The organism is Micrococcus sp. IITD107 (assembly GCF_041927415.1).
GTDB lineage: Bacteria > Actinomycetota > Actinomycetes > Actinomycetales > Micrococcaceae > Citricoccus > Citricoccus terreus.
Genome location: NZ_JBHFFN010000002.1, coordinates 452,495 through 507,869, shown reverse-complemented (window position 1 = coordinate 507,869; position 55,375 = coordinate 452,495). Strand labels below are relative to the sequence as shown.

The 55,375-nt window shown below is 70.5% G+C and carries 54 protein-coding genes and 2 riboswitches (2 of these 56 cut by a window edge); of the genes, 30 read left to right on the top strand and 24 right to left on the bottom strand.

The features are described 5' to 3' along the window. Together ACEXHE_RS06720 and arfB are read right to left on the bottom strand one after the other, a co-directional pair. Positions 1–1,519: the 5' portion of a bifunctional hydroxymethylpyrimidine kinase/phosphomethylpyrimidine kinase gene (locus ACEXHE_RS06720; protein WP_374785178.1), read on the bottom strand. It extends 95 nt beyond the left edge of the window; only the first 1,519 of its 1,614 coding nucleotides appear in the window; its start codon is at positions 1,517–1,519; its stop codon lies beyond the left edge, outside the window. Further along, a riboswitch (TPP riboswitch) is annotated at positions 1,510–1,604 on the bottom strand. (Overlaps the previous gene by 10 nt.) A gap of 61 nt (positions 1,605–1,665) precedes the next feature. Next, a complete protein-coding gene (gene arfB, locus ACEXHE_RS06715) occupies positions 1,666–2,109 on the bottom strand; it encodes an alternative ribosome rescue aminoacyl-tRNA hydrolase ArfB (RefSeq protein ID WP_356967750.1) in 444 nt (147 codons plus the stop codon). A gap of 74 nt (positions 2,110–2,183) precedes the next feature. Between arfB and ACEXHE_RS06710 the strand changes: the two genes are divergently transcribed. The 6 genes from ACEXHE_RS06710 to ACEXHE_RS06685 all read left to right on the top strand — a co-directional run bounded on the left by ACEXHE_RS06710 (position 2,184) and on the right by ACEXHE_RS06685 (position 6,833). Beyond that, complete coding sequence (locus ACEXHE_RS06710; protein ID WP_374785177.1) at positions 2,184–2,939, top strand: 3'-5' exonuclease; 756 nt, start codon at positions 2,184–2,186, stop codon at positions 2,937–2,939. A 103-nt stretch (positions 2,940–3,042) separates the two neighbouring features. Continuing rightward, positions 3,043–3,143, top strand: a riboswitch (SAM riboswitch). Positions 3,144–3,208: 65 nt separating this feature from the next. Beyond that, complete coding sequence (locus ACEXHE_RS06705; protein ID WP_374785259.1) at positions 3,209–4,273, top strand: methionine ABC transporter ATP-binding protein; 1,065 nt, start codon at positions 3,209–3,211, stop codon at positions 4,271–4,273. Beyond that, the gene (locus tag ACEXHE_RS06700) at positions 4,270–4,950 is read left to right on the top strand and encodes a methionine ABC transporter permease (protein WP_336705296.1); all 681 of its coding nucleotides are present in this window, start codon (positions 4,270–4,272) and stop codon (positions 4,948–4,950) included. Before ACEXHE_RS06705 ends, ACEXHE_RS06700 begins: the two co-directional genes overlap by 4 nt. Positions 4,951–5,056: 106 nt before the next feature. Next, positions 5,057–5,941, top strand: a complete 885-nt coding sequence (locus ACEXHE_RS06695) for a MetQ/NlpA family ABC transporter substrate-binding protein (protein WP_374785176.1) — start codon at positions 5,057–5,059, stop codon at positions 5,939–5,941. Positions 5,942–6,252: 311 nt separating this feature from the next. Next, the gene (locus tag ACEXHE_RS06690; protein WP_091693459.1) at positions 6,253–6,474 is read left to right on the top strand and encodes a hypothetical protein; all 222 of its coding nucleotides are present in this window, start codon (positions 6,253–6,255) and stop codon (positions 6,472–6,474) included. A gap of 2 nt (positions 6,475–6,476) precedes the next feature. Then, a complete protein-coding gene (locus tag ACEXHE_RS06685; protein WP_374785175.1) occupies positions 6,477–6,833 on the top strand; it encodes a type II toxin-antitoxin system PemK/MazF family toxin in 357 nt (118 codons plus the stop codon). Between the two features lie 94 nt (positions 6,834–6,927). Here the strand turns inward: ACEXHE_RS06685 and hemL are convergent, their stop codons facing one another. The 3 genes from hemL to ACEXHE_RS06670 form a co-directional block, all read right to left on the bottom strand. Further along, positions 6,928–8,262: a glutamate-1-semialdehyde 2,1-aminomutase gene (gene hemL, locus ACEXHE_RS06680; protein WP_374785174.1), complete on the bottom strand. Its 1,335-nt coding sequence runs from the start codon at positions 8,260–8,262 to the stop codon at positions 6,928–6,930. Beyond that, positions 8,262–9,248, bottom strand: coding sequence for a porphobilinogen synthase (hemB, locus tag ACEXHE_RS06675; protein ID WP_374785173.1), 987 nt, complete (start codon positions 9,246–9,248; stop codon positions 8,262–8,264). The genes hemL and hemB overlap by 1 nt, the downstream gene beginning before the upstream one ends. Before the next feature lie 153 nt (positions 9,249–9,401). Continuing rightward, the gene (locus ACEXHE_RS06670) at positions 9,402–12,122 is read right to left on the bottom strand and encodes a hypothetical protein (RefSeq protein WP_374785172.1); all 2,721 of its coding nucleotides are present in this window, start codon (positions 12,120–12,122) and stop codon (positions 9,402–9,404) included. Between the two features lie 249 nt (positions 12,123–12,371). Between ACEXHE_RS06670 and ACEXHE_RS06665 the strand changes: the two genes are divergently transcribed. From ACEXHE_RS06665 to ACEXHE_RS06645, 5 genes are all read left to right on the top strand, one after another. Further along, positions 12,372–12,563: an addiction module antidote protein gene (locus ACEXHE_RS06665; protein ID WP_374785171.1), complete on the top strand. Its 192-nt coding sequence runs from the start codon at positions 12,372–12,374 to the stop codon at positions 12,561–12,563. A 169-nt stretch (positions 12,564–12,732) separates the two neighbouring features. Further along, positions 12,733–13,566, top strand: coding sequence for a GNAT family N-acetyltransferase (locus ACEXHE_RS06660; protein ID WP_374785170.1), 834 nt, complete (start codon positions 12,733–12,735; stop codon positions 13,564–13,566). A 21-nt stretch (positions 13,567–13,587) separates the two neighbouring features. Further along, complete coding sequence (locus tag ACEXHE_RS06655; protein ID WP_374785169.1) at positions 13,588–14,433, top strand: NYN domain-containing protein; 846 nt, start codon at positions 13,588–13,590, stop codon at positions 14,431–14,433. Between the two features lie 161 nt (positions 14,434–14,594). Further along, on the top strand, positions 14,595–16,043 hold the full coding sequence (locus ACEXHE_RS06650) for a M20/M25/M40 family metallo-hydrolase (protein ID WP_374785168.1): 1,449 nt from the start codon (positions 14,595–14,597) through the stop codon (positions 16,041–16,043). Beyond that, positions 16,043–17,611: an MFS transporter gene (locus ACEXHE_RS06645; RefSeq protein ID WP_374785258.1), complete on the top strand. Its 1,569-nt coding sequence runs from the start codon at positions 16,043–16,045 to the stop codon at positions 17,609–17,611. The genes ACEXHE_RS06650 and ACEXHE_RS06645 overlap by 1 nt, the downstream gene beginning before the upstream one ends. Before the next feature lie 10 nt (positions 17,612–17,621). On the opposite strand, the gene ACEXHE_RS06640 is transcribed toward ACEXHE_RS06645, so the two are convergent. Then, a complete protein-coding gene (locus tag ACEXHE_RS06640; protein WP_356967769.1) occupies positions 17,622–18,161 on the bottom strand; it encodes a GNAT family protein in 540 nt (179 codons plus the stop codon). Positions 18,162–18,222: 61 nt separating this feature from the next. On the opposite strand from ACEXHE_RS06640, the gene ACEXHE_RS06635 reads away from it, so the two are divergent. Next, on the top strand, positions 18,223–18,345 hold the full coding sequence (locus ACEXHE_RS06635) for a hypothetical protein (RefSeq protein WP_374785167.1): 123 nt from the start codon (positions 18,223–18,225) through the stop codon (positions 18,343–18,345). Here ACEXHE_RS06635 and ACEXHE_RS06630 read toward each other — a convergent pair. The 8 genes from ACEXHE_RS06630 to hemE all read right to left on the bottom strand — a co-directional run bounded on the left by ACEXHE_RS06630 (position 18,323) and on the right by hemE (position 27,200). Beyond that, positions 18,323–19,657, bottom strand: coding sequence for a methyltransferase domain-containing protein (locus ACEXHE_RS06630; RefSeq protein WP_374785166.1), 1,335 nt, complete (start codon positions 19,655–19,657; stop codon positions 18,323–18,325). The genes ACEXHE_RS06635 and ACEXHE_RS06630 overlap by 23 nt on opposite strands. Next, a complete protein-coding gene (locus ACEXHE_RS06625) occupies positions 19,654–20,454 on the bottom strand; it encodes a uroporphyrinogen-III synthase (protein WP_374785165.1) in 801 nt (266 codons plus the stop codon). Before ACEXHE_RS06625 ends, ACEXHE_RS06630 begins: the two co-directional genes overlap by 4 nt. A 9-nt stretch (positions 20,455–20,463) precedes the next feature. Continuing rightward, on the bottom strand, positions 20,464–21,543 hold the full coding sequence (gene hemC / locus ACEXHE_RS06620) for a hydroxymethylbilane synthase (RefSeq protein WP_374785164.1): 1,080 nt from the start codon (positions 21,541–21,543) through the stop codon (positions 20,464–20,466). A 5-nt stretch (positions 21,544–21,548) separates the two neighbouring features. Next, positions 21,549–22,850 carry a ferrochelatase gene (locus tag ACEXHE_RS06615; protein ID WP_374785163.1) on the bottom strand — a complete coding sequence of 434 codons (1,302 nt, stop codon included), beginning with the start codon at positions 22,848–22,850 and terminating at the stop codon, positions 21,549–21,551. Beyond that, positions 22,850–23,599: a hydrogen peroxide-dependent heme synthase gene (gene hemQ / locus ACEXHE_RS06610; protein ID WP_374785162.1), complete on the bottom strand. Its 750-nt coding sequence runs from the start codon at positions 23,597–23,599 to the stop codon at positions 22,850–22,852. The genes ACEXHE_RS06615 and hemQ overlap by 1 nt, the downstream gene beginning before the upstream one ends. 237 nt (positions 23,600–23,836) lie before the next feature. After that, positions 23,837–24,430 carry a VanZ family protein gene (locus tag ACEXHE_RS06605; RefSeq protein ID WP_374785161.1) on the bottom strand — a complete coding sequence of 198 codons (594 nt, stop codon included), beginning with the start codon at positions 24,428–24,430 and terminating at the stop codon, positions 23,837–23,839. Beyond that, a complete protein-coding gene (locus tag ACEXHE_RS06600; RefSeq protein ID WP_374785160.1) occupies positions 24,427–25,992 on the bottom strand; it encodes a protoporphyrinogen/coproporphyrinogen oxidase in 1,566 nt (521 codons plus the stop codon). The genes ACEXHE_RS06605 and ACEXHE_RS06600 overlap by 4 nt, the downstream gene beginning before the upstream one ends. 29 nt (positions 25,993–26,021) lie before the next feature. Then, on the bottom strand, positions 26,022–27,200 hold the full coding sequence (hemE, locus tag ACEXHE_RS06595; RefSeq protein ID WP_374785159.1) for a uroporphyrinogen decarboxylase: 1,179 nt from the start codon (positions 27,198–27,200) through the stop codon (positions 26,022–26,024). 164 nt (positions 27,201–27,364) lie between these two features. Here hemE and ACEXHE_RS06590 point away from each other — a divergent pair, with 164 nt between their 5' ends. The 3 genes from ACEXHE_RS06590 (at position 27,365) to ACEXHE_RS06580 (ending at position 29,853) form a co-directional block, all read left to right on the top strand. After that, positions 27,365–28,732, top strand: coding sequence for a glutamyl-tRNA reductase (locus tag ACEXHE_RS06590; RefSeq protein ID WP_374785158.1), 1,368 nt, complete (start codon positions 27,365–27,367; stop codon positions 28,730–28,732). A gap of 130 nt (positions 28,733–28,862) precedes the next feature. Then, a complete protein-coding gene (locus ACEXHE_RS06585) occupies positions 28,863–29,492 on the top strand; it encodes a TetR/AcrR family transcriptional regulator (RefSeq protein WP_374785157.1) in 630 nt (209 codons plus the stop codon). 133 nt (positions 29,493–29,625) lie between these two features. After that, complete coding sequence (locus tag ACEXHE_RS06580; RefSeq protein ID WP_091693401.1) at positions 29,626–29,853, top strand: DUF3107 domain-containing protein; 228 nt, start codon at positions 29,626–29,628, stop codon at positions 29,851–29,853. 37 nt (positions 29,854–29,890) lie between these two features. On the opposite strand, the gene ACEXHE_RS06575 is transcribed toward ACEXHE_RS06580, so the two are convergent. Continuing rightward, complete coding sequence (locus ACEXHE_RS06575) at positions 29,891–30,619, bottom strand: 4a-hydroxytetrahydrobiopterin dehydratase (protein ID WP_374785156.1); 729 nt, start codon at positions 30,617–30,619, stop codon at positions 29,891–29,893. 57 nt (positions 30,620–30,676) lie between these two features. Between ACEXHE_RS06575 and ACEXHE_RS06570 the strand changes: the two genes are divergently transcribed. The 3 genes from ACEXHE_RS06570 to ACEXHE_RS06560 all read left to right on the top strand — a co-directional run bounded on the left by ACEXHE_RS06570 (position 30,677) and on the right by ACEXHE_RS06560 (position 35,262). Beyond that, positions 30,677–32,200 carry an RNB domain-containing ribonuclease gene (locus ACEXHE_RS06570; RefSeq protein ID WP_374785155.1) on the top strand — a complete coding sequence of 508 codons (1,524 nt, stop codon included), beginning with the start codon at positions 30,677–30,679 and terminating at the stop codon, positions 32,198–32,200. A gap of 379 nt (positions 32,201–32,579) precedes the next feature. Further along, positions 32,580–34,385, top strand: a complete 1,806-nt coding sequence (locus ACEXHE_RS06565; protein ID WP_374785154.1) for a DEAD/DEAH box helicase — start codon at positions 32,580–32,582, stop codon at positions 34,383–34,385. A gap of 19 nt (positions 34,386–34,404) precedes the next feature. Beyond that, the gene (locus ACEXHE_RS06560; protein WP_374785153.1) at positions 34,405–35,262 is read left to right on the top strand and encodes a DNA-methyltransferase; all 858 of its coding nucleotides are present in this window, start codon (positions 34,405–34,407) and stop codon (positions 35,260–35,262) included. A gap of 12 nt (positions 35,263–35,274) precedes the next feature. On the opposite strand, the gene ACEXHE_RS06555 is transcribed toward ACEXHE_RS06560, so the two are convergent. Continuing rightward, positions 35,275–36,123 (bottom strand): PHP domain-containing protein, encoded by an 849-nt coding sequence (locus ACEXHE_RS06555; RefSeq protein WP_374785152.1) that lies wholly within the window; start codon positions 36,121–36,123, stop codon positions 35,275–35,277. An 85-nt stretch (positions 36,124–36,208) separates the two neighbouring features. On the opposite strand from ACEXHE_RS06555, the gene ACEXHE_RS06550 reads away from it, so the two are divergent. Next, positions 36,209–37,774, top strand: coding sequence for an aminopeptidase P family protein (locus ACEXHE_RS06550; RefSeq protein ID WP_374785151.1), 1,566 nt, complete (start codon positions 36,209–36,211; stop codon positions 37,772–37,774). 92 nt (positions 37,775–37,866) lie between these two features. On the opposite strand, the gene ACEXHE_RS06545 is transcribed toward ACEXHE_RS06550, so the two are convergent. Beyond that, positions 37,867–39,051 carry a general stress protein gene (locus ACEXHE_RS06545; RefSeq protein WP_374785150.1) on the bottom strand — a complete coding sequence of 395 codons (1,185 nt, stop codon included), beginning with the start codon at positions 39,049–39,051 and terminating at the stop codon, positions 37,867–37,869. Positions 39,052–39,203: 152 nt separating this feature from the next. Between ACEXHE_RS06545 and ACEXHE_RS06540 the strand changes: the two genes are divergently transcribed. The 4 genes from ACEXHE_RS06540 to ACEXHE_RS06525 all read left to right on the top strand — a co-directional run bounded on the left by ACEXHE_RS06540 (position 39,204) and on the right by ACEXHE_RS06525 (position 44,329). After that, positions 39,204–41,048 (top strand): pyruvate kinase, encoded by a 1,845-nt coding sequence (locus ACEXHE_RS06540; protein ID WP_374785149.1) that lies wholly within the window; start codon positions 39,204–39,206, stop codon positions 41,046–41,048. A gap of 64 nt (positions 41,049–41,112) precedes the next feature. Further along, positions 41,113–42,399, top strand: coding sequence for a magnesium transporter MgtE N-terminal domain-containing protein (locus ACEXHE_RS06535; RefSeq protein ID WP_091693366.1), 1,287 nt, complete (start codon positions 41,113–41,115; stop codon positions 42,397–42,399). Next, positions 42,396–43,190 (top strand): DUF1003 domain-containing protein, encoded by a 795-nt coding sequence (locus tag ACEXHE_RS06530; protein ID WP_356967805.1) that lies wholly within the window; start codon positions 42,396–42,398, stop codon positions 43,188–43,190. Before ACEXHE_RS06535 ends, ACEXHE_RS06530 begins: the two co-directional genes overlap by 4 nt. After that, positions 43,187–44,329 carry an Mrp/NBP35 family ATP-binding protein gene (locus tag ACEXHE_RS06525; RefSeq protein WP_374785148.1) on the top strand — a complete coding sequence of 381 codons (1,143 nt, stop codon included), beginning with the start codon at positions 43,187–43,189 and terminating at the stop codon, positions 44,327–44,329. The genes ACEXHE_RS06530 and ACEXHE_RS06525 overlap by 4 nt, the downstream gene beginning before the upstream one ends. Positions 44,330–44,364: 35 nt before the next feature. Here the strand turns inward: ACEXHE_RS06525 and tatB are convergent, their stop codons facing one another. Together tatB and ACEXHE_RS06515 are read right to left on the bottom strand one after the other, a co-directional pair. Continuing rightward, on the bottom strand, positions 44,365–44,940 hold the full coding sequence (gene tatB, locus ACEXHE_RS06520; protein ID WP_374785147.1) for a Sec-independent protein translocase protein TatB: 576 nt from the start codon (positions 44,938–44,940) through the stop codon (positions 44,365–44,367). A 63-nt stretch (positions 44,941–45,003) separates the two neighbouring features. After that, positions 45,004–46,029: a hypothetical protein gene (locus tag ACEXHE_RS06515; protein WP_374785146.1), complete on the bottom strand. Its 1,026-nt coding sequence runs from the start codon at positions 46,027–46,029 to the stop codon at positions 45,004–45,006. Between the two features lie 242 nt (positions 46,030–46,271). Here ACEXHE_RS06515 and ACEXHE_RS06510 point away from each other — a divergent pair, with 242 nt between their 5' ends. Next, complete coding sequence (locus ACEXHE_RS06510; protein WP_374785145.1) at positions 46,272–46,922, top strand: O-methyltransferase; 651 nt, start codon at positions 46,272–46,274, stop codon at positions 46,920–46,922. 87 nt (positions 46,923–47,009) lie between these two features. Here ACEXHE_RS06510 and ACEXHE_RS06505 read toward each other — a convergent pair whose 3' ends face one another. The 3 genes from ACEXHE_RS06505 to ACEXHE_RS06495 form a co-directional block, all read right to left on the bottom strand. Next, on the bottom strand, positions 47,010–47,180 hold the full coding sequence (locus ACEXHE_RS06505; protein ID WP_091693339.1) for a DUF3117 domain-containing protein: 171 nt from the start codon (positions 47,178–47,180) through the stop codon (positions 47,010–47,012). Positions 47,181–47,290: 110 nt separating this feature from the next. Beyond that, the gene (locus ACEXHE_RS06500) at positions 47,291–47,614 is read right to left on the bottom strand and encodes a DivIVA domain-containing protein (RefSeq protein WP_374785144.1); all 324 of its coding nucleotides are present in this window, start codon (positions 47,612–47,614) and stop codon (positions 47,291–47,293) included. Next, on the bottom strand, positions 47,611–48,456 hold the full coding sequence (locus tag ACEXHE_RS06495; RefSeq protein ID WP_091693331.1) for a TIGR00730 family Rossman fold protein: 846 nt from the start codon (positions 48,454–48,456) through the stop codon (positions 47,611–47,613). The genes ACEXHE_RS06500 and ACEXHE_RS06495 overlap by 4 nt, the downstream gene beginning before the upstream one ends. 146 nt (positions 48,457–48,602) lie before the next feature. On the opposite strand from ACEXHE_RS06495, the gene ACEXHE_RS06490 reads away from it, so the two are divergent. From ACEXHE_RS06490 to ACEXHE_RS06475, 4 genes are all read left to right on the top strand, one after another. After that, a complete protein-coding gene (locus tag ACEXHE_RS06490; protein WP_374785143.1) occupies positions 48,603–49,400 on the top strand; it encodes an amino acid ABC transporter ATP-binding protein in 798 nt (265 codons plus the stop codon). Positions 49,401–49,455: 55 nt separating this feature from the next. Further along, positions 49,456–50,319, top strand: coding sequence for a glutamate ABC transporter substrate-binding protein (locus ACEXHE_RS06485; protein ID WP_277245786.1), 864 nt, complete (start codon positions 49,456–49,458; stop codon positions 50,317–50,319). Positions 50,320–50,435: 116 nt separating this feature from the next. Then, a complete protein-coding gene (locus tag ACEXHE_RS06480) occupies positions 50,436–51,110 on the top strand; it encodes an amino acid ABC transporter permease (protein ID WP_091693321.1) in 675 nt (224 codons plus the stop codon). After that, on the top strand, positions 51,107–51,991 hold the full coding sequence (locus ACEXHE_RS06475; protein WP_374785142.1) for an amino acid ABC transporter permease: 885 nt from the start codon (positions 51,107–51,109) through the stop codon (positions 51,989–51,991). The genes ACEXHE_RS06480 and ACEXHE_RS06475 overlap by 4 nt, the downstream gene beginning before the upstream one ends. 25 nt (positions 51,992–52,016) lie before the next feature. Here ACEXHE_RS06475 and dapE read toward each other — a convergent pair whose 3' ends face one another. Further along, positions 52,017–53,228: a succinyl-diaminopimelate desuccinylase gene (dapE, locus tag ACEXHE_RS06470; protein ID WP_374785141.1), complete on the bottom strand. Its 1,212-nt coding sequence runs from the start codon at positions 53,226–53,228 to the stop codon at positions 52,017–52,019. Positions 53,229–53,251: 23 nt separating this feature from the next. On the opposite strand from dapE, the gene dapD reads away from it, so the two are divergent. Next, positions 53,252–54,244: a 2,3,4,5-tetrahydropyridine-2,6-dicarboxylate N-succinyltransferase gene (gene dapD / locus ACEXHE_RS06465; protein ID WP_374785140.1), complete on the top strand. Its 993-nt coding sequence runs from the start codon at positions 53,252–53,254 to the stop codon at positions 54,242–54,244. Between the two features lie 33 nt (positions 54,245–54,277). Then, positions 54,278–55,156 carry a hypothetical protein gene (locus ACEXHE_RS06460; protein ID WP_374785139.1) on the top strand — a complete coding sequence of 293 codons (879 nt, stop codon included), beginning with the start codon at positions 54,278–54,280 and terminating at the stop codon, positions 55,154–55,156. Between the two features lie 114 nt (positions 55,157–55,270). Here the strand turns inward: ACEXHE_RS06460 and ACEXHE_RS06455 are convergent, their stop codons facing one another. Beyond that, on the bottom strand, positions 55,271–55,375 hold the 3' end of the coding sequence (locus ACEXHE_RS06455) for a citrate synthase (RefSeq protein ID WP_260062676.1). The gene runs 1,182 nt beyond the window's last position; the window shows 105 of its 1,287 coding nt (coding positions 1,183–1,287); the start codon falls outside the window, past its right edge; the stop codon is at positions 55,271–55,273.

Sequence of the window (55,375 nt, the reverse complement as noted above, 5' to 3'; positions counted from 1 at the left end):
TGGGCGAGGCCTGCTCGAACTCGCGCTCCACGTGGGCCAGCGCGCCCTGCGTGGCGGTGACGAACGCGGGGTCCCCGTAGGTGCCCAGCCAGGCGGCGTAGGGGTGCTCCTGGGCGACCTCCGGCAGGGTGGCCCCGGTCTGGGCGTACAGCCAGAAGCAGGGCAGCACGGCGGCGGCGCCCACCACACGGTCCTGCCCCAGCGCGGTGGCCACCAGGAAGTCGGTGTAGGCCCGGGTCACCGGACCGCTGACCGTCTCCAGCCCCTCCCCGAGCCAGGTCCGGTGCAGCTCGGCCTCGTCCTTCAGGCACCCGGCGGCGCTCTCGGCCCAGAACACCTGCGCCTGAAGTCCCTCGGATCGGGCGGCCAGCGCGGCCAGGGCGCGGGCGTACTGCCCCAGGTACAGCGCGTCCTGGGCCAGGTAGAACCGGAAGGAGCGGTCCGAGAGCGTGCCGTCCACCAGGCCGGTGACGAAGTCGCAGTCGGCGATCTGGGCGGTGATGGACTGCCCGGCGGCCCAGAGTGATGCCGTCCAGGGTCCTGCCGCGGGCACGGCGGCGTGGATCGGTTCGCTCGGGTTCACGCCCACCGTCACGGCGGCGAGCTGTTCCGGTGACTCCAGCGCGGCGGGCACGGTGTCCGGTGCCAGCCACGGTGTGGCCAGCCCGGCGGCCTGGAGCCGGCGAGCGCGGTGGGAGTGGTCCACGGGGCCGTGCCCGGATCCCACCTGCAGTGCGGCCCCGTGCGCGATCGACTCGTGCAGCCAGTCGGTGGCCCAGGTCAGCGCCGCCTCCGGGGTGTCCCCGCGGCCCAGCCGGGTGGCCAGGGCGGCAGCCAGTGAGCAGCCGGTGCCGTGGGTGCTGGTGGTGTCCAGTCGGGTGGACTCCACGGGGGTCTGCGTCCCGTCGGGCGTCATCCAGGTGTTGGTCACCCGGCGTGAGGTCAGATGCCCGGTCTTCACGACGACGGCCACACCGGTCTGCGCGGACCAGCGGCGAGCCTGGGCGAGGGCCTGCTGCTCATCCTGCGCACAGTCCTCACCGGTCAGCACGGCGAGTTCGTGGATGTTGGGGGTGACCACGGTGGCGCGGTGGCAGAACTGGACCATGGCCTCTTCGGCGTCCGGCTCCAGGAGTCGGTCCCCGCTGGTGGCCACCATGACTGGGTCCACCACCAGCACTTGCGGCTGGTGCTCGTCCAGCCAGGTGGAGACCGCGGCGATGGTCTCGGCGGTGCCCAGCATCCCGGTCTTGACCGCGTCCAGGGTGACGTCGTCGCTGACGGCTCTGAGTTGGGCGGTGAGGAAGTCGCTGGGCGGGGTGTGGATGGCACGCACACCGTGGGTGTTCTGTGCCACCAGGGCGGTGACCACGCTCATCCCGTAGCCCCCGGCGGCGGTGATGGACTTCAGGTCGGCGGATGTTCCGGCACCCCCGGAGGGGTCCGTCCCGGCGATCGAGAGCACCCGGGGAACAGCCGCAGTGCGTGAGGAGAGGTGGGCAGGGTACGAAGAAGCCACGAGGACATCCCTTCGCTAGTACGAACTAGATCAGGTTCCACGGGTCTGTTCTCAGCACCGGACAGGCGCACCCCGTGTCCGAGGCCCACCCTAGACACAGAGTGAGCTGGACCACGAATCCGGGTGGGCTCCGTAACGTCACAGGGTCAGTCGTCGCGGGGCTTGCGCCGGGCATCCTTGATCTCGGAGCGGCGCTGCTTGGCCGCCAGTCGGCGCCGCACCGATCCCCGGGTGGGACGGGTGGCCCGCCGCGCCGGGGGTGGTGGGGCCAGGGCCTCACGCAACAGCTCGGCCATCCGTTGGCGGGCGGCGGTCCGGTTCCGCACCTGGGCGCGCTGCTCGGAGGCCTCCACCATCAGGACCGTGCCGGCCAGCCGATGCTCCAGGTTCCGCAGCACCCGCTGGCGCTGGGCCTCGGTGAACGCCGTGGTGGTGGCCAGGTCCAGGAAGAGCTGGACCTTGCTGTCCGTGGTGTTCACGCCCTGCCCGCCGGGTCCGGACGAGCGCGCGAACTGCTCCGTGAGCTCGGCCGCGGGCACCACAGCTCCCCCGGGGATCCCGGGGCCGGGCTCGATGCTCAACGGGCGCATCCGTCCAGGGTAGGCGTGCACATCCCCCTGTGGGTGACGTCACGATGTCCGTCCCTGCCGGTAGCGTGGGCCAGGTGAGCTTCGAACAGCCTGCCGCCCCTGAGCCCGCCGCGCCCGCCACCGTTCCCCCTGGGCACGACGACGGCCCCTGGCATGAGCGATTGCGTGCCGGTTTCGATCTGGAGACCACGGGGCGTGACCCGCACACCGCGCGGATCGTGACCGCCTCCCTGGTGCTCGTGGACCCCACGGGTCAGCCGGCCGCCTCCTATGAGTGGCTGGTGGACCCGGGAGTGCCGATCCCCGCCGAGGCCGCTGCCGTGCACGGGGTCACCACGGAGAAGGCCCAGGCCGAGGGCATGCCCGCCCCGGTGGCGGTAGCCGAGATCGGTGAGACCCTGCGGGACATGTTCACCACCGGCATCCCGGTGATTGCGTTCAACGCCGTCTACGACTTCACGGTGATGGACCGGGAGCTGGTCCGTCATGGCTTGCCCCCGCTCTCCCCTGTCCCGGTGGTGGATCCGTATGTGATCGACAAGCAGGTGGACCGTTTCCGCAAGGGCAAGCGGACCCTGACGGACGTCAGCGCCCATTACGGGGTGCCCCTGCTGGATGCCCATACCTCCGCGGCTGACTCGCTGGCCGCCGTCGGGGTGGCTGATGCCCTGGCCCGGCGCTACCCGCAGGTCCGGGTGGCCCTCGAGCAGCTGCATGAAGAGCAGATCCGGTGGAAGGCCGAGCAGTCGGCCAGCTTCCAGGAGTACCTGCGCCGCAAGGACCCCGCCGCCGTGGTCAAAGGTGAGTGGCCCGTCCAGCGTGCGTTGTGACGTAGAGGACACAGTGCGCATGAGCGGGCCCCTCGGCCGCTAGACTGACTCGACGCGGCACGTTGCCGGCGTGAGACCCACCGGTCCACGCCCAGCGGACCGCATCCCATCAAGAGCGGCTGAGAGACCTGGATCGAGGACGCCGCAGCAACCACGCACCCCCACAGGGGCCGGCGCAGGTGCTACCGCCAGGAACGATGGAAGGAGTTTCCACTGTGTCTGACGTTGCCCGAAACACCCCGCCCGGCTCTGCCGCGACTGCGGCGCCGATGATCTCCATCCGGGGACTGCGCAAGCTCTACCCCCAGGGCTCGCGCACCATCACCGCCTTGGACGGCGTGGACCTGGAGGTCCCCGCCGGTGACGTGCACGGGATCATCGGGCACTCCGGCGCCGGCAAGTCCACCCTGGTGCGCTGCCTGACCCTGCTGGACCGGCCCACCGAGGGCAGCGTGTCCATCAACGGTGCTGACCTCGCTTCCGTCAGCGACCGGGACCTGCTGAAGGCCCGCCGGCGGATCGGCATGGTCTTCCAGCACGCCAATCTGCTCTCCTCCCGCACCGCCCTGGACAACGTGGCCTACCCGCTGGAGGTCACCGGCAAGGACAAGACCGCACGCCGGGCCCGCGCCCAGGAGCTGCTGAGCCTGGTGGGCCTGGAGGGCTTCGAGAACTCCTACCCCGCCCAGCTCTCCGGCGGCCAGCGTCAGCGCGTGGGCATCGCCCGGGCCCTGGCCACCGAGCCGGACATCCTGCTGTGCGATGAGCCCACCTCTGCCCTGGACCCGGCCACCACGGACGGGATCCTGGAGCTGATCCGGGGCCTCTCCTCCCGCCTGGGGCTGACCGTGCTGGTCATCACCCATGAGATGCACGTGGTCAAGCGCCTCTGCGACTCCGTCTCCCTGCTGGAGGCTGGACGGATCGTGGAGGGCGGTCCCCTGGCCGATGTGGCCTCCCGCTTGGACCACCGGCTCTCCGCGGCGCTGCTGCCCCTGCCCGAGTCCGCCCTGGACACCGAGGGCACCCTCGTGGAGGTGCTCGGCCGCGGTGAGAGCGCCGGCATCCCGGTGGCCAGCCTGATCGAGAACCGCTTCGACCAGCCCGTCCGGGTGGTCGCCGGGTCCATCGAGGACCTGGCCGGGGAGCGCTTCTCCCACTATCTGCTCTCCCTGCCGGATCCCGGCCCCAGACCTGCCGGTGCCGAAGCACCCGCTGATGCGGCCGTCGTCGTGGACTTCCTGAAGGAGTGGGACTTCCGGGCCCAGGTGCGCACACGCACCCAGCTGGAGGCCGCCCAGGACACCGCCCAGACCCTCGGAGGTGCCCAGTGAACTGGTTGACCGAACTGATCGAGAACCCCGTCACCACCAACGCGCTGCCCGAGGCACTGGTGGAGACCCTGCAGATGGTGGCGATCTCCGGAGTGCTGACCGTGCTGATCGGCGGCGCCCTGGGCGTGGTCCTGCACGTCACCTCCCCCGCGGGACTGCGCCCCGTGCGCTGGCTGAACGCGCTGCTCTCCGCGGTGGTCGTGAACATTACCCGCTCCATCCCGTACGCCATCCTGATGCTCGCGCTGATCCCGTTCACGCAGTGGCTGGTGGGCACGGCCATCGGGCCGATCGCCGCCTGCGTGTCTCTGACGATCGCCACCGTGCCGTTCTTCGCGCGTCTGGTGGAGACCTCGCTGCGGGAGGTGCCCTCAGGGACGGTGGACGCCGCCCGGGTGATGGGTTCCACGCGCGGTCAGATCATCCGCAAGGTCATGCTCCCGGAGGCCATGCCGGGCCTGGTCGCCTCGGTGACCACCACGCTGGTCACCCTGGTGGGCTACTCGGCCATGGCCGGTCTGATCGGCGGCGGCGGCCTGGGCCGACTGGCCTACAACTACGGCTACCAGCGCTGGGACCCCGGCGTGATGCTGGTGATCATCGTGATCATCGTCCTGCTGGTCCAGCTGATCCAGTGGATCGGCGACCTGATCATCCGCCGCGTGGACCACCGCTGACGGGCACGGCCCCGGCCGCACGTCCTGACCTCCTGCACACCCTGAACGTCCTATACCTCTGACCTTCCTGTACCCCTCCGCACCCTCGGCACGAAAGGCCAAGACCATGTCGAACCAGTCGAATCTGAACACCCCCCGCACTCCCCTGAACCGCCGCCTGCTGCTGGGCCTGGGCGGACTGACCCTGGCCGGCGCACTGGCCGCCTGCGGCGCCGGTGGCGGGGACACCGCCCCGTCCGCTGACGCCACCCTGGACCCGGCCAACCGCACCGTGGTCAAGGTCGGCGCCAACCCGGTCCCGCACGCCCGCGTGCTGGAGTTCGTGGACGAGAACCTGGCCGAGGACGCCGGGATCGACCTGGAGATCGAGGAGTTCGACGACTACCAGCTGCCCAACATCTCCCTGGATGAGGGCTCCACGGACGCGAACTACTACATGCACGAGCCGTTCTTCAACGCCCAGGTCAAGGAGAAGGGCTACGAGTTCGAGCACGGCGCCGGGGTGCACATCGAGCCCTACGCCGGGTTCTCGGAGAAGCACGACTCCCCCGAGTCCATCCCGGACGGCGCCACCATCGCCATCACCAATGACCCGGGCAACCAGCCCCGCGCCCTGAAGATGCTCGAGACCGCCGGGCTGCTCTCCGGGATCGAAGAGGACTCCGCCGCCCTGTCCCTGACCGACGAGCAGAACCCCAAGGGCCTGAAGTTCGAGGAGAACCAGCCCGAGATCCTGGTCCAGATCGTCCAGGACCCGCAGATCGACCTGGCCATCATCAACGGCAACTTCATCCTGCAGGCCGGGATGAGCACGGATGACGCCGTGATCGTGGAGTCGGTGGAGAACAACCCCTACGCCAACTTCCTGGCCTGGCGCGCGGGCGAGAAGACCCCGGCCATCGAGAAGCTCGACGAGCTGCTCCACTCCCCGGAGGTCAAGGACTACATCGAGGAGACCTGGCCCAACGGTGACGTGACCCCGGCCTTCTGATCCGGCAGGCACGCCCGCAGCTCCGGACCCGGCTCCGCCGGCTTCCCGACGACGGCCCAGCACCTCCCAGCACCACGCTGGGCAGGTGCTGGGCCGGCCTCGTTGTGGGGGTGCCGTGGCCGTCTGGACGCTGCCCCGGCGTTCTGCGTCACCTCTGCGACTTGTCGTACCGGCAGTCGGTACGCAAAGTCGCAGGCGTGACGCATTCCGGCAGGAGCAGGGCGAGTTCACGCCCGTTGCTGTGCCGTGCGCATCCGCGCAGTGAGGCCCAGACCTTGAGCGCCCCTCGCTCGAACGGTCATACTTCTGGTATGACCCTCACCACGATCAAGGTCTCCGCTGAGCTGCGAAACATCCTCAAGGGACAGGCCGCAGCTGCCGGTCGAACCCTGGGTGCCCACCTGGAGCAGCTCGCTGCGGACGAGGAGCGCCGACTGCGGTTCGAGGAGCTTCGGCGTGCCATGGAGCTCACCCCGCCGGATCGCCAGTACCGGGACGAAGCCGGTCAGTGGCAATCCGGGGCGTGGACGTGACGGTGGATCTGTCTCCCGGGCAGGTCTGGTGGGCGCGGCCCGACCCTTCGGTGGGTCGAGAGCAGGCAGGTCGACGTCCGGTGATGATCGTGGCTGGTTCGGACTATCTGGAGCTGATGACCACGCTCGCCCTGGTGGTCCCACTGACGACCACCGACCGCGGATGGCCGAACCACGTTCCCATCCAGGGGCAGGTCGACCTGTCCGGTCAGAGCTTCGCCGTGTCCGAACAGATCCGCGTGGTCTCCAGGGATTGCCTGGACCGCCTGGCCGGTACTGTCACCCCGTCATGTCTGGACCAGACCCGGGAGTGGATCCACCACTATCTGATGGACCGCGCCCCGCGGGCGGTGGACTGACGCGAGTCGCCCAAACGTCTCACCCTCTGCGACTCGTCAGAGCGGTTGCCGGCCTGACGAGTCGCAGAGGGTGAGACGAACGGTTCAGACGGGCTCAGGCCTGGGCGGCGGCGGCTGCCTTCGCGGCGTGCGGCAGGGCGGCTCCGATGCGTTCCATGGCGGCGTCGTCATGGGCGGCGGAGACGAACCAGGCCTCGAACACGCTCGGGGGCAGGTACACCCCGTGCTCGAGCATGGCGTGGAAGAACGGACCGTAGCGGAACGCCTCCTGGCCCTGGGCGTCGGCGTAGTTGTGCACGCCGTTCTCCGAGGTGCCGAACGCCACCGAGAACAGGGTCCCGGCACGCTGAATGGAGTGGTCCACGCCCTCAGCGTTCAGCGCATCCACCAGCATGGACTCCAGCTGCTCGGAGCGGCGTCCGATGGTCTCGTACACCTCGGCGGTGGCGTTCTCCAGCGTGGCCAGACCGGAGGCCATGGCCACCGGGTTCCCGGAGAGCGTGCCGGCCTGGTAGACCGGGCCCAGCGGTGCCAGCAGGTCCATGTGCTCGGCGCGTCCGGCCACAGCTGCCGTGGGCAGTCCGCCGCCGATCACCTTGCCGAAGGTCCACAGGTCCGGGGTCCAGCCCTCCAGCCGTCCGGACAGTCCCCAGTATCCGGTGTCCGAAGCACGGAACCCGGTGAGCACCTCGTCCCAGATCAGCAGCGCGCCGTGGTCCTGGGTGATCTGCCGCAGGAACAGGTTGAAGCCGTCCTGAGGGGTGACGACTCCCATATTGCAGGGGGCGGCCTCGGTGATGACGGCGGCGATCCGATCGCCGTGCTGGGCGAACGCGGCCTCCAGGGCGGCACGGTCGTTGTACGGCAGCACCAGGGTCTCGGCGGCCTGGGCCTCGGTCACTCCGGCCGAGCCGGGCAGGGACTGGGTGGCCAGTCCGGAGCCGGCAGCGGCCAGCAGTCCGTCCGAGTGGCCGTGGTAGCAGCCGGCGAACTTCACCACGAGGTTGCGTCCGGTGGCGCCGCGGGCCAGGCGGATGGCGGTCATGGTGGCCTCGGTGCCGGTGGAGACCATGCGCACATGTTCCACGGGGACCCGGTCCATGATCAGCCGGCCCAGGCGGGCCTCGTCCGGCGTGGAGGCGCCGAAGGACAGTCCGGCGTCCACGGCCCGGTGCACGGCCTCCACCACGGCGGGGTGGTTGTGGCCCAGCAGCATCGGACCCCAGGAGCAGACCAGGTCCACGTACTCGGTGCCCTCCACATCGGTCAGGTACGGGCCGGCGGCCTTGACCATGGTACGCGGGGTGCCGCCCACGGATCCGAACGCACGCACCGGGGAGTTCACCCCGCCGGGCATCACGGAACGCGCGGCCTCGTACTGCTCGGCGTTCGTCGTCGGGAAAGTGGTGTTCTGCAGGTTCTCGGTCATCAGATGCGGCCTTCCTTGATCCAGCGGCCCAGTTCGGCGGCCCAGTATGTCAGCACGGAGTCGGCTCCGGCACGGCGGATGGATAGGACGGACTCCACGATCGCCTTGTCCCGGTCGATCCACCCGTTGGCGGCGGCGGCCTCGATCATCGCGTACTCTCCGGAGATCTGGTACGCCGAGACCGGGACGTCGGAGATCTCGGCAATGTCCCGCAGGATGTCCAAGTAGCTCATGGCCGGCTTGACCATGACCAGGTCGGCGCCCTCCTCCAGGTCCAGGGAGACCTCGAGCATGGCCTCGCGGCGGTTGGCCGGGTCCATCTGGTAGGTCTTGCGGTCCCCGGAGAGCCGGGAGTCCACGGCCTCGCGGAAGGGCCCGTAGAACGCGGAGGAGTACTTGGCGGCGTAGGCCAGGATGGCGGTGTCCTGGTGTCCGGCCTCGTCCAGGGCCTGGCGGATCACCGCGACCTGGCCGTCCATCATCCCGGAGGGGCCCACCATGTCCGCGCCGGCCTCGGCCTGGGCCACACCCATCTGCGCGTAGATCTCCAGGGTGGCGTCATTGTCCACGGCACCGGACTCGGTGAGCACCCCGCAGTGGCCGTGATCGGTGAACTCGTCCAGGCACAGGTCCGACATCACTACCAGGCCCTCGCCCACCTCGGACTTCACGGAGGCGATGGCCCTGTTCAGCACGCCGTCCGGGTCCACGGCACCGGAACCGCGGGCGTCATGGTGCTCGGGCACACCGAAGATCATGATCCCGCCCAGGCCCAGCTCCACCGCCTCGGCGGCGGCGGCCTTGAGCGAGTCCTCGGTGTGCTGGACCACGCCGGGCATGGAGGTGATCTGGATCGGCTCGGCGGCCCCCTCCTTGATGAACACCGGCAGGATCAGCTCGGCCGGGTGCAGCCGGACCTCAGCCACCAGTCGGCGGAAGGCCGGGTTCTGGCGCAGTCGGCGGGGACGATGAGTGGGGAAGGCCATGAGGCTGGCATCCATCCTTGGGTCGAGGGCGGGTGGGCGCGCGTCACCGGGGACTTCACGACGACGGCATCTCACCAGTCTAGTGAGCCTCGCCCCGGGCGGGGGCCCGGTGGCGGCGCGAGGGGGTGGAGGTGCAGGCGCGGGCGGAGCGGCTCACCATCGCTCGCGGGCGGCGGCGAGCAGCTCCTCGGTGCGGTCGGCGGTCTGCTGATCCCAGTGCTCGAGCATGTGGACGCGCCGCTCCAGCATCTCCACCCGGTGGGCGTACTCCTTGCTGAGCCGTTCGGCGCGGGGCACCATGCGCAGAGACTCGACCTCGCGCAGAGCCAGCACCAGAGTGCGTTCGAACAGCCGCTGGCCCACCGCCTCCTCGGTGTCCCCCACCGCCACGGCGAACTGACGGGAGTCGTCCGCGTCCAGGGCCAGCAGGTTCGCCCGGCGAGCGGCCTCGCGCAGGCGCGCACCGTGACGGCCGAATCCGCCCAGCCCCGCGGCCATCCGACCGACCCACTCCAGGATGCGGTGGGCGGCCATGCCCAGTGTGGAGACGGCGCCGAAGACCACCCAGAACAGGGTGTCCGGATCGGTCTGGTCCAGGTAGACGGCGTTGGCCTGCAGGGCCCGGGAGACCCCTTCGATCTCATAGGTGAGCAGCCGGGAGTCCTCGGTGGGCCGCACCAGCGGCTCGGACAGCTGGAAGTGGTAGGCGCCCAAGCGCGCCTGATCCCCCAGGCTCAGCGTCCCGGTGAGAGGGGGAAGAACGGCGTAGCCCTCGCCAGGGAGGACCATCACCGGGAGGATCACCTGCCCCGGACGAATCTCCCCCGTCACCGGGTCTGTGTGCTCGGGGAACTCCTCCTTCAGATCCCACATGGCCGCCACGGACTCGGGGTAGTCCAACTGCAGGTAGTCCTCACGGTCCGGGTTCGGCCGAGCGTAGAGGTAATTGCCCAGATACCGGACGGCGAAGGTCAGATGCACCGGTTCGGTGAAACGGTCCTCCAGGTGGGTGCGCAGTGACTCCTCGCTCAGATCCAGTTCATTGCCCGTGAGGTCGTCGATAGTGAGTCCGGCCAGCTGCTCCTCTCCGGTGAGCTCGAAGAACGGGCGGCTTTCGTTCACGGTGGTGGCTGCCCACCACCCGGTACCCACGGCGAGCGCGAACACGGCCAGGACACCGGCGGACCAGACCGCCATGCCCCGGTTGGTCCTCTTGCGCTCGCGCTCGCGCAGCTCGTTCTTCGTGGGTGCATACAGCGGGGTGATGCGCTCGCCCTCAGGTCTGACCCCGGGGACCTCCAGCCGTGGCCCGGTGGCGTCCAGCTGCGGGTGGTCCCCCAAGCGGGCGCGGGCCACCAGGCAGGCCGACTCCAGGGCATCCAGAGGACGTTCGGCCTGGTCCGTGGGCAGCCCGAGCGCTTCGCGCAGCCGGGCGCGTTCCTGCTGAGCGGTGAGGCCGGAGTCCTGCGGGGTGGCGTGCTCGGCCAGGCGGCGGGCCAGCTGCTGCTCGGTCAGATGGCGGACATCGCGCAGGTGGATGATCACCCGGCCGCCCCGGCGGCGCAGGCGGTGGGCCGCACTGCGGGTGGCTTTCAGCAGCCGCTGCTCTGCCGTCTGCCACTGCGCCAGCAGCTGGGCCGGCGGCAGGTCCTGCCCCTGAGTGGACCGGGTTCCGGCCAGGGCCAGGAGTTCGCCACGGGCCTGCAGGATCTCGGCCAGCCGTGCAGACAGCGCCGTCCGATCGGCCGTGGTCAGCCCCGCTGGCTCGGTCCACGGGGTCTGACCGAGGACCTCGTCCAGACGGGTCTCCAGTTCGCGGACCGCCGCGTGGATGGGGGCGAGCAGCTGTTCCAGAGGACGGTTGGAGCCGGCCAGCCCGCCGTGCACGGAGACCGACTCCATCAGGGAGTTGGCCAGGGCGGTGAGCTCCATGGCGTCGTCGGCGAACCACTCCAGGGGGTAGACGGTGTCCCGGTCAGCGGTGTCCTCCCCCACCGGATCACCCCGGTGGACGGCGGCTTCCAGCGCGGGCTGCTGCTCCAGCATCCTCCGGGTGGTCTGCTGCAGCCGATCCCAGGTCTGCTGCACGGAGTCCGGCAGGCTCTGCTGGTCCACGGCGTGATACGTGGCCTCGAGCGCCTCGAGATCCAGCACCACGCGAGCCAGGCGATGCTGCGCGGTGGTCAGGGTGCGCAGGAGGGCTTCCCGGGCTGAACGGCGGCGGTACCAGCCCAGGAAGGAGAAGAACGTGAACCCCAGGGTGATGCCGGCGGCTGCTGCCCACGGCAGGGGCATCGGCTGCCCGTGGAGCCGGGTGGCGGCCATCTCGGCGGCGGCCACCACGGCTCCGGGACCGTGGCCGGCGGTGATGTTGCGCTGGAGGACCTCCACGATCGCTGTGCTCGTGGTGAACTGCTCCTGCGCGTCGCTGAACTCCCGGCGGATAGCGATCGGGGTGTGCGGGGGCAGGGTCAGCTCGGTGAGCAGCTCAGGTTCCCCCACGCTCAGGAGGATGTCTGCGGGAGGTGACTGGCCGTCGTCGGGCCCCTCCTGCGGGGACTCCCCGCCCTGACGTTCCTGCCAGGAGAGCTGCCGGTCCACGACCTCCACGGTCAGCGGCTCATAGGTGAGCAGTCCGTGCTGCTCGGCGGTGAGGTCGACCGTCTCCTGGGTGATGTTCAGGTTTCCCAGGGCCGGATCGGCGAACTGGAGGTCCTCCTGGATGCGGAAGGTGACCGGGTGGCTGGGCTGGACCGTGGCCTGGTGCAGGGCCGTGCCGCCGAAGACGAGCGTGAGCAGCGCCCAGAGCATCCCCCACCAGGGCAGCCCGACGCCGCGAGGTCGTGAAGTGGGGCTGGAGGCTGCGGCGGTCATGACTCCCAGTCTGACATCGGCGGGCACGCCCTTCGTCGTCGCGCGTCAGCAGTCTGCAGCACCGTTCCGCTCGTGCGGCTCTGTGCCGTGGTCAAGCTGGTTCCACAGCCGGTCTCGGTCTGGTCCCGTGCCAGCAGAGGAGCCGTAGATCCCCGTCCGCCCCACGTGGGAGTCAACGACCTCGAAGCAACCTGAGAGCAACGCTTCGACGCTGTACCAGCCAGGGCCGTAGTCCTCCTCGAGATGCTCATGGATGTCGTCGAGGATGTCGTCTCGTATCTCCAGATTGCTCTGGATGAATCGGCAGAGGATCCCACCGCAGTGCCCCGTGCACTGGGGGTGATCGCACGCTCCGGGAACATGGGCGAGCTCGCCCGTCGCGTGGGAATGAGCCGTGACGGGCTGTACAAAGCGCTGTCAGATCAGGGCAATCCGACGTGAAAGACCGTGCTCAAAGTGTCCGATGCACTGGGACTCAAGGTGACGTTCCACGCGGTTGCATGGACGAGGCCGCCCCCCCTGTCCTGTCCGCATCGTGGTGTTGACTGTGGCCATGCGGCTAAAACTGAGGACTCCTTCCGGGGCGGAACTCGTCCGGATCGCCGATCTGATGAGCACCTGGCAGACCGACCCGTGGGTCGGGCACCTACACCCCGGCGATCTGGGCTGGCGGACACTGGTGGGCGCCGAGGCCACCGCGGAGGACCTGCGTGTCTGGTCCGTGGGCGCGCGCACGGTGGCCGTCGGCCTGATCGATGACGGTGTCCTGCGTCTGGCGCTGGACCTGGCGGCAGCTGACGACGATGACGCCGCCGCGCACCTCGCCTGCACACTGGAGGACTCCGCCCAGGACCTGTTCTCTGACGGGGAGTGGCTGGTCGAAGCCCGGGGAGCCACCGCCCTGCGGCGCCTGCTCATCGCCAGTGGTTGGACGGATGATGAGCCCTGGAGTCCCCTCGCCCTGGATCTGTCAGTCACCCGGCTCCCGCTCCCCACCAGAACCCTGCGTGTCGAGCGTGTCGGCCTGGAAGCCGCTGAGGACTGGACGAGCGTCCACTGGTCGGCATTCCAGGGCACCCCGTTCACCGGCGAGCGCCGCGACCGGTTCACCTCGCGGTGGGGGACCATGCTGACCGGCCCCTTGGCCGACCGTGCGCAGTGCCTGATGGGGTACGACGAGCAGGGACAACCCGTCGCCGTCGCCACCGTCTGGAGTGCCGGCCAGGGCAGGCCCGGACTGATCGAACCCATGGGCGTCCACCGCGACCATCACGGCCATGGATACGGCACCGCCATCACGGTGGCCGGGGCACGAGCGCTCCAGCTGGCCGGAGCCTCCAGCGCCGTGGTGGCCGCGGAGGATTCAAACCCAGCGGCCCTCGCCACCTACCGTGCCGCGGGGTTCCGGTCCCTGGGCACGGTGCGGGACCTCCGCCGCGGCTGAGCGGCCCACTACGCTGGAGCCATGTCCTCTCCCAGCACCTCTGCCACGCGCATCGCCGTCCTGATCGACTGCGACAACGTCTCGCCCACCCACGCCGCCGCCGTCCTGGAGGAGCTGGCCACACACGGGATCCCCACCATCAAGCGGGCCTACGGGGACTGGACCACCACCAACCTGGGCGGCTGGAAGAAGGCCCTGAACGATCTCGCCATCCAGCCGGTCCAGCAGTTCGCCTACACCTACGGCAAGAACTCCACCGACTCCGCACTGATCATCGACGCCATGGACCTGCTCTGGATGGGCCACGTGGACGCCTTCGCGCTGGTCTCCTCGGACTCGGACTTCACCCGCCTGGCCACCCGACTGCGCGAGTCCGGCAAGCGCGTGATCGGCCTCGGCGAGCGCAAGACCCCGGCCTCCCTGCGCAACGCCGTGGACCAGTTCGTCTACCTGGAGCTGCTGGGCGCCTCGGAGGAGGCTGAGGCCGAGATTCCCGACGACGGCCGGTCACCTCAGGCGCGCAGCCAGGGTGAGGATCCCACTCCCCCGGATTCGCGCGGCTCGGGCCGCCGGGGAGGCTCCGGCGGCGGCAACGGTCGAGGCCAGGACTCGGCCGAGGAGGCCCCCCGCATCAACCTGCAGTCGGCCCTGGTCAAGGCCGTCAACGCCACCTCAGGTGATGACGGCTGGACCTCGCTGGGCCAGGTCGGCCAGCATCTCTCCCGCGCCCATGTGGACTTCGATCCGCGCGACTTCGGGCACCAGAAGCTCTCCACCCTGGTGGCCGAGCAGCCCTATCTGCAGACCCGTGCCGAGGGCCGCACCATCCAGGTCAGCCTCAAGCAGGGCCGCCCCCGCCGCGCCTGAGCGCCACTCCAGACGTGTCCACCCCCTTCCCAGGACACACCGAGCCCGAATTCGACCTCAGGTTGTCCCGGGAAGGGGGTCAGAGCGATCAGGTCCTCACCCCAGCGGCGCACCGCACTGCACCCACGCCCCCGTGGCCCACGCCACACTAAGCTCGGGGCATGGACCTCCACTCGCACCCAGGCTCCAGCACGCAGATCACCCCGCGTCCCGGGATCGCCGACCGGCTGGCCACGCTGTTGCGCATCCCCACGGTCTCGGCCGAACGGCGCGAGCACACGGGCGCGTTCATCCGCTTCCCACAGGAGCTGGCCCGTCTCTACCCGCTGATCCACGAACGGCTGGACCGGCGGATCGTGGACGGCACCGGACTGCTCTTCCACTGGCGCGGCACCTCCCCCACGGAGCCGTTGGTCCTGATGGCCCACTGGGACGTGGTCCCCGCACCCACCCAGTGGCAGCGCACCGGCTGGCAGTCCCACCCGTTCGCCGGGCAGCTGCTGGACCACCCGCCCGTCACCGGCGAGCACTTCACCCCCGAGACCGGCCCCGCCGTGTGCGGGCGCGGCGCGCTGGATGACAAGGGCCCGCTCGTGGTCCTGCTGGACGCGGTGGAGAACCTCCTGGCCGCCGGTTTCACCCCCGCGCACGACGTCTGGCTCGTCCTGGGCGGGGACGAGGAGGTCCAGGGCACCGACGCTGTGGCCATTTCCGAGCTCATCCGCACCGAGCTCAACGGAGTCCAGCCCTGGCTGGTGCTGGACGAGGGCGGCGCGGTCACCGACTCCTCGCTGAGCTTCGTGGACGGCACCTGCGCCATGATCGGCCTGGCCGAGAAGGGCGTGCTCACGGTCCGCCTCACGGCCACCGGCGGCGGCGGTCACGCCTCCTCCCCGCCCGCGCAGACCCCGGTCTCCCGACTGCTCCGTGCCCTGCGGCGGATTGAACGCTCCCCGTTCACCGCACGGTTGAACAGCACGACGGCGGCCATGCTGGGTGCCTTCGCTCCGCTCACCTCAGGCGCGGCCTCCAAGATCCTCCCGACGGCGGCCCAGGCAGGCCCCGTGACCGCACGCGCCTTGGCGGCGATGGGCGGGGAGGCGGCCGCCCTGGTCCGCACCACCGTGGCGGTCACCCGGCTGCAGGCCGGCTCGGCGGACAACGTCCTGCCCGATGAGGCCACCGCCACCCTGAACTGCCGGATCGCCCCCGGGGACACCGTGGAGTCGGTGATCGACGGGCTGCGCCGGCGGATCAAGGACCCGGACATCCGGATCGAGACCTCGGACGGCCATGGCCCCTCCCCTGAATCCCCCGCGGAGGGCGAGGCGTTCGCCTCGGTGCGTGACGCCGTCGGGATCTCCTGGCCGGAGGCCACCGCCGTCCCCTACCTGCTGATGGCCGCCACCGACTCCCGGCACTTCCACACCTGGTGCCGCAACGTGTACCGGTTCGCGCCGCTGCAGATGAGCGCCGAGCAGCGGACCGGGATCCACGGGGAGAACGAGTGGGTCAGCGTGGACTCGTTGGAGCGCGGGGAGCTGTTCCACCGTGCCCTGATCACCGGCCGTGGCGGAGAGTTCGGCGCGTCCGATCAGGGCCAGGCGTGATGGACCTGCGGAGCGGGGCCGTGCGGCCTCACTCGCGCCGCGCACTGCTGTTCGGCGGGCTGGCCGCCGTGGTGGGGTTCCTGGCGTTCGTGGAGTTCACCTCCGGGGTGCTGCAGGGGTACTACACCCCGCTGCTGACGGACATCGCCCGGCACCTGGGCATTCAGGACGCAGATGTGAACTGGCTGGAAGGAGGCCAGCTCATGCTCTCGGCCCTGGTGGTGCCGGCGCTGTCCAAGCTGGGCGATCTGGTGGGGCACCGCCGGGTGCTGCTGTGGTCCACGGCGGTCACCTTCCTGGCCTCGGTGGCCCTGGTGGTGGCCCCGGTGTTCTGGCTGTTCCTGATCGCCTGGGCGCTGCAGGGGTTCTATGTGGTGTGGCTACCCCTGGAGATCGCGCTGATCTACATCCGCACGGTGCACCAGCAGCGCGAGGGGCTGGCCGGGGCCTCGGCACTGGCCCAGGTGGGGCCGGCCACGGTGACCCGCCGCGCGGCGGCTGTGCTGGTGGGGGCACTGGAGCTCGGTGCGATCGCCGGCGCCCTGTCCGCCGGGGCCCTGGTGGACGCACTGCCTCTGCAGGTGGTGCTGGCGGTTCCGGCGGTGATCGTGGGGATCTGCTGGGTGGTGATCCTGCTGGGCGTGGAGGAGACCCCGGGCGCGCGCCTGGAGAACTTCAGCCGGGACGCCTTCGACACCCGCGGCCTGGTGCTGGTCACCCTGTCCCTGGTGATGCTGCTCGGTGCACTGTTCGTGGTGCGCGGCACCGGACTGGACGCCGGGCACCTGGGGTTCTGGGCCGCCGTCGTGATGGTGGCGCTGGGACTGTGGTGGCTGGGGGTGTTCATCCGGCACGAGCGGGTCCACCCGGACCCCATGATCGACGTCCGGATGTTCGCGGACCCGGCGCTGTGGCCGGTGTTCGCCACGGCCGGGCTGTTCGGCGTCTCGGTTCTGGGGGCGCAGGCACCGCTGTCCACGTTCGCGCGGACGGATCCGAGCGTGTACGGCTACGGCCTGGGGACCACGGGGTTCCAGACCTCGCTGATCATCGGGGTGTACCTGGTGGCCATGGTGGTCGGCGCGCTGCTGCTGCCGCTGGTGTCCCGGCTGACCACGCCTCGGTGGGCGCTGGTGATCGCCTGCCTGTGCGTGGCCGCGGGGTTCGCCATGTTCCTGCCGTTCCACCACTCCACGGACCAGGTGATGGTGAACATGGTGATCGTGGGCCTGGGCTCCGGCGCGCTGGTGGCCTCGCTGCCCTCCGCCGCCGCGGCTGCCGCTCCGGCGGAGCAGACCGGGGTGGCCACGGGGCTGACGAACTCGGTGAAGACCGTGGGCGGGGCCGTGGCCTCCTGCGTGTTCGGGCTGGCGCTGGCCACCGGGGCCGCCGGTGCAGGCGGCGTGGTGGACGGGGTGGACGGTGGGACCGCCGGATCCTTCACCGGGTACCTGACCGTGTGGATCGTGTGCGCGTCCACGGCTCTGGTGGCCGCGGTGCTGCTGCTGTTCGTGCCCCGGCGTGCGTTCTCAGACCGCGTGACCCCGGAAGCGCCGGTGCGGGTGTGAGCCGCCGGCGTCAGCGCCCGTCCCACGGCACGGGCGTGACGGTGCCGTTCCGCCAGTCCGAGCGCAGGATCGAATAGGCCACCGAGTCGGCGGCAGGACCGCCGGCCACCGGCCACGCCTGGCGGTAGTGCGCCTCCTGGACCCACCCGCAGACGGTGAAGGTGCGGCGCATGGCCGCGTTGTCCGCCCGGGTATTCCCCTCGAAACGGGTCACGTGGGCGTGGTGGGTGAACAGCCAGTCGGCGGCGGACCTCAGCGCAGCACGGCCCAGCCCCTGGCCGCGGCGGCCCTCGGCGATCCGCAGATCGAGCATCGCCGTCTCGTCGGCCAGGTCCTGGAAGATCACCAGCCCCGTGCGCTCGCCTCGCACATCGACCACCCAGTGCGTCTCCACACCGTCTCCGGTGAAGCGCCCTGCGAAGATCGCCCGTTCCACCTCCTCCTCGGTCACACCCGCATGAACGTGGAACGGGAAAGCGTTCGCGGTCAAAAACTGCACGAGCTGCCTGCGGTCGCGCATGACATCCAGGGGCTCCAGAGTGACCATCATGCTCACAGACGCTATATCCGCCCGGCCCTGGCACGTCCCCTGCGGCCCCGCACGTGGGACAGTGAGCCATGCGCATCGCAGCTTCGGTGGTGGCTTCGCCTCACCCGGCGACGACGAACAGCAGATCGCTCGCGGCAATGGCTGCGCTGAGCGTGACCTGTTCATCGTCCACGCGGCGGGCTGACCGATCCCGGTGGCGCCACGATCGTCTCCCAGAGGTCCAGTTCGACGGTGAGGTGTGCCGGCAGAGCGGCCTGGACCTCACGGAACAGCTGATGCCCCTCAGCCACGTGCGCATCCCGCTGCGCGGCACTGGGCCACCCCCGGTCCCCGTCGAACTCATCGTTGAAGCCTGCCGCCCACCTCAGCACGCGCGAGGTCAGCTCCTCCGGCAGGGGCAGGTCATCGACGTCCATCGGCCCGTCGTCGTCCCAGAACGGCCAGTCCACGCCATACTCGTTGAACATCCGGAGGCGCTGGGGGCCGCTCGCATGGAACCCTCGCGTGCGACGGTGCACGGCGACCACCACAGCATGCTCGCGCCGAACGCCGGGGTCCTGCCGCCGCTCCTGGTGGAGCACCTCGAACTCGTGCTCCTCCAGCAGTTCGATCATCTGCTCCACCGGCCACACCCACGCCGGGGCCACCAGGTGATCGAACGGTTCCAGCTCGTCGGCCGTGAAGAACCCCAGCAGCACGGTCCCGCCGTACGGCACCGTGTCTCGGAACCGGGCCAGAGTCTCCCTCACCTCGCTCGGGGGCAGGTGGATCAGCGAATACCAGGAGAGGACTCCGCCGTAGGTCTCCCCGTCCGGCAGGTCCTCGAACGAGCCCACGCGGAACGGGACGCGGGGATGTGCCAGGCGTGCATGCGCCACGAACTCTTCCACCGGATCCATGCCCACTACGTCATGGCCGAGCCCTGCCAGGTGCCCGGTCCAATGTCCGGGCCCGCACCCGGCGTCCAGGATCCGGCCCTCCACGGTCTGCGCCCACCGCTCCACCAGCACGCGGTCCGGCTCGGCGACGGCGTCCATGGCCCCCAGCTGATCCGTGTACTCCTGAGCCCGCCGCCGGTACCGCTCCCGAGTGTGGTCAGCTGTATCCCCCTGGAGGATCTCCACCACCCGGAAGGCCTGCAGCACCACCAGGGTGTCGTCATCCACGGCCACCCCACACTCGGCCCAGAACCGCTCATGGTCACAGCGCCACTCGGCCACCGTGCGGTGCCCCTCACCCTCGGCACGCGCATGCTCCCACGGCACCTCGGCCAGGCGCACCACGTCCACAGCGGTCGTCTCGATCACCGCCACCACCTGGTCAGCCGAGTCCACCACCGCGCCCCGGCCGCCCGCCTGCGGCAACACCCCGCCTTCAGCGGCATAGTCGGCGTGCAGGGAGGTGGTGCTCGTCTTCGTCCCGTCCAGGATCGCCGCCACCAGGGCATCACGCAGCGGCCCCGGATTCGCGAACTCCTCCCGCGGCAGCTCCGTCACCGCACGCCCCGGAGCACGTCCAGGATCCCCCGGGCGTCCGGTGTCCGTGCGGTCCCCAGCAGCGGCAGGCCGGCCTGCTCGGCTGCCCGGCGCGTCGGCTGCCCGATCGCCACCCAGTGCACCCCCTCCAGGCTCCCCCGGGCCTGCCGGGCCACCTCGCGCACAGCGCTCGGGCTGGTGAGCACGACGACGGCGCCCTCCAGATCCTCCGGGCCCACCACATCCCGGTCCCCGGCAGACGTCTCGCCCGTCCCGGCGAGCAGACGCAGCTCCGGATCGGCCGGATAGGGAACCGTCCGGTACGCCTCCACCCGCTCCACGCTCCACCCTGCAGCGCCCAGCCCAGAGGGCACCTCGTCGCTGGCCAGCTGGGACTGCGGCAGCAGGATCCTCCCACCCGGCCCCGCCGGGAACTCGGCCACGATCCCGGCAGCCGACTGGTCGCCGTCGGGCATCCACGGGGCGACCCGGCACCCCATCTGCTCCAGCACGCGGGCCGTCCCCGGGCCGGTGACCGCCACCCGGGTGCCGTGCGGCAGCGAGCCGTTCCACCCGGCACGGGCCAGGGCGCGTGCGGAGTTGGGGCTGGTGAGCAGCAGCCAGGCGTACTCCCCCGCACCCAGCCGCTCCAAGCACGCCTGCAGGCCGCTGCGGTCAGACGGGATCTCGAAGTCGGTCAGCGGCAGGAACCGCACCGGGTGCCCGGCCGCGCGGAGGTCCTGCTCCAGCCGTCCGGCCTGCACCGGCTGACGGGTCAGGACCACCGGCATGGCGCCGCCCTGCGGATCCGGGTCCATGGTGGCCGCTCAGGCTCGGTCGAGCAGGTCCGCGCCGTCGGCCAGCAGCTGCTCGGCCACGTCCACACCCAGCTGGCGTGCGGCGGAGAGCACGCCCACGTCCGGGGTGCCGTCCTCGTGACGGATCCGCACCTCGGCCAGCTCCACGGAGGCGTGCTTGCGCAGCATCCGGGTCCCGTCCAAGGAGGCCACCACGGCGTGCAGCACCAGCCGTGCCGGGCTCTGCTCGTCGGCGTCCTCGGGCCGCTCCACCCGGGCCAGGGCACCCAGGGGCGCGGCGCAGCCGGCCTCCAGACGCTCCATCAGCCCGCGTTCGGCGGTGACCTGCAGACGGGTGGCGGGGTCGTCGTACTCGGCCAGCGCCCGGGCCAGCCGGTCGGCCGCGGGCTGATCCGCCGCAGAACCGTCGGCGCCCGGGACCTCGGCCGTCACCGGACGGGTCTCCAGCGCCAGCGCACCCTGACCGGGCGCCGGGAGCATGACGGTGGGCGCCAGCCGTTCGGTGATGGCCCACCCCATGCCCAGGCGGTCCAGCCCGGCGCAGGCCAGCACCACGGCGTCCAGGTCCCCGCGCGGGGAGCCCGCGGCGGCCGGGGCGTTGTCGTCATGGTGCTCGAGTCCCGGCACCCGGGCCAGCCGGGTCTGCACGTTCCCGCGGATGTCCACCATCTGCAGGTCCGGGCGCACGGCCAGCAGCTGGGCCACCCGGCGCGGGGAGCCGGTGCCGATCTTGGCCCCCTCCGGCAGCTCGGCCAGCGTCAGGCCGTCCCGGGCGCAGAGTGCGTCCCGCACGTCGGCGCGCTCGGGCACGGAGGCGATCACCAGGCCCTCAGGCTGGGCGGAGGGCAGGTCCTTGAGCGAGTGCACGGCCAGGTCCACCCGGCCGTCCAGCACCGCCGCGCGCAGGGCGGAGGCGAACACGCCGGTGCCGCCCAACTGGGCCAGGGACCCGGTGCGCACATCACCCTCGGTGCGGATGATCACCAGCTCGTGCTCCAGCCCGGACACCTCGCTCAGCGCCTGCGCCGCCGTGGTGGTCTGGGTGGTGGCCAGGGCCGAACCCCGGGTCCCGACGCGGAATCCCGTCATTCGGTTCAGCCCTCCGCGCCGCTCTGGCCCGCAGCGATCCCCTGCACATCCGCATCCACGGCGGAGGTGGTGGGGCGCACGGTGCCGTCACGCATGACCTTGGAGCAGCAGTTCGGGCGGCACACGTCATACCAGGCGCCGAAGCAGCCCACGGCCGCACGGCCCTCACGGGTGCCCAGCCGCTCCTCCACGATGTCCACCAGACCGGAGACGAAGCTCGGGTGCGTGCCGGGAGTGGGGGTGCGGCGGAAGGCCAGCCCCAGCTCCTCGGCGGTCTCCTTGGCCTCGGTGTCCAGGTCCCAGACCACCTCCATGTGGTCCGAGACGAAGCCCAGGGGAACCACCACGACGCCGGCCAGCGCACCGTCCGCGCCTGCCTCACCCTGCGCGAGGTCCTCCATGGCGTCGTTGATGTCCGGCTCCAGCCACGGCACGTGGGGTGCCCCGGAGCGGGACTGGTAGACCAGGGACCACTCGACGCCCTCGGCCTCCGGCACGCGGGCCAGGATATGCTCGGCCACGTCCAGGTGCTGGGCGGAGTACACGTCCGCGCCGTTGGCCTCACCGGGCTGGGCGCCGGTGCGCTCGCACAGCTCAGCGGCCAGCGGGCGGGGTCCGGCGGCCTCGGCGTCCGCGGTGGGGATGGAGTGCGTGGCGAAGAGGATGTGCAGCTTCCCGCCGTTCTCCTCTCCCTTGCCGGCAGCGGCCAGCTCCTCGCGGATCTCCTTCAGGCCGGCGGCCAGCCCCTCGGCGAAGGGCTCCACGAATCCGGGGTGATTGAAGTACTGGCGGGCCTTGTCCAGGTCCATCGTGCCCTCCAGACCGGTGGAGCGCAGGGCCATGCCCATGTCCTCGCGGTACTGGCGGCAGGAGGAATAGCAGGAGTAGGCAGAGGTGGCGACCGTCAAGACTCGGCGGTGGCCGTCGTCGTGCATCTGCTGGAGGGTCTGCGCGATGTAGGGGTCCCAGTTGCGATTGCCCCAGTACACCGGCAGCTCGATCCCGCGGGAGGACAGCTCGGCCTCCAGGGCGGCCTTGAGCGCACGGTTCTGGGCGTTGATGGGGCTCACCCCGCCGTTGGCGCGGTAGTGGGTGGCCACCTCCTCCAGACGCTCATCTGGGATGCCGCGGCCCTTGGTCACATTGCGCAGGAACGGGATGACGTCGTCCTGACCCTCGGGACCACCGAAGGAGGCGAGCAGGATGGCGTCGTAGGCCTTGGGCTCCATCACCCCGAACCGGTCATAGTCCGGTCCGGCCTGGTCGGCGATCGGGGGGAATACGGTCTGTGCAGTGTTCTCGGTCATCAGGACAGCACCTCGGCGATCTCTTCAGCGGTGATCAGGCGCCCGGTGTAGAAGGGCACCTCCTCACGGACATAGTGACGGGTCTCGTTGTTGCGCAGGTGGCGCATCATGTCCACCAGGTTGTTCAGCTCAGGGGCCTCCAGGCCCAGCAGCCACTCCCAGTCGTTCAGGGCGAAGGCGCTGGTGGTGTTGGCCCACACCATGGGGAACTCCCGGCCCAGCAGCCCGTGGTCGCGCAGCATCCGGCCGCGCTCCTTGGGCTCCAGGGTGTACCAGTCGTAGGAGCGCACGAACGGGTAGAAGCACAGCCACTTCAGCGGCTTGCGTCCCATGGCGAAGGCCGGGATGTGGTCCTTGGTGAACTCGGCCATCCGGTCCGAACCCATGGCCGAGAGCACGATCTTGGTGCCCGAGAGCAGCTCGGTGCGGCGCAGACGACGGATGGCGGCCTGCAGGTCCTCGGCCACGTGGCCGTACATCCAGACCATGACATCCGCGTCAGCGCGCATGCCGGAGACGTCATAGGTGCCGCGCACGGTCACCCCGCCCTGCTCCAGCTCGGCCACCAGGGACTCGTACTCCTGGACGGCGCGCTCATGCTCGGCGGCGGTGTGGGTCCCGCGGCCGCCACGGTCATCGCGGGCGAACACGGTGTAGGTGGTGAACCAGTCGACATGCCCACCGTCCTTCGGAGCGGCGGTCTCTGCCGGCGCGCTCGAGGTCTCCGGTGCGGTCTGGTGCTCTGTCATCGTCACAGCTCCTGTGAGGTCACGGTCTGGTGCTGGCGCCGGGACTCGAGCCGACGGCGTCGCGCACTTCTACAACGCGTAGAACGGGCGTCCCCAGCCTACCCGGCCGGGCGGACGGATGCCGGTGCCTGGCTGGGACTCGTCCGAACCGGTCGATTGTCGCGAAGATGTCGCTCTGAGCGCACTTCGGCGTCCCTGAAGCGACAGCACGGCGACAATCGGTGCCGATCAGCCAGATCACGCGGGCTGGGCGACCGCTGCGTGATGGTCAGAGGTCAGCACGCGGGTCCGGTACCAGCTCGATCGCCGGATCGGCCAGGCGATGGCGGCGCCGAGGAGCCCGCCGAACAGGGCCCACAGCACGTCATCGGCGGTGACGGACCGGGTGGTTGCGAGGTACTGAATGGTCTCGATGGCCACCCCACCCACCAGCAACACGATCCCGGTGCGCACCACACCCCAGTTCAGTGCCAGTGCGACCAGCAGTCCCCCGACGGTGAACATCACCAGGTTCGCACTCCGTTCCAGTAACGCGACCCCGCCCAGGCCTCCCCCGTTCTCGACCAGGTCACGGAAGGGCACCAGATCCACCCGCATGCTGTCCGGGCCCAGCATGGGAGCGCCGGATCCTCCGGCCGGCAGGAGCACGGTCAGAGCCAGGACGCCGGACAGCCAGCTCAGGAACACCCACAGCAGCACCGTCCTGGTGGGCGCCCACCTGCGGTCGGCGGGAATGCGTTTCCGGATCGCCCAGATGAGGATCGCCAGGACCACGCCTGCCAGCAGGGTCGCGGGGATGACCCCTTGGAAGGTGGAGAAGGCTGATCTCATCGCGGACCGGAGTCTTCCGACACACCGTCTGCCATGCGCCTGCGGGTGTCCGCCACCACGGCGGCGAGTCCGGTGCCGGCCAGCCAGGCGCCCACGGCGTCCAGCCCGGGGGTGGCATCCACCCACTGGAGGAACGCTGTCACCTTCTCTCGGTGTCCCGGCGTGGCCACGGGCAGGGCTGAGCGCCAGCGCACGACGTCGGCCACCGCCACCGGGTGCCCCGGCTCACCAATGCTCCTCGCAGCAGGGTTCACCCCTTCCGGTCCGGTCAGGCCGGTCAGCACGGCTGCGTCCGCCATAGCGGCGGCGATCAGCTCCTCATCCGAGGACCGGTACCCCAGCGCGGTGGAGTCCGGGGCGTCGGTCACCCGCCCGTAGGACAGTCGCACCACGTGCCGGTGCGGGTGGGTGCCGTCCAAGGTCAGCGCCTCGCGCGCCCACTCCCACTTGGAGGTGGAATGCGTCATCGCCTTGGCCGCCACGGTCTGTACGTCCACGGACGGTGCCACCAGCAGCCCGGTCCCCCGGGGTGCCTCGTCCAGCCCCGGGTGGTCCACCACCAGGGTCACCAGGGCCACACCGGATCCCTCGGCCGGACGGTCCTCTGCGGCCAGCACTCCCCCGGACACCGGGGCCAGCAGGTCCCACGCCGCGGGGCCGTCGGTGGCCACCACCAGTCGGTCGGCCTCCAGCACGGATGCCTCGTCGCCACCACGGGTCTCCACCTGCCAGCCGTCCTCCCCCTGGCCCAGACGCTCCACGCGGGTGTCCAGCATCAGGCGAGCGCCGTCGTCGTGAATCTGCCGTACCAGGGCATCCGTCAGGGTGTGCAGGCCACCGGCCAGGGAGGCCACCGCCGCGCCGGGAGGGGCTGCCGCACGCTGGGCGGCCACCGCACGGGAGAGGGAGCCGTGCTCCACCAGGGTCTCCAGCAGCCGCGGGGCCACGGTGCGGATGTCCAGGGTCTCCGGGTCGGCCGAGTGCACGCCGGCCACCACCGGGGCCACCAGGGTGTCCAGCACGCCCTCCCCCAGGCGATCGCGCACCAGCTCACCCACCGTGACCGGGGTGCCCTCCTGCACGGCCGCGCGCCACCGGTCCACAGGGTCGGTCAGGTCCTGGCGGGCTCGCTCCAGAGCCGCAGCGCCGATCGCCTGCTCGACCTCCGGGGCGTCCAGGTCACCGGGGATGCCCAGGATGCCCACCCGCGGGGCGGGGACGGCACCCTGGAGCAGGTAGAGCCAGGACCCGGCCGGATTCGGTGCCTGCACCTGCTCAGCCAGCCCGAGCTCAGCCACCAGGTTCGGAACCGCAGTGACCCGCACCGCGAACGACTCCGCCCCGGCGTCCAGCTCCAGGTGCTGCTCGGGGGCATCGCGGCGGGCGGGAACGGTCAGGTGCTGGGTGGACACGCAGCCGCCCAGGTGGCCGCTCGCCTCCATCAGGGTCACCGACCAGCCTGCCCGCAGCAGTTCGCGCGTGGCCACCAGGCCGGAGATGCCTCCGCCCACGACAACGGCCCGGCCCGTTCTGCTCACGGCATCCGTTCGCTGGGTGGTCACGTTCGCTGTGGAGTTCTGCGGTGCGTGGGTCACGGCTGGATGGAGTGGATCAGCTCCACCACACGGGTCAGCACAGTGGCGTCGGTCTCCGGGGGGACGCCGTGACCGAGGTTGACCACATGGCCCGGTGCGGCGCGGCCAGCCGCCACCACCTGGCGGACGTGGGCCTCAAGCACCTCCCACGGCGCGTTGAGCAGAGCGGGGTCGATGTTGCCCTGGACGGGGACCGCGCCGCGGCCGTCCGGTCCGGTGGTGGTGGAGAGGCGGCGGTGCGCCTCATCCAGGGGCAGGCGGTAGTCCACGCCCACCACGGAGGCGCCGGCGTCGCGCATGGCCGGGAGGATCTCCGAGGTGCCGGTGCCGAAGTGCACCAGCGGGACGGTGGGGTCCGCCACGGGGCCGGCCAGGTCCGTGACGAAGGAGTAGGCGCGGGCCGAGTGCTTCTGCACGTGCTGCTCATAGTCGGCCAGGGAGAGCGAACCGGCCCAGGAGTCGAAGAGCTGCCCGGCGGAGGCTCCGGCCTGGATCTGGGCGCGCAGGAATCTGCCGGAAGCCTCGGCGGCCCAGCTGGCCAGGGCGTCCCAGGTGTCCGGGTCGGCGTGCATCATGGTGCGCGGGCCCAGGTGGTCGCGCGAGGGCTTGCCCTCCACCATGTAGGCCGCCAGGGTGAACGGTGCTCCGGCGAAGCCGATCAGCGGGGTGGTGCCCAGCTCGGCCACGGTCAGGCGGACCGCCTCACGGATGGGCTCCAGCGCCTCATCGGTCAACGTGGGCAGGGCGGCCACATCTGCGGCAGTGCGGACCGGGGAGCCCAGCACGGGGCCCACCCCCGGGACGATGTCCACGTCCACGCCCGCGACCTTGAGCGGGATGACGATGTCCGAGAAGAAGATGCCGGCGTCCACATCATGACGGCGGACCGGCTGCAGGGTGATCTCCGAGGCCAGCTCGGGCTTGAGGCAGGACTCGAGCATCCCGATGCCCTCGCGCACCTTCTTGTACTCCGGCAACGAGCGGCCGGCCTGGCGCATGAACCACACCGGCTTCCGGGAGGGGGTGCCGCCGCGGTAGGCGGTGATCAGAGGCGAGTCCGCCGTGGAGCGGGAGGCGTCAGTGGTGACCAGCGGGTGGTCGGCCGGCAGAGCAGTGGTCTGCGAGGCGGTGCTGGAGGAGTCAGGGCGCGGGGCGTCAAGGGAATCAGCGGACATGCCCCCATTGTCCCATCACTGTGGGCAACCGGAGGCCTGTGCGCTGGGAAGCGACCGGCCGTCGTCGGGAATCCAACGGTGCGGGAGGTGCCGCGGACCGGGAAGGTGACGCCGGCGACACCCTCCCCACGTCAGATCCGAACGGCGGTAGGATGGAGGCCATTGTGGCTGTGTTCTCACTCGTTGCCGCGCACACCGACCTTGACCTCGAAACGGTGGCGCAGCTGAGCAACGGCACCGGAGAGGTCCCCGCCGTCCTGCAGTCGTCTGCGGCACGGGGGGCCGTTGTGCTCGCCACCTGCAACCGTGTGGAGATCTACGCCGAGGCAGCCAACGAGGCCTCCGTGGAGACCGCCCGCAGCGAGCTGATCGACGCCGTGGCCCGGGGAGCCGGCCTGACACCTGAGACCGTCGAATCTTCCTTCCGCACCATGCACGGCGACTCCGCCATCCGCCACCTGTTCGAGGTCGGTGCGGGCCTGGACTCCGCCGTGGTGGGCGAACGCGAGATCGCCGGACAGGTCCGCCGCGCGCTGAACACCGCACGTCAGACCGGCACCGCATCCGGCCCCCTGGTCAAGCTCTTCGAGTCCGCCACTCGCACCGCCAAGGACGTGGGCACCTACACCGCTCTGGGCTCAGCGGGCCGTTCGATCGTCTCCGTGGCCCTGGACCTGGCCACCGAGATGCGTGCCGGCACCTCCGTGGTGGGTGCCCAGATGTTCTGGCAGCACGCCAATGTGCTGCTGGTCGGCACCGGAGCCTACGCCGGCACCACCCTGTCCCAATTGGCCGACCGCGGCGCGCAGAACGTGGCCGTGCACTCGGCTTCCGGCCGTGCCGAGGCGTTCGTGGAGGACCGCGGCGGCTGGGCCATGGCCCTGGGCGGGGAGAAGATCCACGGGGCGATCGCTGAGGCAGACGTGCTGATCGGCTGCTCCGGCGGCGGACGCACCCTGACCGCCGAGCGCCTGGCCGAGCTGCGTGAGGGCGTGACCTCCCGGCTGACCGTGCTGGACCTGGCCCTGACCCACGACTTCGATCCGGCCATCGCCGATCTGCCCGGCGTGGACCTGATCACCCTGGAGTCGGTCAAGATGGCCGCCCCGGAGGAGCAGCAGGCCGCCGTCACCGCCGCCGCCCGCCTGGTGGACACCGCCGTCACCGACTACCTCACCGAGCGCAAGGCCCGCAGTGCGGACGAGGCGATCGTGGCCCTGCGCCGCCACACCCACGAGGTGCTCGAGTCCGAGATGGAGAAGGTCCGGGCCCGCCACGGCTGCACCGCCGCCGCCGAAGAGGTCGAGTTCGCCCTGCGCCGGATGGTGCGCCAGATGCTCCACACCCCTACCGTGCGCGCCCGCGAGCTGGCCGCCGAAGGCCGGCTCTCCGAGTACGAGGACGCCCTGAACACCCTGTTCGGCCTGGAAGTCGGTCAGTCCGCCGCACCGGCCGACGCCGAGCCGGCCCCGTCCGCCCAGGACGCCGTCTGCCCCGCGCACCCGGATCAGCAGGACGCCCAGTCCGCCTGACCCGACCCTGGCGCATGTCCACCCCGCGTACCGGACGGTAGACTTCTGGCACCGTCCTGATGGACGACTTGCCGCGCCCCTCGGCCGCTTCCGCACCGCGGACCGTGCCGCCCGTCCTGAAAGGACCGCCATGAGCCCTGCGCCATCGCGCCAGCCCCGGATGCCCCGTGAGGAGCGTCGCCGCCAGCTGCTCGATGCCGCCATGCAGGTCTTCGTGGAGCACGGATACCACGGCACGTCCATGGATGACATCGCCGTGGCCGCCCAGGTCTCCAAGCCGGTGCTCTACCAGCACTTCCCCGGCAAGCACGAGCTGTTCATGGACCTGCTCGAGACCCAGGTCCAGGTCCTCTCCACCGGGCTGACCGAGGCGCTGGGCTCCACCGATGACAACCGCGAGCGCGTCCGGGCCACCATCCGCGCCTACTTCCAGTTCATGGACCGCACGGACCGGGCCTACCGGCTGCTCTTCGACTCCGGGCTGAACAACGATCCCGCCGTAGCCACCCACCTGGAATCGCTCACCTACGAGTTCGCCTCCGAGATCGCGGACATCATCGCCGTGGACACGCGTCTGCCCCGCGAGCACGCCCTGCTGCTGGGCCACGGCCTGGCCGGGCTGGTGCAGTCCGCCGCCCGCTACTGGGCCACTCAGCCCGAGGGTCCGGCCCGCCCGGACCTGGACGAGGCCACCGAACTGGCGTTCCGTCTGACCTGGCGTGGCATCAGCCGCTTCCCCAAGGAGCAGCCCGCCGGCTGAGCCCGTTACGCCACCAGCCGAAGCCCGGACGCACACCTCCACCGGCCCCGCGCATCGCCTAGTCTGGCACCAGACACCACCGCGACCCGGGCTCAGCCTGAGGTCCGGCACCGCCCACGCAAGGAGCATCAGCATGGACATCCGCATCGGAGTGCAGAACGTGGCCCGCGAAGTGGCCCTGGAGACCGACGCCAGCGCCGACGAGGTCACCGCACAGGTCACCGAGGCCCTGCAGAACAAGTCCCTGCTGCGCCTGACCGGCGCCAAGGGCGAGACCGTGCTGATCCCGGCCGAGATCATCGGCTACGTGGAGCTGGGCAAGGAGACCTCCCGCCCGGTGGGCTTTGCCGCCGGCCACTGACCAGCCCGCACGCACACTCTACGCAGACCCCGATGCCTCAGGCGTCGGGGTCTGTGCGTGTGATCTCCCGGGTGCACAGGCACACCCGGTTGCCGTCCGCGTCCGTGTAGACCCACCACCGCGGGGCGAAGGCCCCGTCCTCCCCGTCTCCTGCGGCCAGCGGCGCCAGAACGCCCCGCATGTCCTGGATTCCCGACGACGGCCCGGTCACGTCCACGTGCAGGGCACGTTCCTGAGGGGTGTCGGTGGTCTGGAACCAGAATCCGGGACCCCGGCGGTGCGGATCGCGCAGGTCTCCGGTGCGCTCGTCCTTCGCATAGCCCAGCGCGGTCCTCCAGAACGGCTCCAGGGCTGAGTCGTCCCGGGTGTCCACCGCGATGTCGTACACCGTGTTCTGCTCCGGCACCGCGGTGACACCCAGCTCCTGTGCGATCTGGCTGATCCGTCCGGCCAGCCGCAGGTCCCGCGTGGTGACAGCACCCTGGGCGTCGTGGCTGCAGCTGGTGATGAACACGTGCTCGTACCGCCAGTCCACGTCCGGGTGGTGGTCCAGCTCCTCGGCCACCTCGGCGATCCGCCCCAGCAGCTCCACGGCCACCGCACTCGAGGGGCACTGGTAGGCGGTGTAGATCCCGAACAGCCGGTGCCGCCAGTCGGCCAGCTCGGCCTGCTGACCGAGCCGCTCCTGGACCTCCTCGGCCGGGATCGGTCGCCTCCAGCCAGGGACGGTGGACTCGGGGTTCTGATGCGCCGGGATGTCGTTCATGGATTCACCCTCCCCCGCACCCGGGCCACGGTCAACCCCGCCCGGTAGGGTGTCCCCGTGCCTTACCATCACCTGGATCTGACCAGTTCAGCGGCCCAGTCGGACCTGGCCGAGCGCCTGTCCGCCCTGCGCACCGAGTTCGAGCTGCCCGCCGCCTTCCCCCCTGACGTGGCGAGGGAGGCTGAGCAGGCCGCGGCCGCCGTCGGGAAGGATCTTCCCCAGACCGACCGCACCGATCTCCCCTTCCTGACCATCGATCCGCCAGGCTCCACCGACCTGGACCAGGCCGTGCACATCCAGGCTGGGGCCGAAGGGCACCCTGACGGGTTCGCCGTCCACTATGCGATCGCCGATGTCCCCGCGTTCATCACCCCGGGTGGCGCGCTGGACGCGGAGACCATGCGCCGCGGCCAGACCGTGTACCTGCCGGACGGGCGTGTGCCCCTGCACCCGGAGGTGATCAGCGAGGACGCCGGGTCCCTGCTGCCCGGGCAGCACCGGGGCGCCTACCTGTGGACCTTCGCCCTGGACGCCGTCGGCGCCGTGGTGGACACCGGGCTGGAGCGGGCCACGGTGCGCTCGCGCACGCAGCTGACCTATGAGCAGGCCCAGCAGATGATCGACGACGGCTCGGTCACCGAGGTGCCTCGGCTCACCCAGGAGGAGGTCACCACGCTGCGACTGCTCAAGCAGGTGGGGCTGCTGCGGATCGAGCAGGAGTCGGCCCGGGGCGGGGCGAGCCTGAACCTGCCGGAGCAGGAGATCGTGGCCACCGAGGACGGGTATGACCTGGTCTCAGCCCCGCCGCTGCCGGTGGAGGGATGGAACGCACAGATCTCGCTGATGACGGGGATGGCCGCCGCCCAGATCATGCTCGAGGGAAAGGTCGGGATCCTGCGGACCATGCCGGACGCCGACGCGTCCTCCGAGGCACGCTTCCGGGCCCGGACCGTGGCGCTGGGCCACCCGTGGGAGAAGGGCACCCCGTACGGGCAGTATCTGCGGGGGCTGAACACCACCGACCCGCAGCACCTGGCGATCATGCACGCCGCCACCTCCCTGTTCCGCGGCGCCGGGTACACCGCGTTCGACGGCGAGCTGCCGGAGGTCACCACCCAGGCCGCGATCGCCGCACCGTACGCTCACACCACCGCTCCCCTGCGCCGACTGGTGGACCGGTTCGTCCTGCAGGTCTGCCTGGCCCTGGTGGAGGGACGTGAGGTGCCGCAGGAGCTGCGAGAGCGGCTGTCCGAGCTGCCCGAGGCCATGAAGTCCTCCGGTTCGGTGGCCTCCCGCGTGGAGAACGCCGCCCTGGACCTGATCCAGACCGCCGAGCTGGCCGGCCTCGAGGGTGAGCACTTCTCCGCCGTGGTGGTCTCGGCACCCACGCCCGAACAGGTGGAGAAGGCCAAGACCGAGGACCGTCTGCCCTACGGCGAGGTCCAGCTGGAGGACCCGCCCGTGCTGGGTCGCTACGAGGGTCATGCCGAGGCCGGCCAGGCCGTCACCGTGGAGCTGGTCTCGGCGGACCTGGAGTCGCGCACGGTGCTGTTCCGAATCGTGGAGCAGGCTGCCGAGTAGGGCCACCACGGTCGCCCGTCCCGCCCGGACAGCGGCTTCCAGCGTTCTCTCGGCCCCGCGCGGTACAGTGGGCACATCACGGATGACCGGTCGCACTGATCACCTGTGTCCACTGAGGTTCTGACCTGTCTGACCACAGACCGACTCACCGGATCCGGCACGCGCCACGCAGCCCGGGTCCCCGGTGGAGGCTTCACCGCCACCACCTGCACTGCCCTGACGCGATCGGCTCCACGAACGGACGCACGGCGTCCGGCCGAGCCGCGCTGGCCCGCCCGTCCCCTGGACGGATGCACCTGCCTGCCGCACCCCTGCCCCGCAGGGCGCCCCGTGAGGGCCGACCGGACCGCTGTGCCTGAACTGATCGGACAGCAACCCCATGACTCCAGAGCAGAAGATCGTCGCAGACAACGACGTCGACACCGAGGACCTGAACACCACCGAGATCGAGACCCTCGAGGTCGCCGACTCCGTGGAGGTCGCCGAGGCTCCCGCACCGCAGCCGGAGAAGTCCTTCGCCGACTTCAAGGTCCACCCCGCCATGGTCGAGGCCCTGGCCGAGAAGGGCATCACCCACCCCTTCCCCATTCAGGCGATGACCCTTCCGGTCGCCCTGGGCGGACACGACATCATCGGCCAGGCCAAGACCGGCACCGGCAAGACCCTGGGCTTCGGCCTGCCGCTGCTGCAGCGGGTGGCCGGACCGGATGAGCCCGGGTTCGAGAAGCTCGAGGTCCCCGGCGCCCCGCAGGCCCTGGTGGTGGCCCCCACCCGTGAGCTGGCCAACCAGGTCGCCGCGGACATCAGCGCCGCTGCCGCCAAGCGCTCCGTGCGCATCGCCACCATCTATGGCGGCCGCGCCTACGAGCCCCAGATCGAGGAGCTCCAGCGCGGCGTGGAGGTCGTGGTCGGCACCCCCGGCCGCCTGATCGACCTGATGCGTCAGCGTCACCTGAACCTGAAGAACGTCAAGGTCGTGGTGCTGGACGAGGCCGACGAGATGCTTGACCTGGGCTTCCTGCCGGACGTGGAGACCCTGCTCTCCGCCGTGCCGGAGGTGCGCCAGACCATGCTCTTCTCCGCCACCATGCCCGGCCCCGTGGTCGCCATGGCCCGCCGGTACATGACCCAGCCCACCCACATCCGGGCGGCTGACCCGGAGGACGAGGGCATCACCAAGAAGGACATCCGTCAGCTGGTGTACCGCGCCCACCACATGGACAAGGACGAGCTGATCGCCCGGTCCCTGCAGGCCGAGGGCCGCGGCAAGACCATCATCTTCACCCGCACCAAGCGCACCGCCGCACGCCTGTCCGATGAGCTGGCCTCGCGCGGTTTCGCCGCCGGCGCCATCCACGGCGATCTCGGCCAGGGTGCCCGTGAGCAGGCCCTGCGTGCCTTCCGCTCGGACAAGATCGATGTGCTGGTGGCCACCGACGTCGCCGCCCGCGGCATCGACGTGGACGATGTCACCCACGTGTTCAACTTCCAGTGCCCCGAGGACGAGAAGACCTACCTGCACCGCGTGGGCCGCACCGGCCGCGCCGGCAACAAGGGCACCGCCGTCACCCTGGTGGACTGGGAGGACATGCCCCGCTGGTCCCTGATCAACAAGGCTCTGGGCCTCAACGTCCCGGAGCCCCCGGAGACCTACTCCTCCTCGCCCAGCCTGTTCGAGGACCTGAACATCCCCAAGGGCACCAAGGGCCGTCTGCCCAAGTCCCAGCGCACGCACGCCGGACTGGACGCGGAGAAGCTCGAGGACCTGGGCGGGCCGGAGTCCAAGAACCGCAGGGACAGCCGTGGTGGACGCGGTGGCCGTGAGGGGGGCCGCGGCGGACGCGGTGGTCGGGACGGTGGCCGGGGTCGCTCCCGTGACGGCGAGTCCGGCGGTCGCGAGGGTGGCCGCAGCCGTTCCCGCCGCCGCTCCGGCGGTCCCGGTGAGGGCCAGTCCCAGGATCAGGTCCAGGACCAGAAGCAGACCCAGCACGACGACGGCCGCGCACCTGAGCAGGGTGAGCGCGCCTCGCGCGGTGGCCGGGCCGCAGGCCGCGATGGCGGTACCCAGCCCGAGCGCAACGGTGAGGGCGGCGGCACGGGTGAGCGCCGTCGTCGTTCTCGGAGCCGTTCCCGCACCCGCCGCCGTGACGGCGAAGTGGTGCAGGAGCAGCGCTCCGCCGAGTGACCCGCGCAGCTGAACAGCCGTGATCGATCTCGATCCTGAGGGCCCCAGTCTGGTGGTGGGGGCGGAGAACCTGGAGTTCCTGCCCTCCCTTCCGGACGGGGCCTTCACCACGATCTACCTGGACCCGCCGTTCAACACCGGGCGCGCCCAGGTGCGTGCCACCACGCGGTCCGTGCGCGCCCAGGGCGATGAGTCGGATCCGGGCGACCGGATCGGGTTCGGCGGGCGCAGCTACACCACCGTCAAGGGTGTGCTCTCCCGGTATGACGATGCGTTCAGTGACTACTGGGAGTTCCTGGAGCCGCGGCTGCGCGAGGCCTGGCGGCTGCTGGCCGAGGACGGGACGCTGTACCTGCACCTGGACTACCGCGAGGTGCACTACGCCAAGGTGATGCTGGACGTGCTGTTCGGGCGCGAGTGCTTCCTGAACGAGATCATCTGGGCCTATGACTTCGGTGGCCGGACCAAGAAGCGGTGGCCCACCAAGCACGACACCATCCTGGTCTACGTCAAGGATCCGCAGGGCTACTGGTTCGACTCCGAGGAGGTGGACCGGGAGCCGTACATGGCACCCGGACTGGTGACCCCGGAGAAGGTGGCGCGCGGCAAGCTGCCCACGGACGTGTGGTGGCACACCATCGTCTCCCCCACGGGCAAGGAGAAGACCGGGTACCCAACGCAGAAGCCTCTCGGTCTGCTGCGCCGGATGGTGGCCGCCAGCTCACGCCCGGGCGACTGGGTGCTGGACTTCTTCGCCGGCTCCGGCACCCTGGGGGCTGCCGCCGAGCAGCTGGGGCGGAAGTACGTCCTGGTGGATCAGAACCCCGAGGCGCTGGAGGTCATGAGGAAGCGCCTGCCGAACGCACAGTTCCGCTGAGCGGAGGTCCTCCTACGGCCGGATGATCTCCGCGCCGGTGGCCATCTCGGCGATCCGCTCCACGACCTCGTCGGGCGTGGTGTTCTCCCCGATCGCGTTGGGCTTTCCCGTGCCGTGGTAGTCAGATGACCCGGTGACCAGGAGTCCATGCCGGTCCGCCAGCTCGAGAAGCCAGCGCCGGCCGTCGTCGGGATTGTCTCGGTGGTAGACCTCCACCCCGGCCAGGCCGGCCTCGATCATCTCCTCGAAGACCTCCGGGCCCACCACCCGGCCGCGCATCTGCGCCACCGGGTGCGCGAACACGGGCACTCCCCCGGCCTCACGCACCAGTCTCACGGCGTGCACGGGGTCCGGGGCGTAGTGGGAGACGTAGTACTTGGAGCGCGTGGTGAGGATGTGCGCGAAGGCGTCTGTGCGGGTGGCCACCGCGCCCACGCTGACCAGGGCGTCGGCGATGTGCGGCCGCCCGATCGTCGCCCCCGGCGAGGAGTGCTCCATGACCGTGTCCCAGGTGATCGGGAAGTCCTCGGTCAGCCGCTCGACCATCCGCTGCGCCCGCGTCACCCGAGACTGGCGCGAGTGCTCGATCTCCTCCAGCAGCCCGGGCGCAGCAGGATCCTGCAGGTAGGAGAGCAGGTGCACGCTGATCCCGGTGGCGGAGACGCAGGAGACCTCCATGCCGGGCACCAGGCTCACGCCCATGCGGCGGGCCTCGGCGGCGGCCTCATCCCAGCCGGCGGTGGTGTCATGGTCGGTGAGCGCCAGGCCGGTCAGTCCCACGCTCGCGGCGGCACGCACGACGGCGGCCGGCGCCTCCGTTCCATCCGAGACGAACGAGTGGGTATGGAGATCGAACGGCATGTTCCCCAGGGTATCCGGCGCAGGTTCGCTCCCGGCGCAGGGCCCACGTGGAGTCCGTTCGTGCGGCGGTGACATGATGGAGGGCATGACTGAACAGACTCCCACTGAGATGCCGGAGACCCCGGAAGCCCAGGACCCCCAGACCCTCGAGGACCGCGTGAACAACCGCTCGCAGCGCCCCTCCTCGGACGCCTTCAAGAAGTTCATGGGGTCCCAGTGGGCCCCCTCCGAGTCCTCCGTGACCCTGCCGGATGCCTCCGCCCCGTTCGCGGCCCAGCGCCGCAAGGCCTTCTCGGAGAAGTACGCCGGGGAACGCCTGGTCATCCCCGCCGGTGAGCTCAAGGTCCGTTCCAATGACACCGACTACCGCTTCCGCGCCCACTCCGCCTTCGCACACCTGACCGGACTCGGCGTGGACCATGAGCCGGACGCCGTGCTGGTGATGGAGCCGGTGGACGAGGGTGCCGGCGACCACGGCTCGAACCACGAGTCCACTCTGTACTTCCGTCCCCTGGCCGGGCGGGACACCGAGGAGTTCTACTCCAACGCCCGCACCGGCGAGTTCTGGATCGGCCCGCGCCCCACCCTGGGCGAGATGCAGGCCCGCACCGGCATGCGCTGCGCTGACCTGGGTGAGCTGGAGACCGCGGTGACCAAGAACGCCGGCCACACCGCCCTGGGTGGAGTGCAGATCCGCCTGCTGCGCGGAGCGGACCTGAACATGGAGGCCCTGGTGGACACCTCCCGGATCAACACCGGGGTGGACCTGGAGGCCGCGGACTCCCTGGACAACGAGATCACCGAGTTCCTCTCCGAGCTGCGCCTGGTCAAGGACGGCTGGGAGATCGAGGAGCTGCGCGGGTCCGTCAACGCCACCATCGCCGGCTTCGAGGACGTGGTCCGGGCCCTGCCTGCCGCCAAGGCCCACCGCCGCGGCGAGCGCGTGGTGGAGGGCGCCTTCTTCGCCCGCGCCCGCCAGGAGGGCAACGACCTCGGGTATGACACCATCGCCGCCTCCGGCAACAACGCCACCGTGCTGCACTGGATCCGCAACACCGGCGAGGTGAAGGACGGCGACCTGATCCTGGTGGACGCCGGCGTGGAGGCCGACTCCCTCTACACCGCGGACATCACCCGCACCCTGCCGGTCAACGGGACCTTCTCCCCCGTGCAGCGCAAGATCTACCAGGCCGTGCTGGATGCCGCCGACGCCGCGTTCGCCATCGTCAAGCCCGGCATCAAGTTCCGCGAGATCCACGCCGAGGCCACCCGTGTGCTGGCCGAGAACCTGGACGCCTGGGGCCTGCTGCCCGTCTCGGTGGAGGAGGCCCTGTCCGAGCAGGGCCAGCACCACCGCCGCTGGATGCCGCACGGCACCAGCCACCACCTGGGACTGGATGTGCACGACTGCGCCCAGGCCAAGCGCGAGCTCTACCTGGACGGCGTCCTGGAGCCGGGCATGGTGTTCACCATCGAGCCCGGGCTGTACTTCAAGGCCGAGGACCTGGCCGTCCCGGAGGAGTACCGCGGGATCGGCGTGCGCATCGAGGACGACATCTACGTGACCGACGAGGGCGCCGAGAACCTCTCGGCAGCGCTGCCGCGCACTCCCGACGATGTCGAGTCCTGGATGGCACGACTGCTCGGCTGACGCTGGGCGCCAGCAGGCGAGACAGAGAAGTCAGAGAAGAATGGGCGGGGCCGTGGATCACCACGGCCCCGCCCTTCTTCTCTGTTGACAGCTCAGCGGTCTGAGTCAGCCGGCTTCTGCTCGGGAGCTTCGTCCTTCGGCCGCTCGCCGCGGCCGTACCGGGGACGGCGGTACTGCTGGTCCTGGTCCGGCTCGGCCTGCCCGGCATCGGCCTGAGGCTCCACCGGCTGCTGCGACTGCTCCGGGGCCGGCGCGGCGGCCTCGTCGGCCTGCTTCGCGCGGCGGCCCTTCTTGGCGTAAGCGGGCTCCTGGTACTGCTCCGTGCCGCCGGTGGTGTTCTCGCTCAGGCCCTGCTCGCGCAGGATCCGGGTCCGCAGCTCCAGTGCCTCCGCCTCCGGCAGGCGCACACCGTACTGGGGACGCCCGTCCGGCAGATCAGGGTAGGACCAGTCACGCTCGGGTGCCTCCCCCGTGGGAGCACTGCCTGCGGGTGCCTGCTGGCCCGGCATCGCCGCCGTGGGCCCCTGATGCTCCGCCACCGAAGCGGCCGGCGCCTGGGCCTGCTGCTGGACGGTCTCTGCCTGCTGGCCCTGCTCCGGGGCGGCGTGCGATCCCGAACCGGTGGACCCGGACGCCGTCGACCCCTGACCGGAGGCAGGGTCCTGCACGGGAGTCGGGGCAGTCTGCTGCGGCGGTGCGGGCGGCTGAGGCTGAGGCTGACTGGGCTGCTGCTGCGGCGGCGGAACCGGGGCCTGCTGCTGGACCGGCGTCTGCGCAGGCACACTGCCCTGCCCCGCACCACCCCGCAGGATGCCCTTGGCCTGCGCGGCGGACTCGAAGGCGCACACCACATCGAAACTCGTGGGCACCAGCTGCTGAACGGAGTCGAACCCGCCGCCCCGGCTCTTGCGCAGGGACATCCCGATCACGCCCATGATGATCCAGATCGCGGCACCGATCGCCGCCGTGGCCAGGATCTGCAGGCCGGCCCGCGCCGGATCCACCAGGGAGAGCAGCAGCCCGAGCATCGCGCCGAACAGGGCGCCCTGGATCGCCGAGCGCAGCGCCACCGAGGCGTAGGTCAGCTTCCCGCGCACCCGCTCCACCATCCGCAGGTCCGTCCCGACGATCGAGACCTGCTTGACGTCGAACTCGCCGGTGGCCAGCCGGTCCACCACCTCGCGCGCCTGCTCGTAGCTCGAATAGGTGCCCAGCACCTCGCCCCGGGGCAGCCCCTGGGCGTGGGGGTCAGACGGTGATGCAGCGAAGAGAGCCATGGCCCCATTCTGCCGTGCCGCACTGCACGAACCCTGGGGATCACGGCGGACTCTGCCACCGGCGTAAGCCCCACCCGTCCAGACCTCCCTTCTCCGCACGCACGCCGCGCCACAGTCCTGACACGCCCCCCGGTCAGCCCTAGGGTGGAGTCATGGCTGAGCTGCCCGATGACCGCCTGATCTCCGACCTCCACTCCCTGCGCGAACGGCTGCTTCACGCCGAGTCCGAACACGCCGAGCTGATCGACCGGGTCCGCGAGCGCCACCGTGCCTCCGCCCGCAACCTCGTGCACTATGTGGCCCTGCGCGGCACGGACCTGCGTGACCTCCAGGACCGGCTCAGCGACGCCGGGCTCTCGTCCCTGGGCCGGATGGAGGCCGGCGTGCTCGGCCACCTGGACACGGTCCTGACCGCCCTGTGTGCCCTCTCCACCACAGACCAGAGTCCCGACGACGGCCCGGTCACCACAGGTGACCCGCTCACCCCGGCGCAGGGCCGCCAGATCCTTCAGACCAACACCGAGCACCTGCTCGGCCCGGCCCGCGCAGACAGGCAGACCCGGATCATGGTGACCATGCCCAGCGAAGCCGCCACGGACCCGGATCTGGTGGCAGGGACCGTGACGGCCGGAATGGACCTGGCCCGGATCAACTGCGCGCATGATGATGAGTCCGCGTGGACCTCGATGATCGAGTCCCTGCGCTCACCCGGGACCTCCGACGGTGACCGCCCGGCCCCGCTGATCGCCATGGACCTGGCCGGCCCCAAGCTGCGCACCGGGCCCATCGCCCCCGGGCCCCAGGTGCTCAAGGTCAAGCCCCAGCGCGACTCCTCCGGCACCGTCACCGCCCCCTCCCGCGTCTGGCTCGGCCAGCCCCCGCAGGAGCCGAGCGAAGGCACGGAGCCGAGCGCCGTCGTCGGGAACCTGCCTCTCCAGGACCCCGCACAGGCCCGCCCTGTCCTGACTGATCTCACCCTCGGCGACGAGCTGACCCTGACAGACGCCCGCGGCTCGAAGCGCACCCTCACCGTGGAGGCGCTGACCCCGGAGGCCGTGCAGCTCACCGCCGCCCAGACCGTCTACTGGGCCACCGGAACCGAGCTCAGCTCCCCCGCGGGCACGCTCACGGTCGGCGAGCTGCCCGCTCAGGAGCAGTCCATGCGGGTGCGGGAGGGTGAGCAGATCGTGCTGACCCGCTCGCTGGAGCCGCGCCCGGCGGTCACCGAGCCGCCGTATGTGATCGGCTGTACGCTGCCGCAGGTGTTCGAGGACATCGAGCCCGGGCACCGGGTGTGGATCGACGACGGCAAGATCGGGACCGTGGTGGAGTCCGCCACGCAGGACGAGATCCGGCTGTGCATCACCTCGGCCGGACCGAACGGGGCCAAGCTCAAGGCGGAGAAGGGCATCAACGTCCCGGACACCGAGCTGTCCATCCCCGCCCTGACGCAGGACGATCTCGCCCACATCCCGTTCGTGGCCGCCCACGCGGACATGGTCAACCTCTCCTTCGTCCGCTCGGAGCAGGACGTGGCCCAGCTGATCGACCTGCTGCAGGCTGAGGGCGCCGAGCAGGTGGACATCACCCTGAAGATCGAGACCGTCTCCGCGTTCGAGTCCCTGCCGCGGATGCTGCTGGAGGCCATGCGCTGGCGGGACGTGGGCGTGATGATCGCGCGCGGGGACCTGGCAGTGGAGGCCGGGTTCGAGCGGATGGCCGAGCTGCAGGAGGAGATCCTCTGGCTCTGCGAGGCCGCCCACGTCCCGGTCATCTGGGCCACGCAGGTCCTGGAGTCCCTGGCCAAGTCCGGCCTGCCCTCCCGCGCGGAGATCACCGACGCCGCCATGGCCCAGCGCGCCGAGTGCGTGATGCTCAACAAGGGACCGTTCATCACCGAGGCCATCAGCGCCCTGTCGGACATCCTCACCCGGATGGGCGGCCACACCCAGAAGAAGCGGGACATGCTGCGCCAGCTGCGCTCCTGGCAGCTCTGAGCATTCCCGACGACGTCACCCGGCTCACAGAGCCCGCTCACCTCCCAGCCACTAGGCTGGAACGGTGAGTGCCAAGATCTTCGTTGCCCGCCTGCTGGGCCTGGACGTGTTCGACCCTCAGGGTGACCGCCTGGGGCGGATGCGCGATGCCGTGGTGGTGGACCGCGGACCGCTGCTGCCGCCGATGGCCGTCGGGATCGTGATCGAGGTGCCGGGCAAGAAACGCGTGTTCGTGCCGATGACGCGGGTGACCAGCATGGACCCGCACCAGATCATCACCACCGGGCTGATCAACCTGCGCCGGTTCGAGCGCCGCGGCGCCGAGCTGATGGTGGCCGGTGACGTGTTCGACCGGCGGGTGCTGCTTAAGGACGGCTCTGGCGAGGCGATCGTCGAGGACATCGGCTTCGAGCAGCAGCGCAACGGGGACTGGCTGGTCACCGAGCTCTACGTGCGCCGCAATGCCGGGCGCACCGCGTTCGGACGCACCCGTGGCGAGCACCTGCTGATCGACTGGGACGCCGCCCGCTGGGCCGGACACCAGGAGCCCCAGGGCGCCACCAGCTTCGTGGCCGCCCACGAGGACATGAAGCCGGCGGACCTGGCCGACGTCATCCACGAGATGACGCCCAAGCGCCGGATCGAGATCGCCGAGGAGCTGCAGGACGAGCGCCTGGCGGACGTGCTCCAGGAGCTGCCGGAGGACGACCAGGTGGAGATCCTCTCCCACCTGGACATCGAGCGCGCGGCTGATGTGCTCGAGGAGATGGACCCGGACGACGCCGCCGACCTGCTGCACGAGCTGCCGGACAGCCAGCAGGAGCTGCTGTTGGAGCTGATGGAGCCCGAGGACGCCCAGGACGTGCGGCGCCTGATGGAGTATGACGAGAACACCGCCGGCTCGGTGATGACCCCGGTGCCGGTGATCATGCCGCCTGAGGCCACCGTGGCCGAGGCGCTGGCCAACATCCGCCAGCAGGAGTTCACCCCGGCCATGGCCTCCCTGGTGATCGTGGCCCGCCCGCCCCTGGAGACCCCCACCGGGCGGTACCTGGGCGTGGTGCACTTCCAGAAGCTGCTGCGCTACCCGCCCCCGGAGCCGTTGGGCAACCTGCTGGACAAGGACCTGGAGCCGGTCTCGGACCAGATGCCCCTGGGCGTGGTCACCCGCGAGCTGGCCACCTACAACCTCACCTGCATCCCCGTGGTCAACGAGAACCACCGCGTGGTGGGCGCCGTGACCGTGGACGATGTGCTGGACCACATCCTGCCCGAGGACTGGCGCATCACCGACGTCCCCGAGGTCGGCGATGAGACCTCCCGGGTCCACCGGAAGGAGGCCTCCCGATGAGCGAGAACCCCCAGGAGAACTCCGGCGTCCGCCGCCCCGGACTGGACACCCCCATGCGGGCCCGGTCCCGGTTCCTGCCGCAGCTCCGGCCGAATCCGGATGCCTTCGGCGAGGCCACCGAGGGCATGGCCCGGTTCATGGGCACCCCGCAGTTCATCCTCTGGATGACCCTGTTCTGCGTCTTCTGGGTCTCCTGGAACACCCTGGCCCCGGAGCCCTGGCGGTTCGATTCCGCCGCCCTGGGCTTCACCGCGCTGACCCTGATGCTCTCCCTGCAGGCCTCCTACGCCGCGCCCCTGCTGCTGTTGGCCCAGAACCGTCAGGACGACCGGGACAGGGTCTCCCTGCGCGAGGACCGCAACCGCGCCGAGCGCAACCTGGCCGACACCGAGTACCTCACGCGCGAGCTGGCCGGACTGCGCATCGCCCTGCAGGACGTGGCCACCCGCGACTACGTGCGCGGTGAGATGCGCAGCGCCGTGGAGGACATCACCGCGGACCTGCGCCAGGAGATCGAGCGTGAGCTGCGCGAGGAGATCCGCGCCGAACTGCTCGAGGAGCTCGGCCACACCCCAGCCGAACCCCGCAAGACCAAGAAGAAGAAGGAGCGCTCCGGCCGGGATGTCCGGGACCGGGACTCCCGTGAGGGCGCACCTCGCCACACCCGGCACGACGACGGCCAGGAGCCTCCGCAGACCACCACACTGGCGATCATCGCGGCCGAGGAGGCCGCTGAGGCTCGCCGCGCGGCTGAGGCCGCCCAGACCCCTGAGGACCCCACCTCCCGATGACCGACTCCCCCACCCCCACCGGCACCGCCCTCGAGCAGGCCGCCTGGCGTCGGCTCGAGTCCGTCTTGGACCCGGAGCTGCGCCGACCCGTCACCGAACTGGGCATGGTCGCCTCGGTGACGGAGACCGCGCCCGGTGACCTGGCCGTCGTCGTGCGTCTGACCGTGGCGGGCTGCCCGATGCGCGAGACCATCACCGCAGACGTGCGGCAGGCCCTGCTGCCCCTGGAGGGCTGCACCTCGGTGGAGGTCACCCTGGACGTGATGACCCCGCAGCAGCGGGCCGCGCTCAAGGAGCAGCTCACCGCCGGGCGCCCGGCCAACCCCTTCGGGACAGGCTCGCTGACGCGCGTGTTCGCGGTGGCCTCCGGCAAGGGGGGCGTGGGCAAGTCCACCGTCACCGCCAACCTGGCCTGCGCGCTGGCCGCCCGGGGGCTGAGCGTGGGACTGGTGGACGCGGACATCCACGGCTTCTCCATCCCGGGGCTGCTGGGCACCTCCGCCCGGCCCACCCGGGTGGATGAGATGATCCTGCCGCCGGTGGCACACACCGTGAAGGTCATCTCCATCGGCATGTTCCTGGACACCGATCAGCCCGTGGCCTGGCGTGGCCCCATGCTGCACCGCGCGCTGGAGCAGTTCGTCACCGACGTCTACTGGGGCGATCTGGACGTGCTGCTGGTGGACCTGCCCCCGGGCACCGGGGACATCGCGATCTCCGCCGCCCAGCTGCTGCCCGGCTCGGAGCTGCTGGTGGTGACCACCCCGCAGCAGGCAGCCGCGCAGGTGGCCGCCCGTGCCGGACAGCTCTCGGAGCAGACCGGTCAGCAGGTGGCCGGGGTGATCGAGAACATGGCCGCCATGACCCTGCCGGACGGCACCGTGCTGGACCTGTTCGGCTCCGGCGGTGGCGCGTCGGTGGCGCAGCGACTCACCGAGGCCCTGGGGCATCCCGTGGATCTGCTGGGCTCGGTCCCTCTGGACATGGCCCTGCGTCAGGACGGGGACGAGGGCACGCCGGTGGTGCTGCAGCATCCGGAGTCGCCGGCGGGGGTGGAGCTGCGGAGGATCGCCGCGTCGCTGGCGGTGCGCCCGCGGGGACTGTCCGGGATGAAGCTGCCGGTCACCCCGAAAGATTGATTCGGGGGTTGATCGGCAGGCTCCTCAGAGCGGGCTCAGGTGGCCTCGGTGTCGAACGGAGCCGGGAGGATCTCTGCGGGCTCAGACGCACCGTGGGGCGCATCGGCCCCGTCCGCCTGTTCCGCGGGGTCGGGCTCCCCTTCTGCGTGGTGGCTCATCGCTGCCGTTCCGGCTGCGACGGCTACCGCGCCCAGGGCGGTGGACCCGGCGCCGCTGGACCCGGTCCCCTGTGCTGAGGTCGCTGAGGTTCGCCCGGTCTTGCCACGCACCAGATCCCGGGGGTCCATGGTCTTGAGGTCCTCCCGCACAGCCTCGTGGTCCCAGACCTCTTGGGCGGTGGAGCGCATGTCCTGGACCGGTTCGGCCAGGGCCTCCTTGATGATCCGGCGCGGGTCATACTGGCGGGGATCGTAGCGACGCCAGTCGATCTCGTCGAAGTCGGTGCCGGTCTCCTCTTTGAACTGGTTCTTGGCACCTTCGGCCATCTGGCGCATCTGCCGGATCCACTGAGTCATCTTCCGGGCATAGTCCGGCAGCTTCTCGGGGCCCAGGATGAGCAGTGCGAGCACGATCAGGATGATCAGCTCGGCGCCATTGATTCCGAATGTCACAGTCCCTGAGCCTACCGGAGGGCGAGGGAGTCACGAGGCGTGGGACGGCAGGCGCCCCTGGTCTCAGCGGGGGACGTCGGCATCATCGGTCCAGGGCATCAGCCGTTCGAAGCCGCGCACGAGGCGCTCCGTGGCAGAGTCGGGCAGCTGGGCGGACTGCACCCGGGCCCGTTCGGAGAGGACCACCAACGTCATCACGCGGTCAGCGCGCTCCACGGGCAGATCCGAACTCAGCGCATAGGCGGCCTGGGCCGTCTGCACCCACGCCGTCCAGGAACCGTCCTCGTGGGTCTGCGTCCTGGAGGTCAACCCCATGGGCAGGGCCGACTCCTCAGCACCCTCCGGGGGAATCAGGGCCGGATCGCTCAGGCAGGCCGAGTCGTCCAGGCTCTGATCCTCGGAACGGCATTCATGCAGCACGGCCGACCCCACGGACCCGTCCAGGCTCAGCACCAGTTCGGTGGCGTCCTCATGCTCGCGCAGCCCCACCGATTCCGGCATCAGGCCGGCCACCGTCAGTGAGGGGACGTTCCAGCCCTGCCGACGCAGCTGATCCAGCAGCGCAACGGTCTCTGACCGGGCGGTCGGGGACGCGGCGGTGTCCATGGAGGTGGCCGCGATGGCACTGAACGGTCCGGCAGAGGCCCCGTCCGTCCGGGTCTCCTCCTCCTGTGCCGCATCAGCGGCAGATGAGCGCGACGTCTCGACCTGCACCTCCGGGACCGGCTGGATGGCGGGGGGCTCGGTGGGTGCGGCGCTCTGCTGGGGTTCCCCGGCCACCCAGGCTGCCAGCACCACGGCTCCAGCGGCCACCCCGGCCGCGCCCAGGCTCAGCACCACCTTCCACCCCGGAACTCCGGGGCGCTCTCCCAGCACAGTGGATGAGGCAGGAGCGGAGACGGCGTGATGGGGAAGCGACCGTGGCTGAGCGCCCTGCTCGGCGGCTCGCAGGATCCGATGCCGCTGGTCGACCTCGTCCTGGCACATGGGGCACCGGTCCAGGTGCTCGGCCACGCGGCGATGGGTGGTCTGGTCCAACGCCCCCTCGAGAAAGGAGTCGAACCGGGTCCGGGGGTGGAAGACCGCCATCAGTGGCGTCCCTCCCTCCACAGGGCGGACGGAGACGGCGTGGACTGTGGACGCGGGGCCCACCTCAGTGCGGGGGCGGACGAGGTCAGGGGCGTCACGGTCATGGCTGCGGTCTCCTTCCGGTCCCTTCCAGTGTGGCCGGTGAAGCTGAGAGGTCACTGGAGGCACTCCGGACTGGCCCGGGCCCGGTCAGTCGTAGACTGGACTGCCGAGTCGACCACGAGAGAAGTGAGCACCCCTCCATGAAGGCCCTGAGCCCGCACCAGACCGACAAGCACGCCAGCTGGGCGTTCGCTGAGTCGCGAGCGGAGGAGGACGAGGTGCTGCTGCGGGCCCGCGAGCGCTCGGCAGAACTGGGCATCGAACCGGTCAGCGAAGGCACCGCCGCCCTGCTGACCGTCCTGGCCGCCACCTCCTCCCCCGCCACCGTGGTGGAGATCGGCACCGGCGCCGGCGTGTCGGGCACCGCTCTGATGCGCGGCCTGCCCGCCTCCTCGGTCCTGACCACCATCGACACCGACGCCGAGGCCCTCCGGGCCGCCCGCGAGGCCTTCACTGAAGCCGGCCACCCGGCCAACCGGACCCGGATGATCACGGGCCGCTCCCGCACCGTGCTGCCACGCCTGTCCTCCCGGTCCTATGACATGGTGCTGATCGATGCCGACCACGCCTCACTGATGTTCCACCTGGAGCAGGCCGCCCGGCTGCTGCGCCCCGGCGGGCTGCTGATCGTCAACGACGCTCTGGACCAGGACCGGGTCCCCCGCCCAGCGGTGCGAGAGTCCTCCACCCTGGCCGCCCGTCAGCTCGGACGTGCGGTGCGCGAGGACGAGCAGTGGCTCTCCGCACTGACCCCCACCGGCACGGGCGTGCTGTTGGCCGTGCGCCGCTGACACCACGCTGACACAGCAGAGCCCCCGTCCTGGGCCGATGCGGCCACAGGACGGGGGCTCTGCCTGTTCTCCCTGGAAGGCTCCGGCTCAGCCGCCGGTCACACCCACCAGGCACTCCTTCAGGGCTGCGGCCTCCTCGTTGTTCAGCTCGAGCACGAGCCGACCGCCGCCGTCGATCGGCACGCGCATGATGAGGCTGCGTCCCTCCTTGGTCACTTCCATGGGACCGTCCCCGGTGCGGGGCTTCATGGCTGCCATCTGCGTTCCCTTCTCACAGCGGACCCCTCCAGGCGGAGCCGCTCGTTTCTGCCTGCGACCCCGGTTTCAGGCCCTGGGTGGTGCCGCAGTGTGACGTACAACAATTCCCATTATTCCGAAGAGTGGGCGGTGCCGCTAATCGTGGCCCGTTCGGCCTCGAGTTCGGCGATGCGCCGATCCCGCTCCTCCAGGGCCAGAGCCAATCGACGCAGGGTGTGATCCACCTGGTCCATCCGGTATCCGCGCAGGCCGGTGGCGAAGCGCAGCTGAGCGAGGTCCTGCGCCCGGGGATGCTGGGGCAGCAGGACGGGAGGAACCGTGGAGACCGGATCCTGCAGCGGCTGCGCCCAGCGCACTCGCCCGGAGAGCACCCCGACGATGCCACCGGCCACCACCACGGCCAGGATCAGCGCGAGCGTGACGAAGACGTTCACTGCGGGTCACCGCCGTCACCGGTGGCCGGCGCCCGGGTGGTCTCGGCGTCGGCGTCTGCCACCTCGGGACCGCGCAGATCGTTGAGCAACACGGCCTCGACGGCCTCCTCCGGGGTGTCCACCACCTCCAGCAGTCCCAGGTCCTCCGGATTGATCATGCCCCGCGCGGCCAGGGTGTCCCGCAGCCAGTCGACCAGGGGCGTCCAGAACTGCCGTCCCATCAGGACGATGGGGAAGGAGGTGACCTTGCCGGTCTGGACCAGGGTCAGCGCCTCGAACAGCTCATCCAGGGTGCCCAGGCCGCCGGGCAGCACCACGAAGCCCTGGGAGTACTTCAGGAACATGACCTTGCGGACGAAGAAGTACCGGAAGTCCACCCCCAGGTCCACCCAGGCGTTCAGGCCCTGCTCATGAGGCAGTTCGATGCCCAGTCCCACCGAATGCCCGTCCACGTCCTTGGCCCCGCGGTTGGCGCCCTCCATGGACCCTGGCCCACCGCCGGTCATCACCGAGTATCCCGCCTGGGCGAGCAGCGCACCCAGGCGCCGGGCGTCGTCGTACTCCTGCGAGCCCTCCCGAGTGCGCGCCGAGCCGAAGACCGAGATGGTTCGGCCCAGTCCCGCCAGGGTGCCGATGCCCTCCACGAACTCGCCCTGGATGCGCAGCACCCGCCAGGGGTCCGAGGAGGTGAAGCCCACCTCCCCCTCGGCCGGCAGCTCGGACAGACCGTGCCGGGAGTCCAGCAGCAGCTGGTCGAAGGTCGGTTCGGCCGCATGACGGCCCCGCAGTGTCTGGGGGCCACGGCGGACCGGATGTGCCGGAGGTTCAGGAGTGTGGGGCATGGACTCAGCCTATCCAGGCTCCGGGGCAGGGTCCGCGTCACGATGATGTTTCAGATCCACGACGATTCCGTGTCCGGCTACGCGTTCTCGACGCGACGGGCGCCCAGGTCGCACGGCGACGCGCCCGGTTCCGCTACTCTCTCCCTATGACGCACACCACCTCTGAGCCCGCGGGTGCAGCCGGGCCCGCCGCGGACTCCGCTCGACCTCTGGTCCAGCTGGAGAACGTCAACAAGCACTTCGGGCCGTTCCAGGCCCTGACGGACATCAACCTCTCCATCCCCGAACGCCAGGTCGCGATCGTGGTGGGACCCTCAGGTTCGGGCAAGTCGACCCTGTGCCGCACCATCAACCGGCTGGAGACCATCGACGACGACGGCGGCCGGATCCTGATCGACGGCCAGCCACTCCCTCAGGAGGGCAAGGAGCTGGCCAGGCTCCGGGCCGAGGTGGGCATGGTGTTCCAGTCCTTCAACCTCTTCGCGCACAAGTCGATCCTGGAGAACGTCACCCTGGGCCCGATGAAGGTCAAGGGACTGAAGAAGGCCCAGGCCGAGAAGGAGGCCATGGAGCTGCTCGAGCGCGTCGGCGTGGGACAGCAGGCCAAGAAGCTGCCGGCTCAGCTCTCCGGCGGCCAGCAGCAGCGTGTGGCGATCGCCCGCGCCCTGGCCATGCGTCCCAAGGTCCTGCTCTTCGACGAGCCCACCTCCGCCCTGGACCCCGAAATGGTCCAGGAGGTCCTGGACGTGATGGTCCAGCTGGCCAAGGAGGGCATGACCATGGTCGTGGTCACCCACGAGATGGGCTTCGCCCGAAAGGCCGGTGACCGGGTGATCTTCATGGCCGACGGCGCCATCCTGGAGGACACCGACCCGGAGAGCTTCTTCACCGCCCCGCAGCACGAACGAGCCAAGGACTTCCTGGGCAAGATCCTGGCCCACTGACCACCCATCCCCGATCACCATCTCAATCACCGCATCACCGCACCTGGAGGACACCATGCGCAAGAAGTTCCTGACCACCACCGCCCTGGCCGCCTCGGCCCTGCTCGCCCTCTCGGCCTGCTCCCCGTCTGAGTCCGGTGGCGGCGACGCCACCAACGGCGGCGGCGAGGGAGGCTCCGGCGAGAAGGTCCGCATCGGCATCAAGTTCGACCAGCCGGGCCTGGGCTTCCGCGAGGGCTCCAACGCCCCCACCGGCTTCGACGTCGAGGTCGCCAAGTTCGTGGCCGGCGAGCTGGGCTACACCGAGGAGAACATCGAGTGGATCCAGACCCCCTCGGCCAACCGTGAGAACGCCCTGGAGAACGGCGAGGTCGACATGATCTTCGCCACCTACTCCATCACCGACGCCCGCAAGGAGCGCGTGGGCTTCGCCGGACCGTACTTCGTGGCCGGCCAGGACCTGCTGGTCCGCGCGGACGACACCGAGATCACCGGCCCGGACGCCCTGGACGGCAAGAACCTGTGCTCCGTCACCGGCTCGACCTCCGCCCAGAAGATCAAGGACGAGTACGCCGAGGGTGTGAACCTGGTGGAGCAGGGCGGCTACGCCGAGTGCGTGAACTACCTGGAGTCCGGACAGGTCGACGCCGTCACCACCGACGACATCATCCTGGCCGGCCTGGCCGCCACCTCCACCAACCAGGGCAAGTTCAAGGTCGTGGGCAACCCCTTCACCGAGGAGCGCTACGGCGTGGGCATCTCCAAGGACTCGGACCAGTGCCAGGCCATCAACGACGCCATCGGCAAGATGAAGGAGGACGGCGCCTGGGAAGAGGCTCTGACCTCCGCCACCGAGGGCACCGGCTACACCGCCAACGAGGAGCTGAACACCGACACCGAGATGGAGAGCTGCTCCTGACGGCTGCGGCCAGACTGACGCACTCTCTGCACCTCTCACCGTGAGACCGGTGGCAGGCGGGAGCATCCCGCCTGCCACCGGTGCACCGATCCCCTCCCTCCCCACTCAGGAAGACCATGAACGGATTCGCTGAACTCTTCGCCGAGTACGACATCCTCGGCGCCTTCTGGATGAACATCCGGCTGACGTTCTTCGCGGCCATCGGATCCTTCGTGCTGGGGATCATCCTGGCCGTGTTCCGCATCTCCCCCGTCGGCTCCCTGCAGCGGGTGGGCGCCGGGTACGTCAACATCCTGCGCAACACCCCGCTGACCATCATCATGGTGCTCGGCGTGCTGGCCGTCTGGGGCCAGCTGAAGATCACCTTCTCCGACGACTTCCCCCTGAACTTCTTCACCTACGCGGTGATCGCGCTGTCCATCTACCATGCGGCCTTCGTCTGCGAGGCGATCCGCTCCGGCGTGAACACCGTTCCGCTGGGCCAGGCCGAGGCCGCCCGCGCGATCGGTCTGAGCTTCCTGCCCGCCGCCCGGCTGGTGATCCTGCCGCAGGCCCTGCGCGGCGCCGTGACTCCTCTGGGCAACACGCTGATCGCCCTGACCAAGAACACCACCGTGGCCGCCGCCGCCTCCGTGGCGGAGAGCTCCGGACTGATGAAGACCATGATCGAGTTCCGACCTGACCTGATGATCCAGATCTTCCTGACCATCGCCATCGGCTTCTGCCTGATCGTGATCCCCATGGGCCTGCTCACCACCTGGCTCTCCGACAAGCTGGCGGTGGCGCGATGAAGGCTCAGCCCTCAGTCCTCTTCGACGCGCCGGGTCCCAAGGCCCGCCGCAACATCATGATCTCCAACCTGGTCACTCTGGCCGCTGTGCTGGTCCTGGTGGTCCTGGTGCTGATGAAGCTCAACGAGCAGAACCAGCTCGAGCCCAACCTGTGGCTGCGGGCGATCGACGGCAACGCGTGGGCCAACTACTACCTGCCCGGCCTCCAGTTCACCCTGCAGGCCTCCGGCATCGCCGTGGTCACCTCGCTGGCCTTCGGACTGCTCTTCGGCTTCCTGCGTCTGGCCCCGTTCGGCCCGATCCGCTGGTTCGCCGGTGTGGTGGTGGAGTTCTTCCGCGCGGTGCCCGTGCTGGTGATGATGGTCTTCCTGTACTTCTTCTTCGCCCGCGTGGTGGCCGGCAACGGCGCCATGTCCCCGCAGGACGCCCCCTACTACGCCGTGATCGTGGGTCTGACCCTGTACAACGGCGCCGTGATCGCCGAGCTGGTGCGCTCCGGCGTGAAGTCCCTGCCCAAGGGTCAGCGCGAGGCCGCCGCCGCGATCGGCATGACCTCGAACCAGTCACTGCGCCTGGTGGAGGTCCCCCAGGCCCTGACCGCCATGCTGCCCTCGCTGCTGAGCCAGTTCGTGGTGATCATCAAGGACTCGGCCCTGGGCTATCTGATCGGCTTCTACGAGCTGCTACAGTACTCCCGCCAGCTGGGCTCCGGCCACGGCAACATGCTGCAGTCGCTGATCGTGGCCGCCCTGGTGTTCATCGTCATCAACTTCATCCTGACCTGGGTGGCCACCCGGCTCTCCCGCCGCCTGTCCTCCCGGACCAGCGGTGAGACCGCACCGGCCACGGCGGCGACCACCGGCGCGGTCAAGACCGCCTGATCAGGGTCGGCTGGCTGGTGCCGGGTCAGCGAGGGCTGTCCGGCAGCAGCCAGTCCTGCATGGCCCGCAGGCAGGTGCGCACGGCACCGGCGGTGACGTGCTCATCGTCGGTATGGGCCAGCAGGGCATCGCCGGGCCCGAAGTTCACGGCAGGCACGCCCAGCTCAGAGAAGCGGGCCACATCCGTCCAGCCGAACTTGGGCATGGGCTCCCCGCCCACCGCCTGCACGAACGCCGCCGCGGCGGGCCGGTCGAGTCCGGGCCGAGCGGCCGGGGATCCGTCCACGATCTGCACTGCGTCCCCGGAGAAGCCAGCCTCGGCCAGCACGCCCAGCACATGCTCGTGGGCCTGATCCAGGGTCTTGTCCGGGGCGAAGCGGTAGTTGATCTCCACGGCCGTGGCGTCCGGGATGACGTTGCCGGCGGTCCCGCCGTGGATGCGCACCGCGTTCAGTCCCTCCCGGTAGTCCAGGCCCTCCACGGTGACGGTGGCCGGCTGGTACGCGGCCAGTGCCGTCAGCAGCGGTGCCGCACCGTGGATGGCGTTGACCCCGCGCCAGGCCCGTCCGGAGTGCGCGGCCACGCCCGGCACGGTCACCACATAGCGCGAGGTGCCGTTGCAGCCCCCTTCCACCACACCGGCGGTGGGTTCGAGCAGCACCGCGAAGTCGCCCTCGAGCAGGTCCCGGGCCTCCCGGGCCACCCGCAGCAGACCGGATCGCTCGGCATCCACCTCCTCGTGGTCGTAGAACACCCAGGTGATCTCCCGCTGCGGCTGCGGACCGCCCTCAGCCCCGATCAGCCCGGCCAGGGCCAGCTGCACGGCCACGCCGCCCTTCATGTCCGTGGTGCCACGCCCGTACAGCACGGCCTCATCGGCAGGCAGGTTCCCGACGACGGCCGACGGCTCCCAGCGCGAGGGCACCGTCCCCTTCGCCCCCTCCACGGTCGGCAACGGGACGGTGTCCAGGTGACCGGCCAGCACCACGCGGGAGTCCAGGCCGAACTGTGTCCGGGCCACCACGGTGTCCCCGATCCGGGTCACCTCCAGGCGCGGCAGAGCACGCAGGGCGGACTCCACGGCATCGGCCAGCGGCGTCTCCTGGTCAGAGACCGAATGGATGTCCACCAGGGCCGCCGTCAGCACGGCCACGTCGGTGTCCAGGGGCGGAAGCGTGACTTGAGGGGCCCTGTGGTGGGAGGTCTCGGAACGGGGCGCAACGTCGTCGGGAAGCATGCCGTTCACTCTAGACTGGGGCCATGACCACCACGCCTGATCAGCACCAGACTGCCCTGCCCGAGACCACCTCCCGCACCGCCTCCGGATACGGTCTGGCCACCACCGCCGCCAACGGGTCCGTGCTGGACGTCTGGTTCCCTGCGCCTGCCCTCGGCGAGCTCTCGGCCAAAGACGCTTCGGTGAAGGAGCAGCTGGCTGCAGCAGCGCAGGACGATGCCGAGCGGGGCACCACCCAGTCCGTGGTGGAGGTCCAGATCGACCTGGACGCGGCCCCGGCCGACACCGCCGACGCCTGGCTGCGTCTGCACCTGCTCTCCCACCGCCTGGCCGCGCCGAACACCCTGAACCTGGACGGCGTGTTCGGGCTGCTCACCAACGTGGTGTGGACCAACTACGGCCCCTGCGCCGTGCAGGACTTCGAACTGACCCGCCTGAAACTGCGCTCGCGCGGACCGGTGGCCGTGTACGGGGTGGACAAGTTCCCCCGGATGACCGACTACGTGGTGCCCACCGGCGTGCGGATCGGCGACGCCGACCGGGTCCGCCTGGGCGCCCACCTGGCCGAAGGCACCACCGTGATGCACGAGGGCTTTGTGAACTTCAACGCCGGCACCCTGGGCACCTCCATGGTGGAGGGCCGCATCTCCGCCGGCGTGGTGGTGGCCGACGGCTCCGATGTGGGCGGCGGCGCCTCGATCATGGGCACCCTCTCCGGGGGCGGCACCCAGAGGATCCGGATCGGCGAGCGGGTGCTGCTCGGCGCCAACTCCGGTGTGGGCATCTCGATCGGGGACGACTGTGTGGTGGAGGCCGGACTCTACGTCACCGCCGGGACCCGCGTGGCCGTTCGGCAGGGGTCCGGGGCCGAGGCCGAAGAGACCACCGTGAAGGCCGTGGAGCTCTCCGGCGTCTCCAACCTGCTGTTCCGGCGCGATTCGGCCACCGGCCAGGTCCAGGCCCTGCCGCGCGCGGGCCAGACCGTGGAGCTGAACTCCGCCCTGCACGCCAACTGATCTGATGGACGAACCCTCCGGGACGGCCCGGCCGTGAGCAGCTCCGCTGCACGCCGCCGCGCCCAACGGCGCCGCCGCACCACCGGAGTGCTGGTGCTCTGCACTGCCCTGGTGGTGGGCGGTGGCTGGGCGGCCTGGAGGTTCGTGGACGACTCCGAGGTGCTGGTGCGCGAGCGCTGCACCGCAGTGGTGGGACCGGACTCGTTCGAGCTGGCGCCGGATCAGGCCGCCAACGCCGCCCTGATCAGCGCAGTCTCCATGGACCGGGGACTGCCCGCCCGGGCGGCCTCGATCGGGATCGCCACCGGGTTCCAGGAGTCCAAGCTGCGCAACATCGACTACGGTGACCGCGCCGGCCCGGACTCACGCGGCCTGTTCCAGCAGCGCCCGTCCCAGGGCTGGGGCTCCGAGGAGCAGGTGATGGACCCGGTGTACGCCGCGAACCGCTTCTTCCAGGAGCTGGAACTGGTGGCCCCGGACTTCGAGGACATGGACATCACCGTGGCCGCCCAGAAGGTCCAGCGTTCGGCATTCCCGGACGCCTACGCCGACCATGAGCCCGAGGGCCGGGCCTACGCCTCCGCCCTGACGGGCAACTCCCCCGCCGGGCTGAACTGCGTGCTCAAGTCCCCCCAGGCCCCGGGGGACGCCGCCGGGTTCGCCACGGCCCTGACCGAACAGCTCTCCTCAGCCGATCCCGTGGCCGCCGCCGACGGCAGCACCGTGACCCTCTCGGCCAGCGGGACCCGCGGCTGGGCCCTGGTGCAGTGGGCGGTGGCCCACGCCCAGCAGTTCGGTGTCACCTCCGCTGCCTACGGAGGACTGCAGTGGGTCCGCTCCGAGCACGGCTGGGTCTCCGCCACGGGACCGGCGGCCGCTGAGGGCACCGTGACGGTGACCTTCCACCGCTGAGGCGAGGGAGCCGCCGTCGGGCATGCCTGTCCGGTGTGCCGGTGCGGCCCCAGGCACAGCAGAGGGGGCCGGCCGAAGCCGACCCCCTCAGGAGTGCTCGTGGTGCAGGACGCCTCAGCGACCGGCCGGGTAGTCCCGGCTCTCCACACCCGTGTAGATCTGGCGCGGACGGCCGATCTTGGTGGTCTTGTCCTCCATCAGCTCGCGCCACTGGGCGAT

Coding starts and splice junctions, on each gene's coding strand:
- arfB (WP_356967750.1), bottom strand. CDS start 2,109: ATGCGCCCGTTGAGCATCGAGCCCGGCCCCGGGATCCCCGGGGGAGCT.
- ACEXHE_RS06705 (WP_374785259.1), top strand. CDS start 3,209: ATGATCTCCATCCGGGGACTGCGCAAGCTCTACCCCCAGGGCTCGCGC.
- ACEXHE_RS06695 (WP_374785176.1), top strand. CDS start 5,057: ATGTCGAACCAGTCGAATCTGAACACCCCCCGCACTCCCCTGAACCGC.
- ACEXHE_RS06690 (WP_091693459.1), top strand. CDS start 6,253: ATGACCCTCACCACGATCAAGGTCTCCGCTGAGCTGCGAAACATCCTC.
- hemL (WP_374785174.1), bottom strand. CDS start 8,262: ATGACCGAGAACCTGCAGAACACCACTTTCCCGACGACGAACGCCGAG.
- hemB (WP_374785173.1), bottom strand. CDS start 9,248: ATGGCCTTCCCCACTCATCGTCCCCGCCGACTGCGCCAGAACCCGGCC.
- ACEXHE_RS06670 (WP_374785172.1), bottom strand. CDS start 12,122: ATGACCGCCGCAGCCTCCAGCCCCACTTCACGACCTCGCGGCGTCGGG.
- ACEXHE_RS06665 (WP_374785171.1), top strand. CDS start 12,372: ATGGATGTCGTCGAGGATGTCGTCTCGTATCTCCAGATTGCTCTGGAT.
- ACEXHE_RS06660 (WP_374785170.1), top strand. CDS start 12,733: ATGAGCACCTGGCAGACCGACCCGTGGGTCGGGCACCTACACCCCGGC.
- ACEXHE_RS06655 (WP_374785169.1), top strand. CDS start 13,588: ATGTCCTCTCCCAGCACCTCTGCCACGCGCATCGCCGTCCTGATCGAC.
- ACEXHE_RS06650 (WP_374785168.1), top strand. CDS start 14,595: ATGGACCTCCACTCGCACCCAGGCTCCAGCACGCAGATCACCCCGCGT.
- ACEXHE_RS06645 (WP_374785258.1), top strand. CDS start 16,043: ATGGACCTGCGGAGCGGGGCCGTGCGGCCTCACTCGCGCCGCGCACTG.
- ACEXHE_RS06640 (WP_356967769.1), bottom strand. CDS start 18,161: ATGATGGTCACTCTGGAGCCCCTGGATGTCATGCGCGACCGCAGGCAG.
- ACEXHE_RS06625 (WP_374785165.1), bottom strand. CDS start 20,454: ATGGACCCGGATCCGCAGGGCGGCGCCATGCCGGTGGTCCTGACCCGT.
- hemC (WP_374785164.1), bottom strand. CDS start 21,543: ATGACGGGATTCCGCGTCGGGACCCGGGGTTCGGCCCTGGCCACCACC.
- ACEXHE_RS06615 (WP_374785163.1), bottom strand. CDS start 22,850: ATGACCGAGAACACTGCACAGACCGTATTCCCCCCGATCGCCGACCAG.
- hemQ (WP_374785162.1), bottom strand. CDS start 23,599: ATGACAGAGCACCAGACCGCACCGGAGACCTCGAGCGCGCCGGCAGAG.
- ACEXHE_RS06605 (WP_374785161.1), bottom strand. CDS start 24,430: ATGAGATCAGCCTTCTCCACCTTCCAAGGGGTCATCCCCGCGACCCTG.
- hemE (WP_374785159.1), bottom strand. CDS start 27,200: ATGTCCGCTGATTCCCTTGACGCCCCGCGCCCTGACTCCTCCAGCACC.
- ACEXHE_RS06585 (WP_374785157.1), top strand. CDS start 28,863: ATGAGCCCTGCGCCATCGCGCCAGCCCCGGATGCCCCGTGAGGAGCGT.
- ACEXHE_RS06580 (WP_091693401.1), top strand. CDS start 29,626: ATGGACATCCGCATCGGAGTGCAGAACGTGGCCCGCGAAGTGGCCCTG.
- ACEXHE_RS06575 (WP_374785156.1), bottom strand. CDS start 30,619: ATGAACGACATCCCGGCGCATCAGAACCCCGAGTCCACCGTCCCTGGC.
- ACEXHE_RS06565 (WP_374785154.1), top strand. CDS start 32,580: ATGACTCCAGAGCAGAAGATCGTCGCAGACAACGACGTCGACACCGAG.
- ACEXHE_RS06555 (WP_374785152.1), bottom strand. CDS start 36,123: ATGCCGTTCGATCTCCATACCCACTCGTTCGTCTCGGATGGAACGGAG.
- ACEXHE_RS06550 (WP_374785151.1), top strand. CDS start 36,209: ATGACTGAACAGACTCCCACTGAGATGCCGGAGACCCCGGAAGCCCAG.
- ACEXHE_RS06545 (WP_374785150.1), bottom strand. CDS start 39,051: ATGGCTCTCTTCGCTGCATCACCGTCTGACCCCCACGCCCAGGGGCTG.
- ACEXHE_RS06540 (WP_374785149.1), top strand. CDS start 39,204: ATGGCTGAGCTGCCCGATGACCGCCTGATCTCCGACCTCCACTCCCTG.
- ACEXHE_RS06530 (WP_356967805.1), top strand. CDS start 42,396: ATGAGCGAGAACCCCCAGGAGAACTCCGGCGTCCGCCGCCCCGGACTG.
- ACEXHE_RS06525 (WP_374785148.1), top strand. CDS start 43,187: ATGACCGACTCCCCCACCCCCACCGGCACCGCCCTCGAGCAGGCCGCC.
- ACEXHE_RS06515 (WP_374785146.1), bottom strand. CDS start 46,029: ATGGCGGTCTTCCACCCCCGGACCCGGTTCGACTCCTTTCTCGAGGGG.
- ACEXHE_RS06510 (WP_374785145.1), top strand. CDS start 46,272: ATGAAGGCCCTGAGCCCGCACCAGACCGACAAGCACGCCAGCTGGGCG.
- ACEXHE_RS06505 (WP_091693339.1), bottom strand. CDS start 47,180: ATGGCAGCCATGAAGCCCCGCACCGGGGACGGTCCCATGGAAGTGACC.
- ACEXHE_RS06495 (WP_091693331.1), bottom strand. CDS start 48,456: ATGCCCCACACTCCTGAACCTCCGGCACATCCGGTCCGCCGTGGCCCC.
- ACEXHE_RS06490 (WP_374785143.1), top strand. CDS start 48,603: ATGACGCACACCACCTCTGAGCCCGCGGGTGCAGCCGGGCCCGCCGCG.
- ACEXHE_RS06485 (WP_277245786.1), top strand. CDS start 49,456: ATGCGCAAGAAGTTCCTGACCACCACCGCCCTGGCCGCCTCGGCCCTG.
- ACEXHE_RS06480 (WP_091693321.1), top strand. CDS start 50,436: ATGAACGGATTCGCTGAACTCTTCGCCGAGTACGACATCCTCGGCGCC.
- ACEXHE_RS06475 (WP_374785142.1), top strand. CDS start 51,107: ATGAAGGCTCAGCCCTCAGTCCTCTTCGACGCGCCGGGTCCCAAGGCC.
- dapE (WP_374785141.1), bottom strand. CDS start 53,228: ATGCTTCCCGACGACGTTGCGCCCCGTTCCGAGACCTCCCACCACAGG.
- dapD (WP_374785140.1), top strand. CDS start 53,252: ATGACCACCACGCCTGATCAGCACCAGACTGCCCTGCCCGAGACCACC.